The organism is Candidatus Latescibacterota bacterium, from assembly GCA_019038625.1.
In the GTDB taxonomy this organism is placed as follows: domain Bacteria; phylum Krumholzibacteriota; class Krumholzibacteriia; order Krumholzibacteriales; family Krumholzibacteriaceae; genus JAGLYV01.
In genome coordinates this window covers 1-45,509 of sequence record JAHOYU010000025.1, presented here as the reverse complement: position 1 = coordinate 45,509, position 45,509 = coordinate 1, and the positions used below count along the sequence as shown (strand labels likewise).

Genomic DNA, 45,509 nt, shown 5'->3' with positions numbered 1-45,509 from the left:
TGAGTATAAGTGGTGGGCAATACTGGACTCGAACCAGTGACCCCCTGCGTGTAAAGCAGGTGCTCTAACCAAGCTGAGCTAATCGCCCACTCATAGATAAGCTATATTAACGCTATCGGTACAAGGATGCAGTACCCGAAGACAAGCAGTACGGGAGCCAGAGAAATGGAATTCTGCCCGAGCAGTATATATCCAATCACTATCGAAACCAGCCCGGCCACCATTATCCATTTTCTGAACCTGCGAATCGTCTCCATTATACTGCCTTTCCGCCCCTCACGAGGCTCCTCTGAAAGCGATAACAAAATAATATGTCTAAATCCTCATATGTCAAGGGATTCGTTGAGACTCCCCATACGGTATCCCTCGATATCGACCGTGATATATCTAAACCCCAGATCCCGCAATCGTTCAGAGATCCTGGCACGCATCGCGTAATCGGCCAGGTCATCGAGCTTTTCAGGAGCGACCTCGATGCGGGCCAGGTCACCGTGTACACGCACCCTGTTCACCCGGAATCCCTCCGACGCCAACACGGCCTCAGCCAGCTCTACTCGCTGCAGCTTGGCTTCGGTAATATCTTCACCGAACGGTATCCTCGATGCCAGGCATGCGGCAGCAGGCCTGTCATATCCTGGAAATCCCAGTTCCTTTGACACAGCCCTTACATCACTTTTGGCAAAACCGGCCTCACGCAAAGGACTCTTTATCTCGAGCTCGTAGAGAGCCTTCATCCCCGGCCTGTAGTCTTTAGTGTCGTCCGTGTTGCTCGCGTCCATCACTACTTCGCATTCGAGCCCCTCGGCTACCGCCAGTATCCTCGAAAACAGTGCCTTCTTACAGTGGTAGCATCTGTCCGGTGGATTTTCTTCGAATAGACTGATGTCTCCGAGATCGACCTCGATGATCTCATGCCTTACTCCCAGCGATGCGGCAAAATCCCTGGCCTCCCCGACTTCGCGACTCGATATGAACGACGCTATTGCCGTGACAGCAATAACCCTTTCTCCCAGCACCTCTCGCGCGACACCGAGAAGAAAGGTCGAGTCGACTCCACCCGAAAAAGCGACCGCTGCCTTCTGGTACCCGCCCAGAACCGTCTTGAGTGTTTCAAGTTTTTCAATTCTATCGTTGTTTTCAGTCACTGTCTGTCTCATCCTCTCCACTTCCATCGCCTTCAGAGTCAGATCCATCCCCCGCACCTGCCGGGTGGTTCCCCGAATCCTCTTTTTTTTCAGCTACCTTCTCTTCCATCCCCGATGCCTCATAATACGACTTCTGCTTCATCTCGGCAGGGACCGGGCCGTACCTGATCAGATGCTTTGCCTTGAGATGCTCGTAGTAGGTCTTGCTGAACTTGTGCCTGCCCTTGCCATCTGCCACAAAATAGTACTCCAGGCTTCCCGGCATAGGCGCAGCGGCGGCCGCAAGCGCTGCCCGGCCAGGGTTACATATCGCCCCGGGCGGCAGACCGCGCACCCGGTAAGTATTATATGGAGATTTGACCTTGAGGTCCTTGTACCAGAGACGGCGTTTCCTGCCACCGAGAGCGTAGGCGACCGTCGGGTCCGCCTCGAGCCGCCAGTTCTCCCTCAACCTGTTATGATATACGGCTGAAATCCTCGGCATCTCGGAATTGTAAACGGCCTCTGCCTGGATGATCGAGGCGAGGGTAACGATCTCGTTCATCGTCATATCAAGCGAATCAGGCAACGCCCCAACGGAAGCCCCGTACACCCTGTAAAACCGGTGCACTATTCGTTTCAGCGCATCCCTTGGTTCCAGGGGCCATTCGAACATATATGTGTCGGGAAATAGATATCCCTCCAGCGACGGAGCCGCAATCCCCAGATTCGCGATAAAAGCGGAATCCCCGGCAGCCTCCACCACGGCAGCCGAATCGACTTCCAGCTCCCGAAGCAGGACCGATGCTATCTCGGTCACCATTAACCCTTCAGGGATCATTACTCTTGTATAATCGACAGCACCCGATACCAGTTTACCCAGCACGCTTGACACACTCTCACCCTGCCGGAACAGGTATCTTCCTGTATGGATCTTTGTCTCTCTCCTTGTAAGCCAGGCGGCCCAGCGGAAGACGTTCGGCCGTGTGATTATCCCTTTATCTACCAGATCTTCCTGGACCTGGTTGAATGTGGCGCCAGGCATCACCTTGATTGAAATACGTCTCGAATCATGCAGGCCCGAGTCGCTGTAATACAACCCACTGAAATGGACCCCCGCCAATACGAGAAGAGTGATCGCTACAGATATGATTACTGTTATCTTATGCATCTTGTTTTCGAAACACCTTTCAACCCCCGATTTCCTCGAGGTAACTCTGCAGCATCAGAACGGCGGCGAGCTTGTCGATATCCCCGGCCCTCTTTATCCGGCCCTCCTGCTTCATCACCCTCTCCACCTCTAGGCTTGACATCCGCTCGTCCCGCAGAACCGCTTCCACCCCGCATCGGGCTCGCAATTTATCTGCAAGCAGGCGGGACCGCTCCGTACCCTCGATATCGCCTCCACTCATCGACATCGGTTTGCCGATCACGATTGTCGACACGCCATACTCTTCGACCAGCCGGGCGATATGTTCGATCAATTTCTCTCCCGCGCCGTCTTCGAAGGTAGCGAGTCCCTGCGCGGTTATGCCAAGCTCATCGCTCAGAGCAAATCCCGTTCTTTTCGTGCCGGGATCGATACACAGGATTCTCGGTTTCATATCGTCTCCAATGTACCGGGAAAACATCCATGGTACCCGACTATTATATCATTCTTTGCGTTTGATGACCACAATGGTGAGATCGTCGTTCGTTCCCCTGGGGTAGGAAAAACGGTTAACTTCTTCTACGATAGCGTCTTTAATGCGTTCAGCCGATTGCTCCCTGACAGTAGCCAGGAATGGGTGAAGTCTCTCTTCTCCGTACAATTCGCCATTATTGTTCTCCGCCTCGGTGACTCCGTCAGTGGTGATCACTATCGCGTCGCCCGGTGCCAACCTGGTCTTTCTACCCTCATACTCGAACCCCGGAGCCACTCCCAGTATCAGACCGCTGTAGTCGAGTTCCTCTACCTCTCCATCAGCTCGCAGTACGACTGGAAAGAAATGACCGGCATTCGAGTAATGTATCTCATGCTTTTTGATGTTCACGCAGCCGTAGAACATCGTGGCGAACTTGTCGGACGAAGTCAGCTCGCACATCACATCGTTAAGCCTTCCCACAACCGAGACCGGGTCTTCCATCCTGTCCATCATCGACCTTAACGAAGCCTGAAGAGATGCCATCAGCAGCGACGCGGGCACTCCCTTGCCCGACACATCAGCCACGGCGAATGCCATATTATTGCTGTTTTTGATAAAATCGTAGTAATCTCCACCGACCTGCTTGCTTGACACACTCATACCAGCCGCCTCGTATCCTTCCAGTTCGGGTGGCTTCGAGGGAAGAAGATTGAGCTGTATCGTCCTCGCGATATTCAACTCTTCCTCCATAACTTTTTTCTCGACTACCTGTTCGAGAAGATCGATGCGGGTAAGCGATGCCGCAATCTGGGAAGCGAGCATAGCAAGAAGGGCCTGTTCCTCGGTAGAATACCTGCTCGAGTCCTCTTTTTCACCTAAAAGCAGGACAGCCACACATCGTCCCTCATGCAACACCGGCACGATGAGCTCGAAACGCGCGAACCTCCGGACTACACCCGGCATGGTCTCGACCGCTTCACGGATCATCTTCTTCCCGGGGCGGATAAACGGCCTGGACCTCTGGTTCAGAAAACCCATCCCCTCCATGAAATCAAGTCGCGGAATCGGTTCGCCGTACCTGATCATGATCTTGATCACTTCCAGAGCGTATGGGTCCTCGTCCTTCAGAGCGAATATCTCATCGCAGAAGACTGTCTCGACTTCGCGCGCGCTGAATACCTGACCAAGGGTCGAATTGGTCTTTCTCTTCATATCATCCAGCTCTACGACCGAAAGGAGCTCGTTACTCAGGTCCCTTATCCTCACTCTTATGCTCTTCTCTTCGCGGACCAGGATCTTCTCCACCCATTCTTCCACCCTGCCGAGGACAGGCTGGAATATTATCAGAAAGAGGATAATGAGGCCCGTCTCGATAAACTCGAACCTGGTTCCCGAAAACCTGTAGAAGAACTCGGTGATCTGCTTGATCGTCAGCACATATATCGACGCGAAGACAGCGACTGTGGTCCCGTAGAAGATCCCTTTTCGAACGATCAGCCGGATATCAAGGAACTGATATCTTACGATCGCGATGGCAATCGACCCGCCACCGACGATCAGCGCGGCATTGATGAATGCGGTTATTATGGTCTGTTCGAACTCTATATTGATGAAGAACGGCATCGTCCTTCCGAGAGCATATATGACCGTACATAGTCCAAGGCCGAAGATCACTACTCTGAGCTGCCTTCTGACTCTCGGCGAAATATTAAGTTTGAACGAATTCGCCAGGAGTATTACCGAAAATGCCGCGTACGAGATATTAACCAGGGAAAAGAATGTCCTGTGAGCCTTAAAAAGAAATTCCATCAGAATATTCATGAACTGCGCGATCTTCGTCACAAACGACTGAATCGTCGCGGACGGAAGGTTGGCATTGATCAGAAAGTTGAAGGTATTTTCAGGAATCACCCTTTCGAGCAGTACGAGTACGAGGATCAGATGAAAGATATGTGGTATGAAGAGTATGAACGTGTACGCCTTTATATATTTCCAGATAGCTCGCCGCTTCGGATAGACAAGAGCGAACAGGACAAGCGATGGAAAGAAAAACTCCCAGGTATAATTAAAGTTGTCCATGAGGTTTTCGAAGAGGTATGTCCCCTCCTGAAGATTCTGTTCGAGGATGACCCCTATCGCCCCCAGGATCGGCCCGATGCCGGCGAAAAACAACACAAGCGCGGTCGCCCACCCCACTATATCCCTGGAGGAATATCTCAGGATCATGATACCCAGAAAGAATATCAACGCCCCGTTGATAAAATAAAAGGAGGCAAGAAATGACGATGTGGCCATCTGGTTAACTCCAAATCGATCAAAATGGATCAGGTCTACCCGGGAAACCGTTCCACTCTCAGTTACGCACAGAGGCAACTACAAGTTGCCCGGAAAAGAAGTGGAAATCGTGGCAGGCCCATCAGCGACCCTTATTTTTCATCCACTTCATCCACATTCTTGATCAGCGTAACTTTCATTCCTCGATCCGGAAGTTTCTCGAAGGCAAGAGAATCCATCATCTCTTTCATGATGTAGATCCCCCGGCCACGCGGGTTGTGTATATCTGATGGATCCGGAATATGCTGCAGGTATTCCTTGTAATCGAACCCTTCCCCCGTATCGAACACTTCCACTACCAGTTGATCCTGTTTCCGGTGAAAGACAGCCTTGACCGAAGTGCCTGTGGCGCTTTTGTTGCCATGTTCAAGCGCATTTGTGCAAGCCTCGATCACCGAAATCGAGATCTCGTTGAGGGATGAATGGGAAAAACCCATCTCACAGGTAACTTCACTGCATATGAGATCTATCATATTCAGCCACTTGTAGCTGCTGGGAAATCGCATGGTGATCGTTTCTTCCATAATGGTTCTGGATTCCTCCTCCCGGTCCAGCATCTATCAACGATTCATCTATAGCTGGCTACAGCCTTCTCCTCGTCATCGAAACACTCGAAGATGAGGTTCAGTTTGGTAACGTAAAGTATGCTCTCTATTTTATTAGAAACGTTAAGAAGCTTCAAGTCTCCTTTGTTCCTTCTCAAGGTCGTGTACCCTGTGATGAGTATCCCGATTCCAGTACTGTTCACCCACCGCACTCCTGAAAGGTTGACGATGATTTTCTTTTTCCCGCCCTCTATAAGCTTGTGGATAATATCCCTGAACTCATCCGCGTCGCTTCCTCCCATAAGTTTTCCCGAAATATCCAGGATCACTGTTTTTTCGGACTCCCTTGATCTCAGTTTCACCATGACCTCCGGCAAAATGAGAGCATTGAATCCATGTCGGACGGAAGCGGCGCCTCGAAATTCATCAATTCCTCTTTCTTCGGATGAAAGAACGAAAGCTCACCGGCATGCAGCGCCTGTCTTTCAATCATTGAAAGGGCCTCTCTCGACTTATCCAGATCGGACTTGCCCAGAGAACCCTTCCTGATCTTCTTCCCTCCATACACAGGATCGCCAAGAACAGGATGTCCGATATGTGCCAGATGCACCCTTATCTGATGTGTCCTGCCTGTTCCCAGCTTGATTTTAATATACTGCAGGGGGCCAAAAGTGTCTAGAACATAGTAGTTTGTATTGGCCTGGCGTCCCCCTCGATGGACGACTGCCATCTTTTTCCTGTCAGACGAGGATCGGCCTATCGGGAGGTCTATCTCTCCCTCCATTACCGGCAATTCACCCCATACAAATGCAAAATATATCCTCTTTACCTTTCGCTCCTGAAGCTGTCTGCTCAACGAGATGTGGGTAATGTCATCTTTTGCCACGACCAGGAGTCCTGAAGTAAGTCTGTCGAGCCTGTGGACGATTCCGGGCCGGGCGACGCCACCGATCCCGGAAAGGTCGGAACAGTGATGAAGAAGGGCATTGACCAGCGTGCCCGTCTCGTTCCCTGGCGCTGGATGGACCACCATTCCCACCTGCTTGTTGATCACGAGAAGAGTGCTGTCTTCATAGACGATATCCAGGGGAATATCTTCCGGCAGGACTGACAGAGGTACCGGGGGAGTGAATTTGAGTTCGATCGCATCATCGGCCGATACCCTGCTGGATACTTTGCCGACAGGTTCTCCACCGGAAAGAACCTCACCGGCCTTCACCGCTTTCTGTATCCTGGACCTTGACAATTCGGGAATGCGGCCGCTCAGGAAAGAATCTATCCTTTCGCCCGATTCCTCTTCGTCAACGATGAACTTGAATATCTTATTATCGCTCAACGACACACCTTCCTTGTAGACAGTCCGGCTCTACAAACAGTGCGCCAGCCGCGACCGGCTATGCCGCCTCTTTCTTAGAGGGGTCGGGATAATCGATGGAATCGTTCTTCATAAAACCGGCGATGAGGATCACAGCGCCTATTGTAACTGCTATATCTGCAACATTGTACGTCGGCCAGCGGTACTGGCCAAAGCCCATGTCTATAAAATCGATGACTTCACCTGAAGCGACCCTGTCGATAAGGTTGCCAAAAGCTCCCCCGAGGATAAGACCCAGACAGAGCCTTTTCAGCATCGGTGCGTACCTCATCCTGTACGCAAAAAATACGATGGCGCCTATGGAGATGATAGTGACTATTATGAGAATGGTACGCGAACCGGAAAGTATGCCCATCACAGCCCCTGGATTCTTGCTGAGACTGATACGAAGGTAACTGCCTATAAGCTCAGTTCCGCCAGTGTTCTGAAAGGCATCCCAGATCAGCCGTTTGGAAGCCTGGTCGAGTATGACGACAATAGCTGCAACAGCAAAATAGAACACCTACTGACGTCCCCTCTTGTTTTTTTCCGATTCACTCTTGCATTCTATGCACCGCCTCGCTCCGGGGACGGCCGCCAGCCTCTTGTCGCCTATGAGTTCACCACAATCCGAACACTTGCCGTATTCGCCGCGGTCCATCCTCTCAATGGCTTCGTCCAGGGACCGCAGATAATGGCCTTCCTGCGAAGCATAATAAAAATTCTTCTCCGTCTCCATAAAATCAGTGCCCTGGTCGGCAAGATGGTTGGAGTGAGATTTTTTCGAAGCCTCACCCTTTTCGCTCGAATCGCTGATGGCTTCCTCGATCCTGCCAAGTTCCTTAATGATTCGCGTTCTCTCAGCCAGGACTACCTTTCTGTACGATTCGACCTCTTTTTTGGTGAGCTTCATCTTTTTCTTTTTCTGGGGCATTATATTGTGCCTCTCCTGTCAGACGTGATCAAGCCAATCTTACCCAGAGCCGTACTTCGTATTCATCGAGTTTAAATTCTGTATTAAACTCCCAGTCTACCTGTCCCTCCGAAAGCGACTCGGCAAGTGTCTCTTCGCAGATATGCCTGCCGAACGATTCCAGCACTTCCTTCACTTCCTCCGCCGCATAGTATGAAAGCTCGATTCGGTCACTGACCTCGAATCCCGATTCTTTCCTGAGGTTCTGGATCCGATTGACAAGGTCTCTTGCCATTCCTTCCTTAATAAGGTCAGGCGTGAGTCGAATATCAAGGATAACCGTCAGGTCTCCCTCCGTCTCGGCCGCATACCCATCGGCGGTCTCCTTGAGGATCTGTACCTCCTCCAGGGAGATCACTTCCTTCTTCTCGTCTATCTCTACTTCTACCTTACCCTTTTCAACGATTTCAGCCACGCTCTGCTCACTGAGGTTTTCCAGCACGTTTGCAGCAGCCTTCATCGTCTTGCCGAAGCGTTTGCCGAGTACAGAGTAGTCAGGTTTTACGTTCGACTGTATAAAATCACCGGTATCTTCTACCGGCGAGATCTTCTTGACATTGAGCTCTTCGAGAACGAGCGCGGGGAGTTCCTCGTCTTTCGTCCAGGCGAGATCCTCGCCACGGCTGCTGTGCACGAGCATCTCCACCAGGGGTGTGCGGACCTTGATACCCGCCTTGTTCCTTACCGCGCGGCCTGTAGTCACGACCTTGCGGACCCCGTCCATATTCTTCTCCAGTTGCTCGTGGATCATTGATTCAGCCACTTCAGGAAAGTCGGCCAGATGGACGCTTACACCCTCGTCAGCCGAGGTATCTACACCCTTGAGTCCCTGGTAAACGGCTTCGGCGAGGAAGGGCACGAACGGCGCTGCAAGCCTGGAGATACCTTCCAGCACATGGTAGAACGTCTCATAGGCGGCCAGTTTGTCGCCACTCATCTCATTCTTCCAGAAACGCCTGCGGCACCTTCTCAGATACCAGTTGCTCAATTCGTCGATGACGAATACCTGAATGGCCCTTGCCGCTTTCGTGAGCTCGTAGTCCTCGAGCGACTTTCTGACATCGCGGACAGTGGTATTGTAGCGCGAAAGTATCCAGCGGTCGATCATGTTACTGCCGTCGATCTCGCCCTTTGGCTCGAAACCGTCGATCTCGGCGTACATGGCAAAGAACGAATAGAGGTTTCTCAGAGTACCCAGGAACTTGTTTGCCCCTTCCTTCATCGCCTCGGAATCGAACTTCTTGGGCAGGTATGGAGCCCCGCTCGTCATCAGATACCACCTGAGAGAATCAGCACCATCGCTCTTCAATACATCACTGGCGAAGACCGCGTTGCCGCGGCTCTTGCTCATCTTCTGACCGCTCTTGTCGAGGATCATCCCGTGAGGGAGACACCTCTCGTATGGACTCTGCTTCGTAAGAAACGCACCGATCGCCAGCAGTGAATAGAACCAGCCCCTCGTCTGATCGAGACCCTCGCTGATAAAGGCCGAAGGGTACTGTTTCTTCAGAAGGTCCATATTCTCCATAGGATAATGGTACTGCGCAAACGGCATCGCTCCCGAATCGAACCAGCAGTCGATCACTTCGGGCACCCGGGTCATTTTTCCTCCACACTCGGGACAACCGACATCCAGATCATCGATGTACGGCTTATGCAGATCGAAGTCCTCGGGGATCTCTTCACTGATCGAACGAAGCTCGGCCATATTCCCGACACAGTATTTCTCTTCGCAGGAATCACAGACCCATATGTTCAGAGGCGTGCCCCAGTAACGCTCTCTGCTGAGCGCCCAGTCGACATTACCCTCGAGCCACCTTGCAAACCTGTTCTCACCGACCTCGGGCGGATACCAGCTGACCTTCTTGTTTGTTTCGATAAGAAGATCCTTGAAGGCAGTCGTTCTTATGTACCAGGATCGACGCGCGTAATAGATAAGCGCCGAATCACATCTCCAACAGAAAGGATAGGAGTGGGATATCTCTCCGGCCCTGTATAGTAGATTTCTTTTGCTGAGATCCTCGATGATCTCCGGGTCACATTCCTTGATATGACGCCCCGCCCATTTTTCGACCTCGTCGGTGAATTTTCCCTCCGAGTCGACAGGCTGTACAAACGGCAACCCTTCTTTCTGGCCGAGCTTATAATCTTCCTCACCGAACGCCGGAGCTGTGTGGACGATCCCGGTGCCATCGGTGAGAGTTACGAAATCGGCGGCCACTACCCTGAAAGCCCCCTCGGCATCCTTGAACCACGGAAAACAGGGCTCGTATTTTTTCCCAACCAGATCCACGCCCTTGACCTTGCTGAGCACCTCATAATCACCTTCGAGGACATGAAGAAGGTCTTCTGCAAAAATCAGCTCTTCACCATTGTGCAGCACCCGGACATAATCATGATCTCCGCCGACCGCAAGGGCTACATTCGAGATCAGGGTCCAGGGAGTCGTCGTCCAGACAAGAAAATACGCTTCATCATCGACGATCTTCAATTTGATGAAGATCGAGGGGTCGGAAACATCCTTATACCCCTGGGATACCTCATGGCTCGAGAGCGAAGTGCCGCATCTCGGACAATAGGGAATGATCTTGTGGCCCTCGAAAAGCATATCCTGATCCCAGAACTGTTTCAGGATCCACCATACCGATTCGATGTATTCGTTGGTGCATGTGATATAGGGGTCATCGAGATCCACCCAATACCCAAGCTTGCGGGTAAACTCATGCCATTCGTCGAGATATGTGAACACGCTCTTGCGGCACTCTGCGTTGAACCCGGCAATTCCAAATTTTTCGATCTGGTCCTTGCCGTCAAGGCCCAGCTTCTTCTCGACTTCGATCTCTACAGGAAGCCCATGTGTGTCCCACCCGGCTTTCCTGACGACCCGATGCCCGCGCATCGTCCAGTGCCTGCATACGATATCCTTGATCGTCCTCGCCATAGCATGATGAACGCCAGGCCTGCCATTCGCTGTGGGCGGCCCTTCGTAGAACACGAAGGGGTTGTCAGCCGGTTTTTCGTCTATGCTCCGCCTGAATATATCGTGTTTCTCCCAGTACTCGAGAATAGAAGCTTCCGCATCAACCGATTCTCGCTGGGATGGAATATCGTCATAACGTTTTCTGGTGTTATCATCGGCCATATCTAGACTCCGAATCCTGTGCTACTGTGACCGGGGTGAAAACTTCAGCCCGACTGTTCTTTCCCGAGGTCAATATCTTATAATGTATTAAGGCCCTGATGTCAAGCATCAGCAGACGCGTTCAGACCAGCCTGTCTGGAACGCCATGCGCACCCCCCTCTGCACCACCCCCACCATTCCTATACTCGTTTGAGAAAGCCCTCCACGAGTCGGCAGAGGACCACCTCTCCCTTTTTCGCCGTGGCGATAATCTCCCTTATATCGGCAGGCTTGAGGCAATCAGGCAGTGCTTCGTCGGTAACTACAGATATTCCAAGCACTTTCATCCCTGAATGCACTGCTGCCAGATTTTCAGGGATCATCGACATCCCTACGATGTCAGCCCCGATCCGCCGGAGAAACCGATATTCAGCCGCAGTTTCCAGGTTTGGTCCAGCCACAGCGACAAGCACGCCCCTTTTCAGAGGGATTTTCAGGTCCAGAGCCGTTTTTTCAAGGATCGAGATATATTTCCTGTTATATGGCTCACTCATATCCGGGAATCTCGGCCCCAGCCGTTCGTCGTTCGGACCGATCAGTGGATTGTCCCCCATCAGGTTAATATGATCCGTGACGGCGATGATCGAGCCGGGCGGCTGATCAGGATTCATTCCTCCGACCGCGGAGGTCAGAATGAGCGAGCGGGCGCCGAGCGCCTTCATCACTCTTACCGGAAATGTCACCTGGCGCATCGTGTAACCCTCGTAATAATGTATGCGCCCCTCCATTGCCACTACCTTCCTGCCACCTATCTCACCGAACAGCAGGTTGCCCGCGTGCAGGCCCTTGACCGTCGACACAGGAAAATTGGGGATATCTCCATAAGGTATCTTCAGACTGACTTTTATTTTCCTGGCCAGCCCACCCAGTCCGCTTCCCAGGACGATGCCGAATGAAGGACGGATCTTCGTCTGTTTCCTTATATAGGTCACACTTTCTTTGATCTGATTGTAAAGTTCAGTCACGGGGACTCCTTTCGGCGCGCTCCATCATTGAGCCGGACATCAAGGCAGAGACCAGAACGGACAAACATTTTATACACGCTATCTGACAGGCAGGCAAGCACAAATCATCAGGTCAGCCTGCCCTGAAAAAGCGGAAGGCCGAATCCCCGTTCGGACCCAGCCTTCCCGCACATGTCCCTTTTATTCAGTGCCGGCGACAATACCGACACCGCTACTGACAGGTAGTATCTCTAATCCTCCCTGTCAATGTTGGTCAGGTTCTTTCGCAATTCCTCCATCGACCAGGTCGAAGAGGAATCTTCTTCGCTACCTTCTGTCTCCACCTGAGCTTCCGGCTTTACTTGAGTTTCCGCTTTTGCCGGCTGCTGGGGAGCCTGTACCTCCTGCACGGGCGCCTGCTGCTGTTCCTGCCCCATCTCTTCCAACCCCGAAAGTGCCTCTTCGACTTCGACATCGCTTGCATCACTCTGATGGATGGCCGGAGCCGGCGGCTGAGGTTCCGATGTGGGCTGCTGCTGCTGTGAGCCATCTATCTGATAATTACTCCAGTCCGGTTTCGCATTGTTCACTTCGTATGATTTCCAGTCATCGCTTTTTGGCTGGTCCGCGGCGGCCGGTTGGTCCTGGATCTGGACAGTCTGATCAGGAGTATTTTCCGGCATCTGCTGAACCGGCTGCTGCATATCCTGCTGCGTTGTCTCCGGAGCCGGGGGAACATCCTGAACGGCAGTTCCCGTAGCATCGGTCTCGCACTGCGGAGCAGGTGCCTGGCCCTGAGCGACCGATGTCATTGCTGGAGGCTGCTGCATCGACGGCTGTGCCTGGGGCTGTGATTCCATGACTGGCCCGGCAGGCGCGCCCTGTCCCGCAGCCTGCTTCTGCTCGTCGATATGAGCCTCAGGATACATGCTGTCTTCAATGCTCCTTGCAACATTTCTGCGAACATCATTTTCATTGAAATGACCATCCAACCCAGGATTACCTTCATCAGCTATCTCTATCTTCTCGGCATCCACACCGGCAAAATCGACACGTGTCGCTTCCGCGTTTGCCGCAGAGATCTCATCACGCGGAGCCGCGACAGGTTCCATCTCGATCTGCTGTGATGTCGGAACGTTCATCGTCCCGGCTGCCTCTTCCCTGGGCGCTGAGTTCTTTTTCTCCGGAGAGGCTCCGGCCTCGTGCGGCGGCGCGGGCATCGAGGGCCTCGGGATATCCTCTCTCCTCTGCTCGTCGTCCCAGGTCACCTTGTCCGTTTCTTCCTGTTTTTCTTCGTGCGCAAAATCCTCGGTGATCCTGTCCCTCGTCATCCTGGGTCCCGGAACGACACTGTTCGTATCCTCTTCGACTTTCCGGCCGATCTTCTCGATCTCATTGTCGACTTCGGCAAAATCGTCCTCGAAACCGCTGATCACGTTCTGGTGGCTATCCAGAAGAGTCCTCATCCGAGTGATATAGTTGTCCTTGTTCTTCTTGAGTTCCAGTATTTCCCTGCGAAGCTGCTGAGTGTGGGCACGGATCGTCTCGGCGGCCTTTTCCGCCTCGACTTCGGCCTCTCGTACGATGAGCCCGGCTTCCTTGCGGGCATTCTCTTTTGCCTCCGCCGTGATCCGTTCCGCGGTCAGAAGAGTATTCCGAAGATTGGTCTCCATGCTTTTGAATTCCTTGAGACGTTCCTCGAGTTCGACGATACGCTCACGAAGTCTCTTGTTGTCGGAAAGCACGGTCTCGTACTCCTCGGCGACAGTGTTCAGAAACGCGTAGACCTCGTCCGAATCAAGACCTCTCATAGTCTTCTTAAATTCCTGCTTCCGGATATCGAGAGGTGTAATCCTCATCTCATTGCCTCCTCTGTAGCAGCCCGGATTTTTTTATCCGCTTCTGCCTCATCCAACTTCACTTACTTCTGTTTTCTTCGCGGGCCCGCTACCATGCGGGGATTCATTTACTGCACTACCACATCCTTTTCAGTATTACCGCTGCTATCTGCAGGGCCAGGGCCAGGATTGCCGGAGAAATATCTATCCTCCATGAGGGCAGGACTTTTCTCAGTGGCTGAAGCACGGGAGAAAACACCTTGTCCAATACCCCCAGCACCCTGCTCCTGTCATCGCTGATCGCCTGCAGAAACAGGTATATCAGCAACAGGAATGTGATCACATTCAAAAAAGCAATTATCAGTCCAAATACGTCCGTTATAAACAATCTCGTAACCTCGTATTTTTACACGCTTTACAGCGCCACATGGTTCCCTGGTCGATTCCTGGTGAATTTCGGGACCGCAAATTTTCTTCTCCGCCGGCTGAAATCCTGCCACTCTTCAAACAGGGATCTCAACCTGTCAGAAAGTCCCGCGTTCCCCGAATATCACCCTTCCCGGGCGTATCATCGTCGCGCCCTCTGCTATCGCGATCTCGAAATCATCGGTCATCCCCATAGACAGATGATCCATGGATATATTATCGATCTTCACCGCGTCGATCTTTTCAGCCAGAAGACGAAGGCTGGAAAAAGCTTTCGAAAGGACAGCTGTGTCATCTACCCAGGGTCCTACAGTCATGAGCCCCTTGAGGTTCACGGCCGGCAATTTTGATACACGTTCACAGATCTCTGTCGTCTCTTCCGGTACCAGTCCGAATTTCGACTCCTCCCCGCTCGTGTTGACTTCGAGAAGGATATCGGTAAGTACTCCCTCTTTCTCTCCCGCGTTGCTTAACTTTTCAGCCAGATTCAATGAATCTACCGAATGGATCATGGCGAAGCGGCCGATCACCTTGTTCACCTTGTTTGTCTGCAGATGACCTATAAGGTGCCAGCGGACATCAAGCTCCACATCATCCACCTTCGACAGAAACTCCTGCACACGGTTCTCGCCGACATCTGTTACTCCGGCCTTAATCGCTTCGACGACCGTCCCGGGCCCGTGCGTCTTGGTAACACCGATTATCGTGATCTCTTCGGGAGTACGTCCGGCACCGACCGCCGCGGCGGCGACCCGGTCTCTGACTCTCTCGAAATTTTCCTTGATCGACATGTCATGCTCCATATGCTGACGAGTCACGTTGACTAAACAATTCCACACGACCGACCCGATTCTCCGCCGCAATCCTAAATGCTGAATGATTATTTTTCAACACTTAGATATGGTGTCACTCCGGATGATCCAATCGGGCCATTTATCTGGACGTCTCAGTTCTCATCTGGTAATGTGGCTGCCTGACCGGGCCAGTCCCGGTCGATACGGATATTGAGTAAAAGTTCGAAAGGAGATCCCGTATCGTGAACCAACACAAACCTTACGTGCCGGCCGATACCGTCATTAAGGATTTCAATCCGAAGACAGTCATACTGGGAATATTGCTCGGTGCCATCTTCGGCAGCGCGAACGCCTATCTCGGGCTGCGGGTCGGATTGACCATCAGCACCGCGATACCGCTGGCGGTCGTCTCGGTGGCGCTCCTCAAGATACTTACCCCGATATTCGGCAAGCCGACTATCCTGGAATGCAATATCTCACAGACTACCGGCTCGGCAAGCTCGTCGCTCGCCTCAGGACTGATCTTTACGATACCTGCATTATATATCTGGGGGTACGACGCGCCCCTTATACAGATCACTCTGCTGGCGATATGCGGAGGTGTTCTGGGTGTCCTCTTCATGATCCCGCTGAGGAATTTTCTCATCGTAAAGGAACACGATACTCTCCCATACCCTGAGGGCACGGCAAGCGCGGAAGTCCTTATCGTCGCTACCGGCGGAGGCGGCGCATCAGCATCGAGTGTATTCAAGGGCCTCGGTATAGGAGCCCTGTACAAGGGTCTGATCTCATTTCTCTATCTGTGGCCGTCGAATGTATCGATCACCCTGCCGTTCATCAAAAAAGCGGTAGTCGGAGTCTCGACGACCCCGGCTCTACTCGGTGTCGGATATATACTCGGCCGGCGTATCGGCGCCATCATGGTCGGGGGTGGGCTCGTCTCCTGGGTCCTGCTGATACCGGTCATAGCGTGGAAGTTCGGCAATATGGAGATCTGGCCGAATACTCTTGCCTATCTCCAGTCAAAGGGGCTCGACCCCTCCGTGACCACGATAGGGGAACTGTCACCCCAGCAGATATGGGACGGCTACATCAGGATCATCGGTGCTGGCGCCGTGGCTGCAGCCGGCATAATCACCGTGATCAAATCGATTCCGACCATGATCGGTTCACTGAAGATCGGCATCAGGGAGCTGCGCACCAGCGCCGCCGAGCTTGATGCCGGCAGGCTTCGCACAGAGAGGGACCTCTCGATAAAGTATGTCATCCTCGGTGTCGCATTCGTGGTGCTGATGGTTACTTTCATTCCCGGGATCATCGGAAACGAGACGCATATCATCATGCGTTTCTTCAGTGCACTGGCGATAGCGATCTTTGCCTTCGCCTTCGTGACGGTGTCGTCTAGGATCGTGGGAATGATCGGTGTCTCCTCGAACCCGACATCCGGGATGGCCATCGTGACTCTTCTCGGAACGGGATTGATATTCAAGATGTTAGGATGGACCGATCTCACGGGGAAGATCACCGCGCTGACAATAGGTACAATTGTCTGCATCGCCGCGTCTATCGCAGGCGATATCTCGCAGGACCTCAAGACAGGGTTCATAATAGGCGCGACACCACGAAAGCAGCAGATCAGCGAACTGCTCGGCGCAGTAGGTTCGGCCTTCTTTGTCTGTCTTGCCATATTCTATCTGGGCAAGGCCTATGGGTTCGGATCGGCCGAACTCCCGGCTCCACAGGCAACCTTGATGAAAACGGTACTCGACGGGGTGCTTGACGGAAACCTCCGCTGGGACCTTGTCGGGATCGGAGCTGCATTTTCCATAGTGATCATGCTCTGCAAGATCCCGCCCCTGCCGTTCGCCGTCGGTGTCTACCTTCCTCTTAATACGATGACACCGGTTTTCATTGGAGGCCTTCTGCGGCACATGATCGACAAAAAGCACAAAAGCAAGAAAGAAGGCGCTGAAAAGACCGGAGACCATGGCATACTGATCGGAAGCGGCCTGATCGCCGGGGAGGGGCTGCTCGGTGTGGTGATCGCGGTGATTGCCGTGATAATGACAAAGGCGCCGAAGTTCCTCGTGATCGATTATTCGCCGGAATGGCTCGGTCAGATAGTCTCCGCCGTCATCTTCGGAGGCCTCGGCTGGTACCTGTACCGGATGGCTGACAAGTCTAAGAAGAAAGCCTGACCGTACCAGATTCGACTTCGAATCTGAATACAGTCCTGAAAATCAGAACCCGGCTGCCAGGTCTCAGGAAGACTCGGCGGCCGGGTTTTTATCCCCGAAATCACTCATATGTCGACGTAACATCAAGGTTCCGTCAGCAAAACCATCACCGCATCAGCACCATTTTCTTCGTAAGCTCTTCCTTGCCAGCACGGAGGCGGTAGAAATAGACGCCCGATACGACTCGCATGCCTGTTTCGTCCAGCCCGTTCCATTCGATACGGTGCGGACCCGGGTTCTTGACATCACTTACCAGCGTTTTTACTCTCCTGCCTGTCACATCGAATATCTCGATGCTCACGAACCCCGTTGCCGGCAGGTTGTAGCTTATAGTAGTGGACGGATTGAACGGGTTCGGATGGTTCTGCTCGAGCGAGAGAGCAGCGGCAGGAGTCTCGACTGGCTCCGTTATAAAGAGAACGTGCGATTCACCATCAAGAATATATTCGACCCTGTACCTGTAGCAGCAGCCGGGCAGGATGGTCTCGTCGATATATTCGAACGTCATGGCACCGGAGCCCACCAGCCCACCTGAACCGAACGATCCTCTCTCGATTTCATCGAATGCTCCTCTGCCCTTCTGCCGGAAAACGACAAATTCTACACCCCGATCGATCGATGAGATCTCCCATTTGAGCTCGACAATCGCTGCGGATGGCGTTGCGGCAAACGACTGGAGCATCGTCGCGACAGGGCTGTGGTACTCAAACTGAGCCTGGGGATCATAACAGTGGTAAGAAGCCCATCCACAAGGACTGGGAATATAAGTACAAAAAGAAGTTGCCTCTATGATGTAATTCTCGCCATCTACCAGAGGATCTCCAAGCGAAAGGATCCATGTGTAATAGGTGGGGTGGGCAACATACATAACCTGTATGGTATCCGTCGAGTCAGCGGCACTATAGATATTAAAATCAGGAAAATCCATTGCGGGAGTATCATCGAACGTGATATTCACTGTCACTGATTCCGGTGCGCTTAGCTCAGTAAAAATCGGCATATAATCATCGGGGGAAATAGATCTTGCATAACATATCTCACTATAAATGAACGCTTCCTCAATGGGATAATCAGGAAGGATACAATTGGCGATTTGAAGACCTCCCGCATCAGGATGTTCTCTGATCTCAATACGACCGGACTCCATTGATTGTGTGTACATGCTGATCCTGTAGAGCCATGTCCAATCGTACTGGCAACTCCCGAAACAGATCGATGCACCACCCGGATAGAACAGATTCCCCATGTTAACAGTACATTCGGGATTGGGAAATAGTTCACCCTCTACGATTACCAGATCATGATGATCGACAGAGAATTCGGTGCACATCATCCCAAGGTCACCAGGCAGAACCCAGACCCATACTTCGAAATGTTCCCACATTTCTGAGAAGATGACCGTGTTGTTCGAACGCTCCTCATCGGTATAAAGTCCGATGTATGCAGTTGGCCCGGCGTGTAACACGCACGGAACGGCGATTACGATAGCTCCGATCAGGGCCAGGAAAACTGCCACTCTGATCATCATTATCCCCCTTTTAATAGAATGATGTTTCAACAATATTCAATTCTAAAATCAATCCTCGTACATCGTCTTTATCGCCCCCCAGGATGCGCTCTCATTCGCAATCGGGCAGGCCGGGTCGTTGATACAAAAATAGTTCATGAGAACAAATGTCTCGTAAGGATTGCCCTCATGGCATGTCGCCGCCTGCACCACTCCGGATATGGGATGGGGAACGATTCTGATAAAATCCATTCCTCCCGTCGAAGTTGGAAGGAAGTTGAAGCTTCTCAGCCATACCCAGTCGGTCCTGCACTCACCGAAACAAACGGTAACACCATCCGGGTCGGGTACTATCGGAATCAGTGCCTCAGGGTTGTCGGTGTGTCCGGACATAACAAGGTATTCCGGATAAACTATGTCGAATTCAGCGCACACCATGCCGTTTTCACTTGGATAGACCCAGGAAAAAACTTCAAACGGTACGAGAGGCGTGGATAACATCACATAATGGAGACTATGCGTCTCATCGATGAAAAGGCCGAGATAAGGAACTGGCTGAGCGGATACTGTTTGTGACAAAAATATTAAGGACACAAATACGACAGCAACGCAAAGCAACAGCACCGAGCTGAAACGTGACATTCTCATTCCCTGTCCCTCCCTTTCGACAAGAGAAGAGAGCAGAAATAACGGACGGATAAATTGTAATGATTGGAATGTTAGCTATCGCCCGATATTAACCCCCCAGTAATAATTACCGCTTGGTGCTATTATACCATATTCAGCATTTCGATTAGAAGGAAAATCCCTTCAGCTCCGGACAAACTCGATCAGCGCTTCATAATGTCCGGCGTCCGCCTGCCTGAGGGAATCAATATACCTGCGCCGGCATTCCCCCTCCTCGGAAAGGTTCTTCCCTCCCCAGGAAAACCTGCTGACTCTTAATATTTTTTCCATCAGCAGATCGGTCGCCAGCCGCGCGTGCCTGCCGTTGCCGTTTGGAAACAGGTGGATCTGGACCAGCCTGTGGTGGAACCTCGTGCCTATCTCGTCGGCTGATAGCGAATCATTCTCCAGCCAGCACCTGACATCATCTATCAAATTCTTCAATTCGACAGAGATGACTTTCCAATCCACTCCTATATTCTTGTCGCTTCGCCTGAACTTCCCTGCCCAGCTCCAGACATCGCCGAACATCTCCTTATGAAGTCTTCTCATGAAAGATTCAGACAATATTTCATCTGGTTCGACCTTATTGACCCAGTCGACCGCTTTCAAAATATTATCCTGCTCCCACCTGTCCAGCTCTTCCCTGTTCGAGATGGTCGGGATGAGAAGCTCATTCAGCTCTTCCGGGCTAAAGGAAGATGCTCCTTCCGGATAATTCATCTTCATCGTTCTTTCTCCCCGACTTCGTTATTGCTGCCGCCGTACTCCACATCATCCCAGAGATATTTCGGCATCTCATCGATTATTCGATCTATCTCGTTTTTCAGGACAGCCTTCATCTCCCGCTTACCCAAACCCTGTCCCTCAAGGACCATCGAATGACCGACCCTGTTGATTCTTCTCACAGCGATATGTTCAGCTCTATCCCTGATATGCTCCTCAAGAGAAGTCTCAGGCACAAAGCCATAAAAGACCCGGCATCCCATCGCCCTGGCTACCTTTTTCAGCATCTTCAGGGTCGTGGATCCCTCAAGCTCCCCTGATTCCAGAGCGCTGACCTGCTGTTTAGTGACTCCAAGCCGGTGGCCCAGCTGGCTCCCGCTCATTCCAAGGGCATATCGCACGGACCTGATCCAACCCTTATTGGGAATCCCTTCATCCGCATCCTTTTTGAGCTTTTTCATCTTCTGATCAAGCTGTCTTCTTGATAACTGAATATTTCTGCTCATCATAGCGCTCCCTGATATCTTGATTATTGTTGCCAGTCCTGAATAAGGATAATCTCACTTTGAATATTTGTCAACCTATAGTTTGATATTATTAAATGTTTAGTAAATATTAATCGTTACTTTATTAGCATAATTGTAAATATATTTATTGACATATAGCGAGATAGATATCGCTATATTATTTGGTTTTGAAATAATTTAGCGCTGGATTCGTACATAGCAACCAGTCGTCCTGAATAGAGAATAGATCCAGATAATCTCAATTTCAAAAGTTTCAGCTTACCCAATCACAAATACATCAGCGATACAGTACCCTGCTATCATTGACGCATTTTCCCGCTAACCGTTTTATCGACCGGCCTCTCTCTATCGTTAGGCTATTAAAAGACAATACATGCGGGTATTACCTGGGGGGCACAGAATAAGGCCGGCCCGATTCCGGGCCGACCTTCTGATAACTGATGAGGCTAACGAAGCAGGATCATCTTCTTCGTCTCTTCAAAACTACCCGCCTGCAGCTTGTAGAAATAGATACCGCTGGAGACGCTCGCACCATTTGTGTTTTTACCATCCCAACGAGCCGTCCTGTAGCCTCTTTCCTGGCTGCAGTCGACCAGCGTCGCCACTCTTTGCCCGAGAATGTTGTAGATATCCAGCCGAACATGGCAGCCAAAAGCCAGGCTATACCTTATCTCGGTAGTGGGATTAAACGGGTTGGGGATATTCTGTGACAGTCCGAACGCGTTCGGGAATTCATCTCGCTCTGTCTGAACAGACCCGCTTATACTCGCAGTCCCATTCAGGCTGACACCCTCGGTCCAGTAGTAATAATCCACACCGACCACGATACCATGATCCCTGAAGCTGTATTCCGCTCCCTGAAGTTCGTTGCCTGCGGCCGGAATAAGCTCGTCGTTGAGCCGTGTCTTTTCCCCCTCTTCGCTCTCGCTCCGGTACAGGTTGAATCCGGCGTTGTTACTCTCCACCATCGTAGTCCATTCGACTACTGTGTAACTGTCTCTTTCCAGAGCGGAGAATGAGGCCATCTGAACCGCAGTCGAGGCACATGATGAATGGATCAGCTTCTCGGTCACACTTTCTTCACATCCATCCCGTGTAACAGTCAATGTGACTTCCTTCATACCCTCTGATGAGAAGGTTATCCCAAGGGGATCTTTGAGATCGGAAGTCGCCGGAATGCCACCCGGCCCGAATTCCCATAAATACGTGTCGTAGGCATCTTCGCCCCCCGTGAAGGTAAAGTTATAATAACGAACAGCTCCAACACAACTATCAGCACACGCAAAGGTAGCGAATGGGAAGGCCACGGTATTGGTTGTAGTATTCGTGACAACCGGGGGATTATCGTCAAAATAGATAGAGGCCGAATTTGTTATCGTTGTCCCCTCTGTACAGTCGGGATGGGGATCGATGGAGAAGATCACGAACCCCTTGTTGTTATCGGGGTCTCCGATGCCTGGCAGATCGATAGAGTCGAAGTAGATTGACAGATTGTTGCCGGAAGACTGAACACCTGTTATAGCATGGCTGCTTCCTATAATTGCAAAGGTCGTCTCGTCCAGATCGATATCGAGATTGTCACCGATGAAGATGTCATGCGCGACCCCACCCCCTACATTCTCAAATCTGATCTTGTAGGTCAATCTGTCGTCCACTGCAATGTTGCCGAAGATGCCGCATCCGGCCGGCGTGACAGTCAAGTCGTTTGGATCGCACGAGCAATTGGATAATTCTGACATCGAATATGTTTTGTTGCCGCTGCACTCACCGAGATCCACATAGGTCATCTGTGTCACGTACGGACTATCTGTGGCTGGCGTCGCCCGGACAGCAACCACATACGATTGCCCGGGATTGATTCGTCCGGTCAACTCCACTTCGCATTCATAGTTATTCGGGTCGACCGTAAAGGTGATGGGGCAATTGATCGGGTCGGTGCTGTAGACACCAATGGGATTGATAGTGAATGTTGGATCGAGAGCTATCTCGAGAATTTGGCCCGGTGTGGTCCACCCCGTTGAGGTTGTATTGTTGCGTACCCAGAAAAGATACTCATGTTCGATTCCAGGGCATGGGTCCCTGAAGATTGTATCATCGCATGGAACCGGTCCGTAGTTGAATCCGTTGGATATAATGCCAACAGAAACATCACATTGGGGAGTCCCGACTGTGTTTAGCCTGAAATCGTTATTAGGATATCCCAGGCCTTCATCTACCTCAATTGTGTAGGGTGGGTCGGGGAGGCAGGAACGCAGAGTCCAGGGATCACCGGTAAAGGCGAACTGGTCGACTGTGTATGTTTCCTCCAGAACTTCAATCGAATAATCGCCCTGTCCGTTTGTATATCCGATAAATTGGCCGAATATCGATTCAGCTTGAATCCTGCGATTACAGATCCCAAAATCGACACCTTCATCGTACACACAATTGCCATTGATGTCGTTAAACACATTGCCTGTTATATACCCCGGATCGAACCGTAGAAGGCGGACATTGTCGAATAACGGAGCGTTGCTGTGGCATGAACAATCACCATATTCCCCTTCCCAATGACCACAATAGTCTGCAACGCCCAGGGCGATCTGAATTTCGGCGACGGAAGACAGGTCCTCACCGAGCAGATCGCCGATTCCAAAATGCTTGGTGACCCACACTTTTCCCGTTCCATAATATACGTCGTTTCGATCCTTCCAGCCCGACCAGCATCCGCCGGGAGTCTCTCGATACCGGACGGACCATGTGTAAAACACGAGCGGGTTCAGGGGGAGATCGTGGTACACGTCAAAGAACAGGTACACCGCCGAACCGGTTTTTGTAAACGGTATTATGGGAGACCGGATCTCATTATAGATGTATTGACCACGTTCGTTTTCATAGGGAACAGTTATGGTAAGAGGGTAGTCTCCACAAAGATAATCGGATGTAGAGCCATTTGTGAATCCCCAGACACAAGACGAATTCGAACTGGAGGGGTCCGGGGCTGTGCTATTGTCAAAGAGGAATGCATAGTCACCGTATGGAGTCGGCGTTGTGGCTGCCCAGTCGCCGTCCAGGGTGGTCAGGTCCCCCACGCTTTCGAACTCGAAATCCTGAGAGTCCACCTCCCCATCATCATCTGTAACGGTCAGGCTGTCGATGATCACCGCTCCGTCTGTACCCCACAGGCAGTCCTCATCCGACCAGGCACCGTCAGACACAAAACGGAACCGTATTTTTGTAGCTCCATCTACATCACCGCCGGGAATCAATTCGATCACTAATGAGTCTCCAGTACCGTCAAAACTGGCGAGCTCCACCCAGTGACCGTCCTTATGCAGGTATTCCAGATAGGTAAAGTCATTATCACCCTCGCTGTCGTAGTACATTAAAAAACTGACCGTGACGTCACCCTTTGTGGAAAAGGTGATAGATTCGAACCTCTGATCCCAATTATTGCCATACCCTGGCGGGCACCAACCACATTTCTCCATATCCAACGGGTCATTTCGGTAGCCGCACCACATTGATTGCAGACCGTCCAGTGGTACCAACCCGCCATAATTTCCTCCGCCAAGTCCATCAAAATCATCGACATGAAAGTACGGACCAGGTTGTTCAGTCTTGTCCACACTTACCCAGCCCTCCGTGCCACACGACCCATTGTCAAACGTATATTCAGCAACTACTCCAACTGCAGCAGGCAGCAGAAAAGGCTCTCCGGATTCTGGTGTTGTTGAAATAACAGGGAGATCGATCTCTTTGTGCCTGATTTCCTCTGCATCACGGGCATGCAGAGCGGGGAAAATTAGAGCCAGGACAAAAATAATCACCAGAAACCATAGCCCCTTCGGAATCAGTACCAATTTACCCATTGTCATTTCCTCCTGTTGATGACACGACAATACATACAGAAAACTGTTCGCTGACTACACTCCGGCTGCAAGATCCTCATAACGACAGGCACCCGAATACTGATACTCCTCGACTCTTTAATAAAGACACCTGCTAGCGAAGCAGGATCATCTTCTTCGTCTCTTCAAAACTACCCGCCTGCAGCTTATAGAAATAGATACCGCTGGAGACGTCCGCACCGTTTGTGTTTTTTCCATCCCAACGAGCCGTCCTGTAGCCTCTTTCCTGGCTGCAGTCGACCAGCACCGCCACTCTTTGCCCGAGAACATTATAGATAGTCAACTTCACGCGGCTGTCCCATGGCAGGGAATATTTGATATTGGTCACCGGATTGAACGGATTGGGATAGTTCTGGGCAAGGCTGAAGGCCATCGGAATATCCTGACGAGAAGACTGTGCCGGCCCGTTCATCCCGGTCTTGCCGTCTACACTGACATTCTCGAACCAGTAATAATAGACTTCACCATCGGCGGCGCCATAATCCCTGAAGACGTATATCGTTTCCTCGAGTCCATTGCCGGCAGCTGGTATGAGTACTCCGTTAAGCTTTACTTTTACGCCCTCTTTGTTTTCACTTCGGTAAATATTGAATCCGGCGTTATTCGATTCAGAAGCCGTGGTCCATTCGACTTCTACATATCCATCGTGCTCGTATGCGGAGAATGAAGTCAGATTAACTGCGGTACTGGGCGCTGTCTCACGTACCGACTGCAACAGGTACGAACCAACATTTTCTTTTATCCCGTCATCGTCCAGGTCCCTCATCAGTATGAGGCTGTGAATGACGAACGGATCGTACTCCGCAAACGATACACCGATAGATACTGATGCGGAATCATATGGCTCAACGATAATATTTCCTTCGACAATCTCGCCCGGTGCCAGACCATTAAGGCTCACGACTTGCCTCATCGTGTCTCCGTTCATTGCCAGCGACTTTATTGCGTAGAAAATGGTGTCACGCACGGCAGTTTCGTTCGTAAAGCTGAAGTCCACATACTCGACGAGACCTAAACTGACCAGAAAAACATCACCACCACTTGAGAGCCCGCCGCAATTATACCATGGGATGCTCTGAACCCTGCTCGAACTCGTGCATGAACCTTTGTCGCACGTCACGCCGGCCATAATGGCAAAACTCTCGGTACCCCCGAAGTGATCCGGCGGGTAGATCGTAACGGGTATCTCAGTATACCCTTCACCGAGCATGTACGAGTTATAGGTCGGGTCGTATCCTGCTTCCAATCCAATCGCATCATCGCCGAACACGCTGACATCGAAACTCTTTGTCTCGCCTGTGAAATTACCGATAATCAAAGTCGTGTGTACATGATCATTGTATTCACACATTGATACTACGGGGGGAAGGTAACTACCGAACCGGCACTTGCCGTTCACATCTGACTCGTATATCGCTACGATTTCTTCCGCATCTAGCTCACGGTTGAATATCTGCACCTCATCGATGTCTCCCTGAAAGGGCGTCCCAGAGTCCAGATTACGCTGTCCGATTCGTAACGACCCGTCGTTGGTAAGGCTCCCTGACCGTATCGTAGGATCAAAAATCCCTACTACACTGCCATCTACGTATATCTTGCCTCCCTGGTTCGACTCGTCGCGGTCGACGGTCACCGCCACATGGTGCCACTGCCCGTCTGAGACGATTCCGCTGCTGGGCCAGTTGTTATGGTTACTCGGATCGGCCAGTTGAAATCCGATAGAACCGTTCGTTCCAATGAAAAGAGAAAAACCGGCCCCGCTGGGATTGCCTCGTTTGTCGACGATCGTTCGAACATCTGGATATGTCACGTTCGTTCGCACCCAGAGATCGATGCTCAGATCGGCCGTGCCGAGATCGAGTGAACCGTCCGTGGGAGATGGTACCTGAAGGTAGTCACCGGCATTCTCAAAATGCTGGGAGTTGCCGACATGTTCACCAAAGTTCGCAACGGGTGTCCCTTGGTGCCACAACGTATTATCCCCGACAAGATCATATGCAACTATACCTTCGGCCCCATCAGATGCATCAAGAGGCCACCAGGCGATCATGCTGTGGGGAGGGTCGACACAGGGAGCGATGCATGGATTGGGATCGCAGCTGGTCCACTCCGGATGCCAACTGTTCCGACGCCCCCCAAAACACTTATAGCAGCAGACTCTATCAGTCAGAATACAAATATCGAAATCGCAGCACACTCCGGGCTGTGAGCATGGGTTGGGATCGCAGCTTTCTCCCGCAGTAAAAGCTACTGCACCAGATGCATCCATACACTCGCACCTTGTCATTGCCTGGCAGCTGCCGTCCTGAAAGCAGCAGATGCCATCTTCGCAAGGATTGGGCTCACAGTAATCGCAGTTACTGGGAACTATGCCTCCGGCGGCCTGACATTCCTGTTCCGTAAACATGTACTCACAGCTACCATCAGGCATGCAACACGGGATTGACGAACAAGTAACTTCCTCACAACTTTCGGCCTCCGGGTGCCATTCCCCTCCCCATTCATCAACGCAGGTCGTCTCATCAGTCAGGTGACATTGTCCGTTGCCATGGCAGCAAGGATGCAGGCAGGATGTGACTTCGATTGTGAAATAGAAATTCGAGACAAGACCACACTGTGACGTTGCGGTCACACCGACAGGATATATGCCGCACTGGTCCCATGAAGGAGCCCAGTTGATCTGGACCACGACTTCTCCATTTTCTCCTGTAAATACCGGCGATGTGCCGGAACATGGAGACACGCACTGAACGGACATGCCTGGAATATCCGCGCCTGTGAGTGTCATAGCTATTTCCGATTCGAAATCGTCGGAGGCATTAATGAAGATTTCGATAGAATCACAGTCCCCAACTGACACCTGGTCGCCAGAGAAAAGATGGGGAGACCATGGCGGATCTTCTTCCGTAGGGTAAATAGTATAAGCTGCCCTCACTTCAGGCGCTGTGATTTCACGGATTGATACGTCATCTATGAACAGATATCTTGAGTCCGGGACCGGATCCGTTTCGAACGCTCCCAGAGTTATATAGTAATTGCCGTCTACAGGTGGTGTATAAACACCTGATATCTTTACATATCCAGAAGCAATATATTTCGTTTCGCTGATTTGTGGAGTTACCGCATATGCATATTGGATACGTGATGTACTGAAATGCATACCAACAGGTTTTGTTATAGAACCAGATGTGCACCTGGCGTAAAACTCAACCTGATAGCATTTATCGTGATAAAGTTGTATTCCGTTTTCTGATTGCACGTATTCTCTGTATAATGGGTTGTTACCACCAATTACAAAGCCTACATGCGCGTTTCCAGTCCTCGGCAAAGCAACAGGAGTCAAGCACTCAGAATAATCATACAAAATATGCCAAAAGTCAGATGATCCATCGGATGTGATGGTCCAGTAATCAGCGAGTGATGCGAGCCTGCCCTGATCACCATACTCACAGGTGGGTGTTCCCGTATAGGCCTCAAAACTCGGGTTCAAAACCAGGTTAGGCGACTGTCCGTATACGGAAATGGCCGCAGAACACATTACAAGGATCGTAAAGACACTCAGGACAACACGCATTCTTCGCATGAAAGTGCTCCATTTGTCAGAGGTTGAGAATATCGGAATAATGCATACTGGTACTACTGTAGTCCGGTACTATCTCGAAGCCCGGATTCGGAATGAGATTATAGCTCTGGCCAGAAATTGGATGTGGTAAGAACAAAATAATAACAGTTGTAAATAATACTATTCGGGCATTTTGATAAATACCTGATATTGATTCATGAATTATCAGGACAGCCCCCTTATCCCTTATAATTCATTAAACTAAAGCAACAAAAACGAAACAGGTCTCGTTCTTGAACTCATAGATGCCGGGAAGTAAGCGGAACAGTAACAGAAAATTACCGTTATTGTCAACAAAAATTAACTACTTGGAGATTTCGAGTATCATAGATCGATCACCACTGTCAGAAAACAGTCGTGTTCTGAAATAAAAAAGGCCGGCCCGATTCCGGGCCGGCCTTCTGATAACTGCCGCTACGACCACTTTATGGAGTGACTCTCCTTACCTGAAAAGCACACCACAGCCTCAGCGGCAAACACTTGATAAAGTTAGCGGAGAAGGATCATCTTCTTCGTCTCGGTAAAGTTCTCAGTCTTGAGACGATATAGATAGATACCACTCGACATCCCCGCAGCGTTCCATTCGGTCACATGATAACCGGCATCGACCGTCTTGTTCACGAGCGTTGCCACAAGCTGGCCCTTCACGTTGAAGATATCCAGCCTTACACGTGACTCGACCGGCAGGCTGAAGCTGATCAGCGTTACCGGGTTGAACGGGTTCGGATAGTTCTGGGAAAGGCCGAACATGTCCGGGGTCTCCCTCTCGGTGAGGATGAACCTGTCACCCGCGCTGAAGACATCTCCGCTCTCACATGACCTGGTCACGACATTGGAGCCCTCATCATAGGTGGTCCCCGTCTTGACGACGTTGGTCACCTCGAAACAGAAATCTACTTCGACTTTCTGTCTGCCGGATACGATTGTGACTGTGCCGTCTACTCCCGTAGTCCCGGTCACTGTCGCGGTCGTAGGCGCACTGAAGAATCCGTACACTACCGCGCCGGATACTGGAGAACCGCCTCCATCGAGAATAGTCACCGTAGCATTGCCATAGAGCTTGTTCCTGGAGCCGGTCTGGATCACGACTATATCGTCTACATGCGTGTAGACCGTCGAACCCGGATCGGTAACGGTGATATAACCACTCTCTATCGCATCGTCCGTTCCATACTCGTTGGTAGCTGTCAAGGTGACAGTGTATGTCCCGGCAGCGTTGTACGTATAAACAGGGTTCTGCTGGGTAGAGCCGCCTCCGTCACCGAAGTCCCAGTTCCAGGAAGTCGGAGCGTTAGCTGACTGATCCACGAATGTTACTTCGAGAGGATAGTCTCCGGAGGTCGGAGTACCCGTGAAGGCAGCAACAGGCGCTGAGCCTGATGAGCCACCCATGACCTCGATATACATCTCGTCGATGCTGACGGCATCGTTGGTCAGGTTGCCCCAGCTGCGATCACTGTCGAGGACCCTGATGTAGACCGTGCCACTCGTTCCCGTGGGAAGCGTGGCCGAATAGGTCTGCTCCGTGGTGCTGGCGATTGTCACGAGGTTGTTGTAGACCGAACCGTCGGTCGAATAAGCGAAGATGAAGTTGTCACCATCGCCAGTACTCGTCCTGGAACCTTCCACGGAGAAGGTCACATCTGAGGAATTCGCCGGAACATTGAACGACCACTTGTGTTCTGCATAGCTGTACTGTTTTCTCGGATGACCTGTGTAGGTCACCTCGGTGATGGTCTCGCGGCTGTTGTCGCTGGCGAATGTGTTCGCGTAGCTTCCCGTCACTGTTCCGATCACCGGGATATCAGCCGACGCGTATACCTTCTGGGTAACGGACTCTTCCACTGTGATGTAGTCTGTCATCGTAATGGCATCGCTGCCACAGCTGTTCGTCACCGACAGGCTTACAGAGTACGTGCCCGGATCGGCATATGAATAGGAAGGATTCTGCTGCGTTGAAGTTCCACCGTCGCCGAATGTCCAGGCCCATGAAGCGGCGCCGGTCGATTCGTCGGTAAAATTAACCATCAGCGCGGCGTAGCCCGAAGTCGGCGTTCCGCTGAACGCTGCTGTCGGTGCCACACAAGGATCGACCGTGATATAACCGTTCTTCGTGATACCGTCAGAACCGACTGCATTGCTCACACTGAGGCTGACATTATAGCTGCCGGCAACATTGTATGTGTACGAAGGGTTCTGCTGAGTCGAAGTACCACCGTCTCCGAAAGTCCAGGACCAGCTGGTCGGTGTGCCGGTGGACGCGTCGACGAAATCAACTGTCAATGGCTCGATGCCGCTCACAGGACTGCCTGAGAACTCGGCTACAGGAGCGACAGGTCCGCCGCCGCCTACTGCCGCTTCAGCATCTACCATTCCGTATCCGCTGTAACGATCCCAGCCACTACCCGACTCGACGTTCACTACGTCGATCGCCGTGTTGCGCAGCTCGTCACGGATCTGGGCGGGCGTCCAGGTCGGATTCTTCGACTTTACGAGAGCAGCTACTCCGGCGACGTACGGAGTCGCGCAGGAGGTTCCGTTGAAGAACGGGGAATAATCGCCACTTGCGTATCCGCCGTTGCCCTGGATATCGGTCGTCGGCAGAATCGTCGGACCGAGTATGTCGACTGCGTCAGAGCCGTCCTGGTTCGTCGAGCCGTAGCACGATCCCCACCAACGCTCACCGTCGCAGGTATACCCGTTCGGGTCGGTGTCGACACCGGGATTACACTCTGTCGAACTGCTCGAGCTTCTCTTGCGGTCGCCGCAAGGAGATGCCGCACCGATCGCCATCACGTCGGGATGGCAGGCGGGATAGCTGATGTAGTTGAAGTTGTCGTTACTCGTCGCGGCGACGATGAGACAACCAGCGTTAGCAGCGTACTCAAGTGCCGCATCCGTTGCCGGGAGCTGGCCTACGTTCGCGTACGCGCCGAGGCTCATGCTGATCACATCGGCCCCATTGTCGGCAGCCCAGTAAAGGGCGGCGTCGAGGTAGGAAAAGTAAAGTGATCCGCCACTGTCGGCGCACTTGCAGGGCATGATGCTGACGCCCGGAGCAGCGCCGCAGGCCCCGAGTCCGTTATTCGCTATCGCTGCCGCCACACCGGCACAGCAGGTGCCATGACCAGGCGCGTTGGAGTCGTCATCAGGATTGCTGTCGTTATCGCCGAAATCATATCCCGCAACCTGGTTGAGGTCAGGGTGACCGGCGTCAACACCGGAGTCAAGGATTGCGACGATCACTGACGAGCTGCCGTATCCCTGGCTTCCGTCCCACGCCGCGGGCGCGTTGGCGTCAAAGCCTGGTGTTCCCACCGTGTTCGGCAGGGTATGGTCGTATGTCCCGCCCCAGTCGAGGTCGGGCAACTGTGCCGTATTGTTATGACCCCAGTGGTCGGCGTACATCGGATCGCTCGGGGTCACAGCGGGGAATGCCCTGTAATCGGGCTTCGCGTATTCAACATTCGGATCGGCCGCGAAACGCGCCACGATCGCTTCGATATCGGCACCTGGCGACAGGTCTACCCGGAACCACCTGTCCACTCCAAGCTGTACTGCCGCTATCTTGTTCTTCGGCTCCATGTAGGGCCGGGAGATCTTCAACACACCGAATTCGCGGCTGAGCGCGTCGACCGTAGCAAGACCGGTCAACCCGTCTGCAGGTTCGGCACCTTTCTGGAAATTTATCTTGAGACTTGAGACTTTGTAGCTGGCAGAAGTAAACTGGACAAAAATCCTGTCCGGAGCATAAGGCAGGACGTTTTCTCCTGTCCCGACAAACCCTCCCTGAACGGGAGCGAAAACCCTTGGGGAATCTGCCGCACTGGCGCCGAATAGAGGCGTCAAGATCATCAGCAGGCAGAAAGACAGGGCGATGAATTTTCGATGCATTCTCTCTCCTAACCGTTTGCGTCGCTGCTCCGGGGATGGTATCGGTGAATCTGAACCCGAAGATTGGACGGTGGGTGTTGAGGCCTGGACAGACCTGTAGCAACATGAAACGGCGGGTAAAATCCTCCTCTCACAATTGGCTGTCAGACGTAAGCCGATTTACGATTATAGTCCCAAGCCCCGTATTCGGCGAAAGAGCCGCACGATCTTTCACACCGACAGGAATTGGGATGTTGAATGTAAGTTTCACCGAGATAAGCTATTTTATCACATTCGAAGCAGTATAGTCTACAATAAAAACGGAAGGTAAAATCGGGCCACACGACATGGCCCGATAATAGATTTCATGTCTTTACACGGCTGTCAGGCTCGATCTGTCAATCAACACCCATCAGGATAAGATCAGTCTGCTCATCGCCCGCTACTACTACTTCGCCATCCAGGGTGATGAAAAGGTCGATCTCGCTTCTCGTGGCCATCTCACCTTCCAGATAGATGCCCGGTTCTATCGAGAAACAGATGCCTGGCACCAGCTGGCGCTCGTCCTTTGTCTCGAGGTTATCGATATGCACTCCATTGCCATGGACTTCCTCACCTATCGAATGCCCCGTCCTGTGAATGAAATAGTCTCCGTATCCAGCCTCTTTCACAACGTTACGGCAGGCGTCATCGACCTCCCACCCGAAGCATGGACGGTCCTCGGCAAAACACTTGCGCACGAATTCAACGGCCGCTATTCGTGCGTCGCGGACCGTGTTGAATATCTCGACATATTTGGCCGGAGGATCTGTGCCGATAAACCCGCACCATGTGATATCGTAAAAGATCGACCCTGGTTCCTTGCACTTGCCCCAGAGGTCTATGAGTACGCAATCACCTTTTTTGAAGGTATAACTTCCATCTTCAGTCGGCTCGAAATGGGGGTTGGCCGGGTGATCGTTCGCCCCGACTATCGGGATATCATGCCCGGGATCGATCCCTTCCTCATCGAAACGACGGAGGATATACTGCGCGATCTCGTACTCGGTGACATCCCTTCCCTCTTTTATAGCGCTGTCGATCTGAGCGAAGGCTTCGTTCTTTATGCCCTGGATTATATCGCAAGCCTTTAAGTGGCTCTGGTATCCATCCTCATCGATTATCGCTTCGAACAACTGCACCAGATCGGACGAGGAGACTACCTCGTGACCGCAGCTTCTGATAAGTTCGACAGTGCCCGCATCTACGATCGAAGTATACGGGATATTATTCAGTGGTGAGTACTGCATGGCGATCGACTTCGGCTCGCCGAGAATCTCCCTCAACTTCGCGTGAAGCTCTTCCCACGGATGGTAATAGACCTTTTTCCCGGGAAGTGAGTCGAGCTTGGACATCTCCACCCTGTGAACCAGCCTGACGGCCTCACCCTCTGCCGGGATAAAGTAGAACCAGCGCCTGGATGTCATCTTTTCGAAGTCCAGCCCGAGTATCCTGTACGCGAGATGATCCCGGTTGTGAAAATCGTAAAACAGCCACCCATCCACACCTTTTTCTTTCAATGCCTTTTGAATTGCCTGGAGATCCATCGTCATCCTCCCTCTCTGAATCCTGAACCTTCTTCGACGTCAATCATGACTGGACTTTGTGCATCCTGTCCTCTATCGAATCGCCATCCGTTGATAACATCTCTCCATACTGACAAACAAACGATTGAAGTACAATCATTTTTCAATATAATGGGGACCAGTCATGAGCGAACAGATAAACAATAAGCTTCTCGAACTTCTCGCCTGCCCCGAATGCGGCACTGCCTTCACACACTCGGGTATGGAATCTAACGGCCTGTGTTGCCCCGGCTGCCACCGCGTTTACGGAATATCCGGAGGCATTCCACTTCTTATTCCTGATGACACCGACATGACTCATATCGAAGAAGAGGAAAAACTTGGCGAACTGATGGCCGACCACATCCCGTCCGGCGGGGAAATATTCCATGAGCAGCAGTGGAAGAACTCAAAAAAAGAGTACTGGGATTTCGTCAGGAAAGAACTGAAAGGCCTCAGAACAGATAGAATTGAACCGACAGACACAGGAGAATTGACAGGCAGCAGAGAGCTTGTGGTGCTGAACGTCGGTTGCGGGCTGGACACGGGATTCCTCGACCTGGTCTCTCAAAAAAGCTTGAGCGAGGGGAGCTCCGGCAGAGACCTTATGCTGGTAGCGTTCGACCTGATGCAGAGTCTGCTTGAAAGTCTGCGAGACGATTACCAGTCCAGATTTAATGTGGCCGGTGCCGTACAGGCGCTGCCTTTCGCCGACAATACTTTTGATTGCGTGTGCTGTATTGACCTGATCCACCACGAACCCGACCTTCTCGAAAAAATGTTGAGTTCATTTTTCAGGATACTTCGCCCCGGAGGAATACTGATCCTCGAGGATATCAACGCATGGGGACTTTTCCAGTTCTGGAAGTCGATCCTGTTGCCGAGGCCCGTGCATGGAGTACTTCGATCTCTTTTTCACAGGTTGAGAGGTTCGGGCCACCAGCCGGCATCGTACGAATTTCCGACGAGCGTCTTCAGGGTCAGAAAAATACTCCTGGATTCCGGGTTCACCGAAGTCACCCCCGTTCCTCAAGCCGCCTATCCCAACATCTGCCCGGCAGGCTATTCACTTTTCAGGACACTCTCCCGGCTGAAAAGGATCGTGACATACCACAACTTCCACTACATGCTTCGAGCAATAAAATAATCACCTGTCCAGGCAGAGTCGATAGCTCCTCCGACCCGGAAAGTATCCGGTCTGACAAACCGCTCATTACTTGACTTTTCAGAAAAAAATCACAATATTTAAGTAGAAATACAACGCAATACTTTCGAGGCCTCACCGCAGACAGCATTATCGCATGGCATCAGTAAATATGGATGAAAAGGTCAGGAGTACTCTCTCCAAACCCGGAGTATGGCCCTGGTAGGTGAATCAGCCGCACGTCTTCCTCACTGTCCGGGGCCTGCTCTCATTCAATCCACGGATGAATCGAAGAAAATCAAACACATTGACAGAAAAATTGACCGGGATTATTATCAGGGATGTAAATGTATATTTGACAAAAGATTCGATTCCAGCACCTGATGGAGCCTGAATGCGTTTCCTGCAAACCATCAAGAATCGCCTGCAGACTCTTCCCCGGGCTATTTATCTGGCAGCACTGATCGTCCCATTACTTATTCTGATCTCAGCATATTATTTGACGGTATGGAAATCTGTTGCTTCCTTTGTCGTTGCCCTTGACCACAACAACCAGTTGTTCCAGGATTTTCTGGGCCACTACTACCCGATGGCCAGAACCATCCTTCACACATCAACGCCTGTTCCCGGGTATTTTTATTCAGCATTCTTTGCTCTTTTGCTTGTGCCTTTATGCGCTCTTAAACAGATGCCGGCCATGTGGGGTTGGGGAATTTTGCAGGCCATCAGCCTGGTGACATTGTGTGTTCTTCCCCTGGTCAGGCTGCGCCGTCTGAAACCAGGTAGCATCGCTCTTTACGCCGGAGTCTTGATTACTTCCTTCCCAATACTGCACAACACTAAATGGGGACAAGTGAGTGTGATGCTTGTTGTCTGCGTTGTCGCTGCATTCCACGCCTATGCGGGAAAGAAGCGTGTCCTGGCGGGTATCCTGCTCGCTGTTGCAGTAGCAATCAAATATTACCCGGCCGTATTTCTGGTGTACTTTATTATAAAGCGTGACTTCCGTGTCTGCGCCAGCTTTGCTATTGCCCTATTTGCCCTCTATGCTTTCCTTCCAGCCACTGCAATGGGTCTGCAACCGTGGATAGCATTTGAGAAGGCCAGAATTGCGACCATGCCCGATTTGGAATGGATCCGTCATGATGTCAACTCACAATATTTTGGCCATGTGGCGGATAGATGGAGCCATCTTTTAGTCAAGAAGCCTGTTGGCACCATGGGTGCGCAAATACTCTCTGTGGCCGGTTATGCTGTCTTCCTGTGCAACCTGGCCCTTCTCTGGCTGATGGAGCGGAAGAATCTGAAGGATAAATACACCCTCTCACTTGTATTACTTTTTCTCTCACTTCCCTTCCTCATCAAGACTTCCTGGCCGCACTACTTCAGCTATCTACCTTTCTGCCAGATCGTGATCTTGACATACCTGACATCGGCCCGATCTTTTTCCAATGTATGGAAAGGGGGCCTTCTCCTGCTGCCCTTGTCATCGATCGCGTGTTCCAGTGTTTTCGTTTTCAACTGGTTCCCACACTGGAAGGTCTACAACGCTTACGGGATGATCTTCATCGCGAATCTTTTACTTCTGGTCTGCGTTTATTTTATTGCTCTGAAAGGCCTCACCGGGACAGATCATTCATCTGACAGCAAGTGATTGTAGGCGCCTGCATTGAATAATATGATTGTTTTCAGTCGTTCTGCTGTAAACAATTCCTCGTTTTGAGTAACGATTTTCAGCTTCCTGTAATATTCATTGATTCGTGGATCGGCGATGACTTCGTTGTCAGTAATTATGCTTTTCGCATATCCTTCGGGTAGTTCTCTTTTAAAATGCCCTATACGCCACTTGCCAGTCACAGGCATTCGAGCCAAAAGAGGGTCAGATAGTCCCAGAGGATCGATGATGATATTTTCTGTCCCGGCGTAGTATCCAAAAACACCTATACTAGCGGCCGCAGTTATACTATTAGGAGTGTTTTTGAATTTGAGTCCCTGATAAGCCTCAGGGCAATCCGGAAATATTTTACCTTCCTTATCGCGATGAGTATACCTGTATAAAGATAGGATATCGAAAAAGAAGCCCCTCTCATCCGCGATTCCCGATTCTATAGTGCGATTATTATAGTCAAGAGGGGACTTGAACGGTGTGTGTGAGTAAAAAACAAGATACAGACAAACCATCACGAGAGTTATCAATCGATATTTATTGGAATGGACTCTGGTGAACCTCAACAGTAAAATTATGGCAGAGACCATATATGCATAGGAAAACAATCTTCCCTGCATAAAGTCACCACCGATATAAACGATGTACAAAAGATTAAGAAACACACCATACCCAAGATATCTTAAACATTTATTAGAAGATGCAACTGTGTTCAATACCAAAGCTCCGGCTATGATCGGTAAAGTGATTGTGTCAAATTTGAATGATGACTTGAAGTACTGGAGCCCTTGCTTGAATATCTCAGCTTTGTCGATGCCGGTATTCAATTTTGCATAGGCCGTGTTCGGGAATGGGAAACCATAATAGATCAAAGAAAATATAGAAAACAGAATGATAGGCAAGAAAGCAGTGACAGAAATAACAGACCATTGTTTTAATGAATAGATCCGCGAGTTCTTTAATACGACATAGATCGTCGAAGGCAATAGCAGCAGCGCCAGATCGTGTCGAACACAAATGATCAGACCAAACAAAAACAATATCATTTTAATACGGTTTTTCGCACTTATCTGCGTTTTGTCGCTGTCACGAAAAGCAAATAACTCAATATAGTTCAAAATATACAGCGCGATAATAAGGTAGGCGAGAACGTTTTCCAGGCCAGAGCTTGTGTAATCAAAAAAAGCGGTTGAAGATGAGAACAACAGAATTGAAATCAGCAAAATCATATTGTTCTTGAAAACTTTTTTTAGCACAAGATTAGTAGCTACCCATAGAATAAACGAGGCAGCGATCACGTTGAGGTAAGCATCTCTGGAAAACATACGGACAAATGCCAGCATAAAATACCACAATGGGCTCGTGAAGACCTGGACCCTCTCGTGAGGATTCCACACAGGGCCATTCCCTTCGAACAATTGCTCGATGCTTCTGAATATTATGTATGCGTCTTCAGAGACCCAGGCATTTTTCAGGAATACGAAAATAGCGATAGCAACGGCTACAAGGAATGGAATAGTTGATTTTTTAATGGCTGTCATAGAATATTCCCCTGCCCTCATCAATAGTTCTCACAGGTCAATAGCCAGCAGCGAACGCTGCTGCTCCGATGATAAGTCCGGCGACCAGGTTGATCATCTTGACAAGCAGGAAACTCCTCCGTGAATCCGCGAGCATCGGAAGCATGCCGTGGCCGTCCTGTACTATCGACCCTGCCAGCAGGACACTGAAAGGAATCAGGCCCTGGGCAAAAAGAGTGACAAATACCAGATGAGGCCCCGACTGTGGTATCAGCCCCACAAGACACGCTATGCCCAGGATGATCCATCCCCGTTCACTCGCTATTGCAAGTATGTCAAGATGCAGGTAATCGGTAAGCAGATAGAGAGCTAATAACGCACTGAAGGTCCACAGAAATATCCGGAGAAGATGTTTCCGGGCTATATGCTCCCAGAGATGCTCCTCCAGGAAATGGTCAGAGACAGTCCCCACAATAAACAGGGCCACTAACGAGGATATGAGCATCGTCATCCGCACCCAGTCCCATTCGCTTTCTCCAGGGCCGGCATGCTCATCGGTATGAACATCTTCGTCGTGGTGGACATGCTCCCCGGATGCAGCTTCTTCATCGTGGTGAACATCCCCCTCATGATGATCATGTCCTTCATGATCGTCGAGAGTCACCTGATGGCTCTCGTCGAGCGATTCCTCAGCGCCCCCTTGCACCTGAAGGTCGTGCTCTCCGTGATCGTGATGTCCTAGCTGCCCCGTTACTATAGCAGCAATGAGAAGCACGAGCATCACAGCCAGTATTCCGCGCGCCGCTGTACAGTTTTTCCACTGACTGAGTACCTGTCCTCTCACAAAGCACTGTTCGACGTGGTCCTCATGGACCACCATCTCACAGCAATCAGGGTCTGTGGTTTTTCCTGCTTTCCCCGCTTTTCCCGCAAAGATATCTGTGAGGATCCCGGCGATTATTCCTACGACAATAAGGATGCCGGCAAGGACTATCGCGGGTCCTGGGATCATGGCCAGCATGACGAAGGCCTCATCTCCGCTGGTAGCTATCATCGCCGTGACTACAGCACCCAGCGTCAGTACTCCGTGTGAATACATCGCCACAGCGGCAAAGGCTCCCAGACAGCCCGGGATCGCGCCGAGAATCGCGGCGAAGATGTATTTCCCGAATCTACTCCTGGCAAGCCTGTGCTGCCATGAGCCGCTTGTCAGAACATTGAGAAATTCGATAACGAGCATCATGACGAAGACAAAGCCTGTTATCATAAATGTATTTCTCAGTACATCGATCATTACACGATCCTTTCCGCGCAAGTCCGATCGGGATTATAGTTGAAGAGCTTCTGACTTTCAATTACCATTTGTACGACAGGTCTCAACCGGACTTTCAATTACCGTCTTGCCGATGGGCAGTGTGAAAGGGATGGTTCCGATGAACAGAATCGCCGCAGTCCTATGTCTTCTGGCACTCGTATCGTTTACTTCCTGCTCGGGGATCTCGGTGGAAACCGACTTCGACCCGGATGTGGACTTCTCGATCTACAAGACCTACAAATGGGTCGATTACAGTAAGGATTCTCAAAAGGGGATGATGAGGGATCCATTGGTCAAAAAACATGTCATAAGCGCCGCGAACAGGGAACTGACCGAAAAAGGGTTCGTACCGGCGGGCGACTCCAGACCCGACCTTCTTATCGCGTTTCATGTAGGATCGAAAAAGAAAATCGATGTCGACCACCACTACTACCATTACGGCAGGCGAGGACATTGGCGCGGTCCTGATGTCAGGGTCCACAAGTATCGCGAGGGAACTTTGATCATCGACATCATCGATGGTGGAAATAAAGAACTCATCTGGAGAGGCTGGGCAAAAGGAGTACTTCACGGGCGCGAGGACGCGGCTGACTACGTGGAAAAATCAACCACCAGAATACTGAGAAGGTTCCCGCCGGATGAATAAGCTCCTGATGAAACGGGCAGCTAACGAAACGCGTCAGGATAATGAAGCCGGGGGCTGATGGTGGACTATGCATTTCTGGTGTGATGGTCCCACCAGAATTATTCATTGAGCCTTCCCCTTTTCACGGCTCCCTTTCCAAACCTGTCCAGTATCCCGTCCATCACCCGGTCGAGCTTGTCCCATCGTTCTTCCCCTGGATCGCTCTCCGCGAACAATAGCCCCTGTTCAGGCTTGCCCGACCAGGAAAGTCCCCGGTCCTGATCACTGGAGAGATTCGACACGCCGACTCCTATCAATCGCTGTCTCGCACCGATCCCAAGCGCCTCCATCAGCTCCTTGGCCTCTGTATATATCTTTTTCCCCTGACAGGTCGGTCTGGCCAGAGTCACCGATCTTGTAATCAACCTGTGCCGACTGTCCTTCAACTTGAGAGTCACGGTCCTGCCGCGCATATAGTTCTTTCTCAGCCGCCTGCCGACTTTCTCGGAAAGTTCCATTAGATGTTTTTCGAGGAGTTCGATCTCGTCAGTGTCTTCGCTGAGTGTGATCTCATTACTGATCGATTTAGGTGGAGAAAAGGGCACAACCTCACCACCCGCTTTTCCTGCAGCGATTGACATCAATCTCTCTCCGAACTTCCCGTACCGTTCCCTGACGAACTTCGGAGCGAGCCTCCCGATATCGCCGACCTTTTTTATTCCTGTCTTCGCCAGTTCCTCTTCGCTTTTCGAACCTATCCCGGGGATCTTTCCTACTGGAAGGGAAGATATGAACTCCATCACTCTTTCCGGCGGAATTATAGTAACGCCGTCAGGTTTGTTCATATCGGAAGATATCTTGGCTACCAGCTTGCTTACCGACAACCCCACTGAACAGGTGAGCGAGGTACTGCCGAAAATATCCTTCTTGATCCTGAATGCAGTCTCTTCAGGTCTTCCGAAAAGCTTTTCAGTGCCGGAAAGATCGACATAAGCCTCATCTATCGATATCTGCTGAACCAGGGGAGAATATGAGTACAGGGTCTTCATCACTTCATGGGAAAGTTCCGAGTACCTTTTCATCCTGCCGGGCTGGATCACGAGCCCGGAGCATAATCTCTTCGCCTGGAATATCGGCATCGCTGAATGGATGCCGAATTCGCGGGCCCTGTAACTCGCCGCGGAAACAACACCCCGATTGGAGCTGCCACCTACAACGACCGGCTTCCCGCGAAGCTCTGGAAAATCGAGGACCTCTACGGAAGCGAAAAAGGCATCCATATCAATATGGGCTATCACCCTTTCCCCCGGCCCCCATTCTCCAGATCCTGCAGGATAGACATTCCTGTCGTTTGAACGGATGATACCATCCGAATAGTCGGTACCAGCCGAATTGTCGTTATTACTCTCATCTGTCATGAGGAGATTATACACAAACCCGGCCGTCAGGTCTCTGATTTACCGGGACAACAGACTGTCGCCGCCTTTGTTGTATTGTGTGGTGATCCCATCGACCGATTACTGGTCCTTGTACATACCTTTGATCGCGCCCCAGGTAGAATTCTCTACACCGATCTCACAACTCTGGTTGATCGCAAGATAGGTAATAGGAATCAAAGCCTGAATCGGATAGGCTTCCTTACAGGTAGTCGACAACAGATTGCCCGACCGAAGCCATTCATGCATCGTTATAAAACCTGTCGCACTCGCCTCTGTCGGCAAGAGTGTAAACTGGAAGACCCAGGTCCACTGAAAACGACAGTATTCATAGCACATTCTGCCCCCTTCACCGAACCAGTCGAAATCCTCTTCGAGTTCGGCGGCAAGGATATGCTCAGTCATGCCGATCACTTCAAGCCATTCAGGCTTTTCCAGCCTGAATTCGACACACGTCACTCCCTGCAGACTGGGAAGGACCCAAACCCACAGGGTAAACGGCTTATAAGCGGTTATATACTCATCGCAGTCACTGTGCAGTCCGTCTACGTACAGCCCGATATAGACCCTGTTAGGCCCGGCACTGACGGGCGAAATCAGACCCGCACACAGCACTACAAGGATAATTATTCCTGACCCGCGGAACATCCCCTATCCTTCGTTGCAGCTGTAGCCAATCAATTTACCGAAGGCAACTCCTTAAAATATAACGATCTACATTCCTAAGGAATTACCCCCGTTTTTCTTTCGGCGGTATTCCCCACCGATGCGTAAGTATAACATATTCCATGAATTAAGTAAATCAGTTTTATCGGTTTCAAGGTGGTATCAGTTATTGATTGTGATGTATTTTCACCCTGTTTACCGATATCTCGACAGCTCCATTGTCAGGTGCATCTTCGGCGACTCTGATCTCGCAGGAGATCCTGCCGGAGTCCCCCGCCAGATATTCGCCCACCATTCCAGCCACACCTCTCGCGAGCGATTCCGCCTGGGAAACTGTCCTTGCCAGGGCGCTCACGATTACCGGGGAACCAGCATCTCCAGCCTGATTCAACCATGAAGCTGCCTCGACCAGAAGAAGACGGCCCCGGCCAGTCCTGTCTGTGGCATCTGGCCCCAGTCCCGCGTCCGCGCCTGAGAATATGAGTCTCAGATAGTCGCTATCACTCAGCATGAACGGAAGAAGGTCGAATCCACTGCCTACGTAAGTCCGCTCATTCCCTGCTCGATCAGTACTCTCCATGATGGATGAATATGTCAGTCCGGCTGTCGCTGGATCCCCGGCGTCTGTTCTTCCATCCCAGACGATCTCCCTGGGGATGTCGCCCCTGCCTGAAAACGTCCTGACCTCCCTGCCCCTGGAATCCACGATGGTCATGCTCCAGCTTTCTGACTTTCCCTTTTCCGGCCTGAACACAGCGACATTGTCGCGGGAAAAACATCCCAGCCATGGCCTCGCGACACAACCGGGCCTTCTGAATGCCGTATCCCTTGTCAGGGCCATGAACATGTCCATCTTCTCCCAGCTGTCCTTCCACGAAAGGCCTGGAGCCTTTCTCATCGCCATATCCAGTTTAATACCGGGTCTCTCGAACCGTATATTTATCCTGTCTTCCCCCTCTATCGTAAGATCACCCAGGATGTTTCCCCCGATCCCACCCTTCAAAGCAAGGGTACTTTCAGACGTGTCGTTGACCAGGCTGTCCGGAACACTGCCACACCAGGCGTTCGCCATCCCCGACACCACCCATGATCCGGAAAACGTTCCGCAGAAGGGCCCGGCAAGGGCCAGGGCCAGTACACAAAGTACAGATACCTCAGTTGTTCTTCTGATCAGGTTCATACGCCTGTCCATCATCGACCCACTCCTTCCGGGTTTCCCCTGCTCCTCTTAATTCGATATGCCAGCTTTCCTGCGACCGCCATTCAGTCTGTAATTGAATATTATCCTGCCCCACTGTTCGTTGACCTGCCCCCCGGAGAGAGGTTCGAACCTCCAGTCCATAACTGCTCCGACCGCGTTCAGGTCGAAATCCTTGAATCCCGATGTCCTCTCGACAAGGATGCTTTCCTTAACGCGGCCATCGGGAAGGACCATGAAATGGAGCTGCACCGTCACTTCTATTCCATCGTTCTTCGCCCACTCCGGATATTCCGGCAGGACGCGTTCTATAAGTGCTCTGTCCGATACGGGACCGCTGAGAGATAACCCGGCGCTGCCCGCATCGGGCATCTCGGCTCTGACCGGCATGGTCTTTTTTCCAGCAGATGGTATATCGACAGGCACGGCCTTCAGCATACCCGGCCCCTTATTCTTTTCTCTGGCGAGCGCTACCGGCCGTCCTTCCCCACGCCTGCTATCCCTGTTCAGCCTGACAGGCCTGGTTGAGGACCTTCCTGCTGCCGGAGGCGCCGCAATCGACCGGACGATGTCGACAGGGGGGAGGACAGATGCGTTTATCACTCTCTTTTTGATCGTCCCGATCATAGAGCCTGACAGTCGTTCACTGATCCTCCTGCCCGTCTCGACGACCGCGGGTATGTTCCGGACTTCCGGCTCGGTTGGATCTGTATCCATATCTGATTCTATATCGGCAACCGCGACCTGTACGGGTCGATCGGCCACCTGCACTGATTCGTCGAACCACGTGATCTCGGTGAGCTCCGAAACATATTCGCTCTCTACGGCAACCGATCTCATAATGATGAAGACCACTGCCACCAGGATATGAATAGCAATACTGAGCAGCCCGAGCCTGTTCGTCCTCCGCTGTATCTCGGCCAGTTCCAGACTTACAGAGTAGGTGTCCATTCTATCCCTTTCCCTCCCTGTGTAGTGGCGATCGCAAGCCTGTCCGCACCGGCTTCTCTCGCTTTTTTGAGCACATCCTCGACCATCTGGTACGGAACGTCTTCATCAGCCCTTACAACTACAATGATCCCCTCATCCTGACGACCGGCAAGGATCCGGCCGAGTTCATCCGGAAGGTCACCACGGGATACGATCATTTTGTCTATCGATAGCTCACCGGTGATACTGAGTGTGATGCTGAGTCTGTTCTCATCTTCCATTCCCCGGGTCATCGCCTGGGGAAGGTTCACACCCAGGTCGGAGATCGAAAGAACGGGAGCCGTGATAAGGAGGATGATGACCAGCACCAGCGCGACATCTATTATAGGTGTCACATTTATACCGGCGATCCCCGGACGTGTATCTATTATCCTTCCGCGCATTTCTATCTCCCTCTTACCGCTATTCCCCCGGCTCCGCACAATTTTGCCTGATCGATGACATTCACAAACGCTCCATGGGAGACTGATCCCTCACAGGTGATCAACACCTGACTTCTTCCCGGATCTATCATATCCCTGATCCTGTCCCCAAGAAACGGTCGATGGACGATCAGTCCATCCACACTCACACTGTCTTCGGAGACAATATTCAACTCGATCCGTCTCACTTCTCCAGCCATATCGATCTCGGGTTCTGTCGAATCCCTCAGCCCGATGCTCGACTCCAGAGCCAGTGGAGTAAGAAGCAGGAGCATCACTACTATCACGAGTGAGACATCTATCAGAGGCGTCATATTTACTCCGTGCATCGGCTCTGTTCCGTATTTTTCCTCTTCTATGAAATTCATGCCATGCTTCCCATCTCCATCAGAAGCGCCCGGAGGCTTCTAGCGTTATTTTCCGCCACGGTCAACATCACGTTCATCCTTCGCGAAAAATGGTTGTACAGAAGAATGGCAGGCACTGCTATTACGATGCCGCCAGCTGTCGTCAGGAGAGCTTCGGCCACGCCGGCGGCGACTACCGAAGGTGCCGCGCTGCCCGTAGAGGCCATATTGGAGAATGCTCTCATTATACCCCAGATAGTACCGAGCAGACCCACCAGGGGCGCTATCGCGGCCATCGTGCCCAGCACGCCGAGGTTCTTTTCGAGCAGCATCTTCTGATGGCTGAGGCTGATCTGCATCCTTTCTTCGGCCGGTTCACCAGACGGGTCC

The 45,509-nt window shown here is 51.4% G+C and carries 36 protein-coding genes and 1 tRNA gene; 4 read left to right on the top strand and 33 right to left on the bottom strand.

Going from position 1 to position 45,509, the window contains the following annotated elements:
* Positions 1–10: 10 nt before the first annotated feature.
* The 16 genes from KOO63_01760 to KOO63_01685 form a co-directional block, all read right to left on the bottom strand.
* Positions 11–88, bottom strand: a tRNA-Val gene (locus KOO63_01760).
* A gap of 13 nt (positions 89–101) precedes the next feature.
* The gene (locus tag KOO63_01755) at positions 102–257 is read right to left on the bottom strand and encodes a hypothetical protein (protein MBU8920561.1); all 156 of its coding nucleotides are present in this window, start codon (positions 255–257) and stop codon (positions 102–104) included.
* 66 nt (positions 258–323) lie between these two features.
* On the bottom strand, positions 324–1,193 hold the full coding sequence (gene larE / locus KOO63_01750; protein MBU8920560.1) for an ATP-dependent sacrificial sulfur transferase LarE: 870 nt from the start codon (positions 1,191–1,193) through the stop codon (positions 324–326).
* Positions 1,138–2,295, bottom strand: coding sequence for an endolytic transglycosylase MltG (gene mltG / locus KOO63_01745; GenBank protein MBU8920559.1), 1,158 nt, complete (start codon positions 2,293–2,295; stop codon positions 1,138–1,140). The genes larE and mltG overlap by 56 nt, the downstream gene beginning before the upstream one ends.
* A 19-nt stretch (positions 2,296–2,314) precedes the next feature.
* A complete protein-coding gene (gene ruvX / locus KOO63_01740; protein ID MBU8920558.1) occupies positions 2,315–2,728 on the bottom strand; it encodes a Holliday junction resolvase RuvX in 414 nt (137 codons plus the stop codon).
* A 48-nt stretch (positions 2,729–2,776) separates the two neighbouring features.
* Positions 2,777–5,044 carry a SpoIIE family protein phosphatase gene (locus KOO63_01735; protein MBU8920557.1) on the bottom strand — a complete coding sequence of 756 codons (2,268 nt, stop codon included), beginning with the start codon at positions 5,042–5,044 and terminating at the stop codon, positions 2,777–2,779.
* 131 nt (positions 5,045–5,175) lie between these two features.
* The gene (locus KOO63_01730; protein ID MBU8920556.1) at positions 5,176–5,607 is read right to left on the bottom strand and encodes an ATP-binding protein; all 432 of its coding nucleotides are present in this window, start codon (positions 5,605–5,607) and stop codon (positions 5,176–5,178) included.
* Between the two features lie 44 nt (positions 5,608–5,651).
* Positions 5,652–5,993 carry an STAS domain-containing protein gene (locus tag KOO63_01725; protein ID MBU8920555.1) on the bottom strand — a complete coding sequence of 114 codons (342 nt, stop codon included), beginning with the start codon at positions 5,991–5,993 and terminating at the stop codon, positions 5,652–5,654.
* The gene (locus tag KOO63_01720; protein MBU8920554.1) at positions 5,987–6,964 is read right to left on the bottom strand and encodes an RluA family pseudouridine synthase; all 978 of its coding nucleotides are present in this window, start codon (positions 6,962–6,964) and stop codon (positions 5,987–5,989) included. The genes KOO63_01725 and KOO63_01720 overlap by 7 nt, the downstream gene beginning before the upstream one ends.
* Positions 6,965–7,022: 58 nt before the next feature.
* On the bottom strand, positions 7,023–7,505 hold the full coding sequence (gene lspA / locus KOO63_01715; protein MBU8920553.1) for a signal peptidase II: 483 nt from the start codon (positions 7,503–7,505) through the stop codon (positions 7,023–7,025).
* Complete coding sequence (locus KOO63_01710; GenBank protein MBU8920552.1) at positions 7,506–7,916, bottom strand: TraR/DksA family transcriptional regulator; 411 nt, start codon at positions 7,914–7,916, stop codon at positions 7,506–7,508.
* 28 nt (positions 7,917–7,944) lie between these two features.
* A complete protein-coding gene (ileS, locus tag KOO63_01705; GenBank protein MBU8920551.1) occupies positions 7,945–11,097 on the bottom strand; it encodes an isoleucine--tRNA ligase in 3,153 nt (1,050 codons plus the stop codon).
* A gap of 179 nt (positions 11,098–11,276) precedes the next feature.
* Positions 11,277–12,101: a purine-nucleoside phosphorylase gene (locus KOO63_01700; GenBank protein MBU8920550.1), complete on the bottom strand. Its 825-nt coding sequence runs from the start codon at positions 12,099–12,101 to the stop codon at positions 11,277–11,279.
* A gap of 230 nt (positions 12,102–12,331) precedes the next feature.
* Entirely contained in the window at positions 12,332–13,939 is a 1,608-nt protein-coding gene (locus tag KOO63_01695; protein MBU8920549.1) for a DivIVA domain-containing protein, read from the bottom strand.
* A gap of 115 nt (positions 13,940–14,054) precedes the next feature.
* Entirely contained in the window at positions 14,055–14,306 is a 252-nt protein-coding gene (locus tag KOO63_01690; GenBank protein MBU8920548.1) for a YggT family protein, read from the bottom strand.
* Positions 14,307–14,442: 136 nt separating this feature from the next.
* Positions 14,443–15,135, bottom strand: a complete 693-nt coding sequence (locus KOO63_01685) for a YggS family pyridoxal phosphate-dependent enzyme (GenBank protein MBU8920547.1) — start codon at positions 15,133–15,135, stop codon at positions 14,443–14,445.
* Positions 15,136–15,380: 245 nt separating this feature from the next.
* Here KOO63_01685 and KOO63_01680 point away from each other — a divergent pair, with 245 nt between their 5' ends.
* Entirely contained in the window at positions 15,381–17,336 is a 1,956-nt protein-coding gene (locus tag KOO63_01680) for an oligopeptide transporter, OPT family (GenBank protein MBU8920546.1), read from the top strand.
* A gap of 145 nt (positions 17,337–17,481) precedes the next feature.
* On the opposite strand, the gene KOO63_01675 is transcribed toward KOO63_01680, so the two are convergent.
* From KOO63_01675 to KOO63_01640, 8 genes are all read right to left on the bottom strand, one after another.
* Complete coding sequence (locus tag KOO63_01675; GenBank protein MBU8920545.1) at positions 17,482–18,903, bottom strand: T9SS type A sorting domain-containing protein; 1,422 nt, start codon at positions 18,901–18,903, stop codon at positions 17,482–17,484.
* A 48-nt stretch (positions 18,904–18,951) separates the two neighbouring features.
* A complete protein-coding gene (locus KOO63_01670) occupies positions 18,952–19,530 on the bottom strand; it encodes a hypothetical protein (GenBank protein ID MBU8920544.1) in 579 nt (192 codons plus the stop codon).
* 162 nt (positions 19,531–19,692) lie between these two features.
* A complete protein-coding gene (locus tag KOO63_01665) occupies positions 19,693–20,277 on the bottom strand; it encodes a mobile mystery protein B (protein MBU8920543.1) in 585 nt (194 codons plus the stop codon).
* A complete protein-coding gene (locus tag KOO63_01660) occupies positions 20,274–20,783 on the bottom strand; it encodes a mobile mystery protein A (protein ID MBU8920542.1) in 510 nt (169 codons plus the stop codon). Before KOO63_01660 ends, KOO63_01665 begins: the two co-directional genes overlap by 4 nt.
* Before the next feature lie 464 nt (positions 20,784–21,247).
* Positions 21,248–24,652, bottom strand: a complete 3,405-nt coding sequence (locus KOO63_01655; protein MBU8920541.1) for a T9SS type A sorting domain-containing protein — start codon at positions 24,650–24,652, stop codon at positions 21,248–21,250.
* A gap of 133 nt (positions 24,653–24,785) precedes the next feature.
* The gene (locus KOO63_01650) at positions 24,786–28,274 is read right to left on the bottom strand and encodes a T9SS type A sorting domain-containing protein (GenBank protein MBU8920540.1); all 3,489 of its coding nucleotides are present in this window, start codon (positions 28,272–28,274) and stop codon (positions 24,786–24,788) included.
* 528 nt (positions 28,275–28,802) lie between these two features.
* Positions 28,803–32,207, bottom strand: a complete 3,405-nt coding sequence (locus tag KOO63_01645; protein ID MBU8920539.1) for a S8 family serine peptidase — start codon at positions 32,205–32,207, stop codon at positions 28,803–28,805.
* Between the two features lie 377 nt (positions 32,208–32,584).
* Positions 32,585–33,772 (bottom strand): M24 family metallopeptidase, encoded by a 1,188-nt coding sequence (locus tag KOO63_01640; GenBank protein MBU8920538.1) that lies wholly within the window; start codon positions 33,770–33,772, stop codon positions 32,585–32,587.
* A gap of 163 nt (positions 33,773–33,935) precedes the next feature.
* Between KOO63_01640 and KOO63_01635 the strand changes: the two genes are divergently transcribed.
* Both KOO63_01635 and KOO63_01630 read left to right on the top strand, forming a co-directional pair.
* Positions 33,936–34,937 carry a methyltransferase domain-containing protein gene (locus KOO63_01635; protein MBU8920537.1) on the top strand — a complete coding sequence of 334 codons (1,002 nt, stop codon included), beginning with the start codon at positions 33,936–33,938 and terminating at the stop codon, positions 34,935–34,937.
* A gap of 391 nt (positions 34,938–35,328) precedes the next feature.
* Positions 35,329–36,588, top strand: coding sequence for a DUF2029 domain-containing protein (locus KOO63_01630; protein MBU8920536.1), 1,260 nt, complete (start codon positions 35,329–35,331; stop codon positions 36,586–36,588).
* Here the strand turns inward: KOO63_01630 and KOO63_01625 are convergent.
* Entirely contained in the window at positions 36,567–38,141 is a 1,575-nt protein-coding gene (locus KOO63_01625; protein ID MBU8920535.1) for a hypothetical protein, read from the bottom strand. The genes KOO63_01630 and KOO63_01625 overlap by 22 nt on opposite strands.
* 37 nt (positions 38,142–38,178) lie before the next feature.
* Positions 38,179–39,414 carry an arsenic efflux protein gene (locus KOO63_01620; GenBank protein MBU8920534.1) on the bottom strand — a complete coding sequence of 412 codons (1,236 nt, stop codon included), beginning with the start codon at positions 39,412–39,414 and terminating at the stop codon, positions 38,179–38,181.
* A 139-nt stretch (positions 39,415–39,553) separates the two neighbouring features.
* On the opposite strand from KOO63_01620, the gene KOO63_01615 reads away from it, so the two are divergent.
* Entirely contained in the window at positions 39,554–40,081 is a 528-nt protein-coding gene (locus tag KOO63_01615; GenBank protein MBU8920533.1) for a DUF4136 domain-containing protein, read from the top strand.
* Between the two features lie 98 nt (positions 40,082–40,179).
* Here the strand turns inward: KOO63_01615 and dinB are convergent, their stop codons facing one another.
* From dinB to KOO63_01580, 7 genes are all read right to left on the bottom strand, one after another.
* The gene (gene dinB, locus KOO63_01610) at positions 40,180–41,478 is read right to left on the bottom strand and encodes a DNA polymerase IV (protein MBU8920532.1); all 1,299 of its coding nucleotides are present in this window, start codon (positions 41,476–41,478) and stop codon (positions 40,180–40,182) included.
* A 99-nt stretch (positions 41,479–41,577) separates the two neighbouring features.
* Positions 41,578–42,144 (bottom strand): hypothetical protein, encoded by a 567-nt coding sequence (locus KOO63_01605; GenBank protein ID MBU8920531.1) that lies wholly within the window; start codon positions 42,142–42,144, stop codon positions 41,578–41,580.
* Positions 42,145–42,328: 184 nt separating this feature from the next.
* Positions 42,329–43,357 (bottom strand): hypothetical protein, encoded by a 1,029-nt coding sequence (locus KOO63_01600; protein ID MBU8920530.1) that lies wholly within the window; start codon positions 43,355–43,357, stop codon positions 42,329–42,331.
* A gap of 33 nt (positions 43,358–43,390) precedes the next feature.
* Positions 43,391–44,311 (bottom strand): energy transducer TonB, encoded by a 921-nt coding sequence (locus KOO63_01595; GenBank protein ID MBU8920529.1) that lies wholly within the window; start codon positions 44,309–44,311, stop codon positions 43,391–43,393.
* Complete coding sequence (locus KOO63_01590) at positions 44,293–44,733, bottom strand: biopolymer transporter ExbD (protein ID MBU8920528.1); 441 nt, start codon at positions 44,731–44,733, stop codon at positions 44,293–44,295. Before KOO63_01590 ends, KOO63_01595 begins: the two co-directional genes overlap by 19 nt.
* Positions 44,734–44,735: 2 nt before the next feature.
* Positions 44,736–45,140, bottom strand: a complete 405-nt coding sequence (locus KOO63_01585; GenBank protein ID MBU8920527.1) for a biopolymer transporter ExbD — start codon at positions 45,138–45,140, stop codon at positions 44,736–44,738.
* Positions 45,137–45,509 (bottom strand): MotA/TolQ/ExbB proton channel family protein (locus tag KOO63_01580; GenBank protein MBU8920526.1); only part of this gene is annotated, 373 nt, incomplete at its 5' end. The genes KOO63_01585 and KOO63_01580, both read right to left, overlap by 4 nt.

Bases quoted from the DNA above. Each gene is read 5' to 3' on its own strand.
- ruvX (MBU8920558.1), bottom strand. From the start codon at position 2,728: ATGAAACCGAGAATCCTGTGTATCGATCCCGGCACGAAAAGAACGGGA.
- KOO63_01625 (MBU8920535.1), bottom strand. From the start codon at position 38,141: ATGACAGCCATTAAAAAATCAACTATTCCATTCCTTGTAGCCGTTGCT.
- KOO63_01590 (MBU8920528.1), bottom strand. From the start codon at position 44,733: ATGCGCGGAAGGATAATAGATACACGTCCGGGGATCGCCGGTATAAAT.
- dinB (MBU8920532.1), bottom strand. From the start codon at position 41,478: ATGACAGATGAGAGTAATAACGACAATTCGGCTGGTACCGACTATTCG.
- KOO63_01675 (MBU8920545.1), bottom strand. From the start codon at position 18,903: ATGATGATCAGAGTGGCAGTTTTCCTGGCCCTGATCGGAGCTATCGTA.
- KOO63_01730 (MBU8920556.1), bottom strand. From the start codon at position 5,607: ATGGAAGAAACGATCACCATGCGATTTCCCAGCAGCTACAAGTGGCTG.
- KOO63_01605 (MBU8920531.1), bottom strand. From the start codon at position 42,144: ATGTTCCGCGGGTCAGGAATAATTATCCTTGTAGTGCTGTGTGCGGGT.
- larE (MBU8920560.1), bottom strand. From the start codon at position 1,193: ATGGATCTGACTCTGAAGGCGATGGAAGTGGAGAGGATGAGACAGACA.
- KOO63_01685 (MBU8920547.1), bottom strand. From the start codon at position 15,135: ATGTCGATCAAGGAAAATTTCGAGAGAGTCAGAGACCGGGTCGCCGCC.
- KOO63_01620 (MBU8920534.1), bottom strand. From the start codon at position 39,414: ATGATCGATGTACTGAGAAATACATTTATGATAACAGGCTTTGTCTTC.
- KOO63_01670 (MBU8920544.1), bottom strand. From the start codon at position 19,530: ATGAGAATGTCACGTTTCAGCTCGGTGCTGTTGCTTTGCGTTGCTGTC.
- ileS (MBU8920551.1), bottom strand. From the start codon at position 11,097: ATGGCCGATGATAACACCAGAAAACGTTATGACGATATTCCATCCCAG.
- KOO63_01640 (MBU8920538.1), bottom strand. From the start codon at position 33,772: ATGGATCTCCAGGCAATTCAAAAGGCATTGAAAGAAAAAGGTGTGGAT.
- KOO63_01735 (MBU8920557.1), bottom strand. From the start codon at position 5,044: ATGGCCACATCGTCATTTCTTGCCTCCTTTTATTTTATCAACGGGGCG.
- KOO63_01655 (MBU8920541.1), bottom strand. From the start codon at position 24,652: ATGGGTAAATTGGTACTGATTCCGAAGGGGCTATGGTTTCTGGTGATT.
- KOO63_01630 (MBU8920536.1), top strand. From the start codon at position 35,329: ATGCGTTTCCTGCAAACCATCAAGAATCGCCTGCAGACTCTTCCCCGG.
- KOO63_01635 (MBU8920537.1), top strand. From the start codon at position 33,936: ATGAGCGAACAGATAAACAATAAGCTTCTCGAACTTCTCGCCTGCCCC.
- KOO63_01710 (MBU8920552.1), bottom strand. From the start codon at position 7,916: ATGCCCCAGAAAAAGAAAAAGATGAAGCTCACCAAAAAAGAGGTCGAA.
- KOO63_01615 (MBU8920533.1), top strand. From the start codon at position 39,554: ATGAACAGAATCGCCGCAGTCCTATGTCTTCTGGCACTCGTATCGTTT.
- mltG (MBU8920559.1), bottom strand. From the start codon at position 2,295: ATGCATAAGATAACAGTAATCATATCTGTAGCGATCACTCTTCTCGTA.
- KOO63_01660 (MBU8920542.1), bottom strand. From the start codon at position 20,783: ATGATGAGCAGAAATATTCAGTTATCAAGAAGACAGCTTGATCAGAAG.
- KOO63_01725 (MBU8920555.1), bottom strand. From the start codon at position 5,993: ATGGTGAAACTGAGATCAAGGGAGTCCGAAAAAACAGTGATCCTGGAT.
- KOO63_01595 (MBU8920529.1), bottom strand. From the start codon at position 44,311: ATGGACACCTACTCTGTAAGTCTGGAACTGGCCGAGATACAGCGGAGG.
- KOO63_01755 (MBU8920561.1), bottom strand. From the start codon at position 257: ATGGAGACGATTCGCAGGTTCAGAAAATGGATAATGGTGGCCGGGCTG.
- KOO63_01645 (MBU8920539.1), bottom strand. From the start codon at position 32,207: ATGCATCGAAAATTCATCGCCCTGTCTTTCTGCCTGCTGATGATCTTG.
- KOO63_01600 (MBU8920530.1), bottom strand. From the start codon at position 43,357: ATGATGGACAGGCGTATGAACCTGATCAGAAGAACAACTGAGGTATCT.
- KOO63_01695 (MBU8920549.1), bottom strand. From the start codon at position 13,939: ATGAGGATTACACCTCTCGATATCCGGAAGCAGGAATTTAAGAAGACT.
- KOO63_01585 (MBU8920527.1), bottom strand. From the start codon at position 45,140: ATGAATTTCATAGAAGAGGAAAAATACGGAACAGAGCCGATGCACGGA.
- KOO63_01650 (MBU8920540.1), bottom strand. From the start codon at position 28,274: ATGCGAAGAATGCGTGTTGTCCTGAGTGTCTTTACGATCCTTGTAATG.
- KOO63_01665 (MBU8920543.1), bottom strand. From the start codon at position 20,277: ATGAAGATGAATTATCCGGAAGGAGCATCTTCCTTTAGCCCGGAAGAG.